Origin of the sequence: Sphingomonas pruni NBRC 15498 (assembly GCF_001598455.1) — a bacterium.
GTDB lineage: Bacteria > Pseudomonadota > Alphaproteobacteria > Sphingomonadales > Sphingomonadaceae > Sphingomonas > Sphingomonas pruni.
Genome location: NZ_BCYZ01000004.1, coordinates 57,672 through 115,342, shown reverse-complemented (window position 1 = coordinate 115,342; position 57,671 = coordinate 57,672). Strand labels below are relative to the sequence as shown.

Below are 57,671 nucleotides of genomic sequence, written 5' to 3'. Positions count from 1 at the left end.
CGACAAGTCGGCCGACGAGACCGAGCGTCTGATCGCGCGGCTGAAGATGGCCGAGATTCCCCGCAACGGGAATCCGACCCGCATCCGCAACCGTTGCGAAGTGACGGGCCGTCCCCGCGCTTATTACCGCAAATTCCGACTCTGCCGTGTGCAGCTGCGCGAGCTGGCCAATAAGGGCCTGATCCCCGGCGTCACGAAGTCGAGCTGGTAAGGACACGAAGATGGCAGTGACCGATCCCCTGGGTGATATGCTCACCCGCATCCGCAACGGCCAGCGCGCGCGCAAGGACTCGGTCCTTTCGCCGGCGTCGAAGTTGCGCGTCCGCGTGCTCGATGTTCTCCAGCGTGAGGGCTATATCCGCGGTTATTCCGAGGAAGAGATGGGGCCCGCCAAGGGCATCCGTATCGAGCTCAAATATTTCGAGGGCCAGCCGGCCATCAAGCATGTCGCGCGCGTCTCGAAGCCGGGCCGCCGCGTGTACAGCGGTTCGCAGGAACTGCCGCGTGTGATGAACGGCCTGGGCATCACCATCGTCTCGACGCCGCGCGGCGTGCTCTCGGATGCCGAAGCACGCGAGCAGAATGTCGGCGGCGAAGTGCTGGCGGAGGTGTTCTGATGAGCCGCATTGGCAAAAAAGCGGTCGCGATTCCGAGCGGTGTCACCGCAACGGTCGCCGACGGCACGCTCAGCATGAAGGGCCCGAAGGGCACCCTTACCATGCCGATGGCCGACGAGGTCGTCTATGACGTCCAGGCCGACTCGATCGGCGTCAAGCCGGCCAACGAGACCAAGCGCGCTCGCGCGTTCTGGGGCATGCAGCGTACGCTGGTTCAGAACCTGGTGACCGGCGTGACCGACGGCTTCACCAAGAAGCTGCTGATCACCGGCGTCGGCTACCGCGCCAACGCGCAGGGCAGGAAGCTGAAGCTGCAGCTCGGCTACAGCCACGATGTCGATATCGACGTGCCGGAGGGCCTGACGGTCGCTACCCCGGACAATACGACGGTCGAGATTTCGGGCGCCGACAAGCAGAAGGTCGGCCAGCTGGCCGCCGAGATCCGCCGCTGGCGTAAGCCCGAGCCGTACAAGGGCAAGGGCATCAAGTACGACGGCGAGTACATCTTCCGTAAGGAAGGGAAGAAGAAGTAATGACCAAGGGTCTTTCGCTTTTCGAGAAGCGCCGCCGGCGCAATCGTACCGCGCTCCGTGCGCGTGGCGGCGGTCGTCCGCGCCTCTCGGTGCATCGTTCGGGCAAGCACATCTATGCCCAGGTTATCGACGACGAGAACGGCAAGACCGTTGCCGCCGCGTCGAGCCTGGAAAAGGACGTGCGCGACAAGTCGGGCGCGAACATCGACGCTGCGACCGCAGTCGGCAAGCGCGTGGCGGAAGCCGCGGTGAAGGCCGGGGTCAAGCAGGTCGTGTTCGATCGTGGCGGCTTCCTGTTTCATGGCCGCGTCAAGGCGCTGGCCGATGCGGCTCGTGAAGCCGGACTGGAGTTCTGAGAATGGCTGACGAAACCAACCCGACGGTCGACGCTCCCGTCGATGCTCCTGCGGCCGAAGCGACGACCCATGAGGCGCCGCAGGGTGGCCGTGGTGGCGGTCGTGGCGGCCGTGGCCGTGGCGGCCCGGGCGGCGGTGGCGGCAATCGTGGCGGCCGTGATGGCGGCCGCGGCGGACGTCGCGACGATCGTCGTGGCCAGGGCAATGACGATGGCGGCGAAGAGCTGATCGAAAAGCTCGTCCACATCAACCGCGTCTCGAAGACGGTGAAGGGCGGCAAGCGCTTCGGCTTCGCGGCGCTGGTCGTCGTGGGCGACGGCAAGGGTCGGGTCGGCTTCGGTCATGGCAAGGCGCGCGAAGTGCCGGAGGCGATCTCCAAGGCGACCGCCGCTGCCAAGAAGCACATGATCCGCGTTCCGCTGCGCGAAGGCCGCACGCTGCACCATGATGGCAATGGCCATTTCGGTGCGGGCAAGGTCACGCTGCGCTCGGCGCCGCAGGGTACCGGCATCATCGCCGGTGGTCCGATGCGCGCCGTGTTCGAATCGCTCGGCGTCGCCGACGTGGTGACCAAGTCGGTCGGCACGTCGAACCCCTACAACATGATCCGCGCCACCTTCGAGGCGTTGGGCGACCAGACTTCGCCGAAGTCGGTTGCGCAGCGGCGCGGCAAGAAGATCGCCGACCTGCTCGGCCGTGGCGGCGCCGACAAGGGCGTTGCCGAGGCTGAAGCCCTGGCGATCGCGGAGTAATCGACATGGCAGCCAAGAAGGAAGCCGCGACTGGCACGGTGAAGATCACCCAGACCGGTTCGCCGATCCGCCGCACCAAGGACCAGCGTTCCACGCTGATCGGCCTGGGCCTCAACAAGATGCACCGGACCGTCGAGCTCAAGGACACGCCCGAGGTTCGCGGCATGATCAAGAAGGTCGCTCACATGGTGAGCGTGGCCGAATAAAATACTGCCGTCATCCCCGCGAAAGCGGGGACCCATCTCCTCACCGAGGATCTGGGTTCGACGGCAGTGAATTGGGCCCCTGCATTTGTGGGGGTGACGAAGTTGGGGAACCGCGTCCCCCAGTTGCACGACCCCCGCTTTCGCGGGGGCAGGCAAAAGCGAAAGCGAGTGCACGATATGAAACTGAACGAACTGCGCGACAACCAGGGCGCGCGCCATCGCAAGATCCGCGTCGGCCGTGGCATCGGCTCGGGCAAGGGCAAGACCGCCGGTCGTGGCCAGAAGGGCCAGAAGAGCCGTGAAGGCGTCTCGATCGCGGGCTTCGAGGGCGGCCAGATGCCGCTCCACATGCGTCTGCCGAAGCGCGGCTTCAACAACATCTTCGCCAAGGACCACGCCGAGGTGAATCTCGGCGCGATCCAGAAGGCGGTCGATGCCGGCAAGCTCGACGGCAAGGGCACGATCGATCACACCGCGCTGCAGGCTGCTGGCCTGGCGCGTGGTGGCAAGGACGGCGTCCGTCTGCTCGGCAAGGGTGAACTGACCGCCAAGCTCAGCTTCCTGGTCGCCGGCGCGTCGAAGGGCGCGATCGAGGCGGTCGAGAAGGCGGGTGGCAAGGTCGAGGTGATCGAAATCGTCTCCGCCGCCGACAAGGCTGCCGCCAAGAAGGGCGTCAAGTATCGCGAGCGCAAGGCCGACAAGGAAGCCAAGCAGGCCGCCGCGAAGAAGTAATCCACACCGGTCCGTCGCTTGTGCGACGGGCGACAGGTGACAAGGCCGAATGGGCGCCTATATGAGCGGCGGGGGCGCGGGACACGCATCTCCGCCGTTTTTATTTCGGGACGATCAAATAAATGGCATCCGCAGCCGACAGTCTGGCCTCAGGGCTCAACCTTTCCAAGTTCGCCCAGGCGACCGACCTCAAGAAGCGGCTGTGGTTTACGATCGGCGCGCTGATCGTTTTCCGCCTGCTCAGCTACGTCCCGCTGCCCGGCGTCGATCCGACCGCGCTCGGCGTGCTGTCGAACCAGACCAATGGCGGCGTGCTCGACTTCTTCAACAATTTCTCGGGCGGGTCGCTCAAGCGCATGTCGCTGACCGCGCTCGGCGTCATGCCCTATATCACCGCCTCGATCGTGGTGCAGCTCGCGACCTCGCTGTCGCCGACGCTGGCGGCGATCAAGAAGGAGGGGGAGAGCGGGCGCAAGCGGCTCAACCAATATACCCGCTACGGCACCGTCGCGCTGACTGCGGTGCAGGGCTGGTTCATAGCGGTCGGGCTTGAGGCCTATGGCGCCAATGCCGGCGTCCAGGCGGTGGTCGAACCCGGCATGCTGTTCCGCGTCGGCGCGGTGATCAGCCTGGTCGGCGGCACGATGTTCCTGATGTGGCTGGGCGAGCAGATCACCAGCCGCGGTATCGGCAACGGCGTCTCGCTGATCATCATGGCCGGCATCGTCGCCAACATGCCGACGAACATCTACAACCTGGTCAATGGCAGCCGCACCGGCAGCATGGACAGTTTTCAGGTGATCGGGATCATCGTCGCGGTGGTCGCGATCATCCTGTTCATCTGCTTCATGGAGCGCGCGCAGCGGCGTATCCTGATCCAATATCCAAAGCGACAAACCCAGCGCGGCGTCCAGTCGGACCGCAGCCACTTGCCGCTGAAGCTCAACACCGCTGGCGTGATCCCTCCGATCTTCGCCTCGTCGCTGCTGCTGATGCCGCTGACCATCACCCAGCTCGCGGGCAACAAGGTCAAAGGCGATACCTGGTGGGGCGATGTCGTTATCGGCCTCAACCAGTATCTCCAGCACGGTTCGGTCCTGTACATGACGCTGTACGGCCTGGGGATCATCTTCTTCTCGTTCTTCTACACCGCCGTGGTGTTCAATCCCGAAGAGACCGCGGACAATCTCAAGCGCTATGGCGGGTTCATCCCCGGCATCCGTCCGGGCAAGAACACCGAAGCCTATTTCGATTATGTGCTGACCCGCATCACCGTGATCGGCGCGGCCTATCTGGCGGTGATCTGTCTGGTGCCGGAATATCTCGTCTCCGCGCTCAAGATCCCGTTCTACCTCGGCGGCACCAGCCTGCTGATCGTCGTCAACGTGACGATGGACACGGTGACCCAGATCCAGTCGCATTTGCTGGCGCACCAATATGGTGACCTCATCAAGAAGGCGAAGTTGAAGGGCGGCCGTCTCCGCTAGAGAGGCGCACGTCAACAGGGAGACAAAAGGGTGCGTCCTTCTATGCCGGAGCGGCCTGGATCGCTCGCAGAGAACCGCTGGCAAGGAGCGCAGCGCAGGCGCGTAGCTGCGCTACGCGCAAGCAAGCGACGCAGACCAGCGGCTCTCTGCGAGCGACCGCTTCGGGGCGGGCGGCTTTTGGCGCACAGCGGCGTCGCGCGTCGATCACGATGCCCTGGCATCGCTCTCTCCTTGCTTCTAGCTGAGCGTCAAAATCCGCTCCGTCCAGGTCACTCCGGCATAGAAGGACGCACCCACACGTGAACATCATCCTCCTCGGCCCACCGGGCGCCGGCAAGGGCACCCAGGCGGCGAAGCTTGTCGCTGATCGCGGCATGGCCCAGCTGTCGACCGGCGACATGCTGCGCGCCGCGGTGAAGGCGGGGACGCCGACTGGACTCAAGGCCAAGGCGATCATGGAAGCCGGCGAATTGGTTCCCGATGACGTGGTGTCGGGAATCATCGGCGAGCGGCTCGACCAGATGACGGCAGGCGAGGGCGCGATTTTCGACGGCTATCCGCGCACTGCCGCGCAGGCCGAAGCCCTCGACCAGTTGCTCGCCGATCGCGGCCGCAAGCTCGACCGTGTGATCGAACTGACGGTCGATGAGGATGCGCTCGTCGAGCGCATCACCGGCCGCTACACCTGCGCCAAATGCGGCGAGGGCTATCACGACAAATTCAAGCAGCCCAAGGTTGCCGGTGTCTGCGACGTCTGCGGATCGACCGAATTCAAGCGCCGCCCCGACGATAACGAGGAAACCGTCCGCACCCGGATGGCCGAATATCGCGGCAAGACGGCGCCGATCATCCCGATCTACGAAGCGCGCGGCATCCTGACGCGGGTCGACGGCATGGCGGATATCGACCAGGTCAGCGCAGCGGTGGCAGCAGCTCTCGACGGCAACTAAGGCGATAGAGCCTGAGCTCGACCTTCTTCTTCTGGCAAATAGTCGCCATCCCAGCGAAACACCCTCCCGTCACCCAGCGAAAGCTGGGGTCTCGTGGTTACTAAGCGATCGCGCCGCCGCTTGAGATCCCAGCTTGCGCTGGGATGACCGGAGTGGCCGGAGTGACGGATAGCGTATGGCACGATAGTCTCCCTAAATCCTGAGGGGGATCCGACATGCTCCGCATCTTCATCGCCGCTACCACCGCCGTCCTGCTGGCCGGTACAGCGCCACCCGCCATCGCCGACGTCGTGAAGGCCGAAGCCGCAGGCTTCGTCGTCGAAAAGACCGTCACGATCGACGCTTCGCCTGACACGGTATGGGAGACACTACGCGCGCCCCAACGCTGGTGGTCGAAAGAGCACACCTGGTCGGGCGATTCCGCCAATCTCTATATCGACAGTCAGGCGACGGGCTGTTTCTGCGAGAAACTGCCTGGCAGGGGCAGCGTCCAGCATGCTCGCTTGATCTTCGTCGACAAGGGCAAGCTACTACGGATGGAAGGCGCCTTCGGCCCGCTCCAGGGCGAGGCGATCGTCGCGACACTGACCTTCGAGCTGTCGCCGGAGGGCGACAAGGCGACCAAGGTCAAGATGACCTATGTTGCCGGCGGCTACTAGCCGACCGGCTTCGACAAGCTGGCCCCGGCAGTCGATAGCGTTTTGAGCGCGCAACTCGACGGATTGAAGGCGGCCGCCGAAGGCCCACCGCCCGCGCCGGTCACTCCTCCTTCCGACAAATGAACGGCGCGGGGCGGGAACGCCAATTGCGGGTCCGGCGTTCGGTGTGGCGGGCGTTGAAGGAGGATAGCCGATGCGCATCGATGGCGGCAACCGTTGGGCACTAGGCCTTGGTCTTGGTGTCTTGGCGGCAATCGCCGGCGGCATGGTCGCGGCCAATGACACCGTCGCCGCGATGAACCCGTTCTATACCAACCAATCCATTGCGTTTGATCGATCGGGTCGCGACGCGGAGATTGTCGATACGTCCTTCGTACAGCCGAACGACGCACTACCCGATACCGGCGATCTCAGCTATGGACGCGGCCAGCCCGACGATATGCAATACGCCGCCGTCGATTCCCGCTGAACCGCCTGGCTCGATGCGCGGGCTGCGCTTGACACTGCGACGACTCAACCCTAAGTGAGCGCCCTTCCGATACACCGGCTGACCGGCGGCGCTTGCCTGCGTCCGCCGCTGTCGTGCGTTTCGGGCATCGCGATGAGATGGGGTGCGTGGCAGCCATGCCGCACTCCGTGGAGCTAGGAGAATAAATTTCATGGCACGTATTGCGGGTGTCAACATCCCGACCAACAAGCGCGTAGTGATCGCGCTCCAGTATATCCACGGCATCGGCCCTGCCAAAGCCAAGGAAATCACCACGAAGCTGAACATCGCGCCTGAGCGCCGCGTTCAGGACCTGACCGACCAGGAAGTGCTGCAGATCCGCGAAGCGATCGACGCCGGCTACACGGTCGAAGGCGATCTTCGTCGCGAGACCGCGATGAACATCAAGCGCCTGATGGATCTGGCCTGCTATCGCGGCCTGCGCCATCGCAAGGGTCTGCCGGTCCGCGGCCAGCGCACGCATACCAATGCGCGCACTCGCAAGGGCAAGGCCAAGCCGATCGCCGGCAAGAAGAAGTAAGCAGGCGCGCTTGTTGCGCACCGCTGCTTCCCAGCTTCGAAGGTTAGGATAGAAAAATGGCACGTGAACCGCAGCGCCTTCGTCGGCGCGAACGCAAGAACATCACCGCCGGCGTCGCCCATGTGAACGCCAGCTTCAACAATACCATGATCACCATCACCGATGCCCAGGGCAATGCGATCAGCTGGTCGTCCGCCGGGATGATGGGGTTCAAGGGATCGCGCAAGTCGACCCCGTACGCGGCGCAGGTTGCCGCCGAGGATGCGGGCCGCAAGGCCGCCGAGCACGGCGTCCGCACGCTCGAAGTAGAGGTCAAGGGTCCGGGTTCGGGTCGTGAGTCGGCGCTTCGTGCGCTGCAGGCGGTCGGCTTCCAGATCACTTCGATCCGCGATGTGACATCGATCCCGCACAACGGCGTGCGTCCGTCGAAGCGTCGCCGCGTCTGAATTCGTCTGGCCGGCGCGCGGTTGATCGCGCTGCGCCGGCATTCGCCCACGGCCGCAGGGTTTAGCCCAAGCCCCCGGCCCAACAGAGGGAAGCCCCCGTGTCTGTCAATGCAAAGAACTGGCAGGAATTGAAGAAGCCCAACGCGCTCGAGAAGAAGGGCGGCGATGGGAAGAGCAAGGCGACCTTCGTTGCCGAGCCGCTCGAGCGCGGCTTTGGTCTCACCCTTGGCAACGCGCTGCGTCGCGTGTTGCTGTCGAGCCTTCAGGGTGCGGCGGTCACCTCGATCAAGATCGAGAACGTGCTGCACGAGTTCAGCTCGCTGGCGGGGGTCCGTGAGGACGTGACCGACATCGTGCTCAACGTGAAGCAGATCGCGCTGAAGATGCAGGGCGAAGGCCCGCGTCGCCTCCAGCTCGCGGCCACCGGCCCGGCCGAGGTCAAGGCCGGCGATATCGCCGTGTCGGGTGACATCGAAGTGATGAACCCCGACTTGGTGATCTGTCACCTCGACGAGGGCGCGACGCTCAACATGGAGCTGACCGCCGATGTCGGTAAGGGTTATGTCGCCGCTGTCGCCAACCGTCCGGCCGATGCGCCGATCGGCCTGATCCCGGTCGACGCGCTCTACTCGCCGGTGCGCCAGGTGTCGTACAAGGTCGAGAACACCCGCGTCGGGCAGGAACTCGATTACGACAAGCTGACGCTGACGGTCGAGACCGACGGCACGGTGACCCCGGAGGACGCGCTCGCTTACGCCGCGCGCATCCTGCAGGACCAGCTGGCGCTGTTCGTTCACTTCGACGATTCGGCGATCACCCGCTCGGCGCCGATCGGCGTTGCCGCGGCGCCGTCGGACACCGGCGTTTCGGGCGACACCCAGCAGATCAACCGTTACCTGCTCAAGAAGGTCGACGAGCTCGAACTGTCGGTGCGTTCGGCCAACTGTCTCAAGAACGACAACATCATCTATATCGGCGATCTGGTCGGCAAGACCGAAGCCGAGATGCTGCGCACCCCGAATTTCGGCCGCAAGTCGCTCAACGAGATCAAGGAAGTGCTGTCGAGCATGGGTCTCCGTCTCGGGATGGAAATCCCCGGCTGGCCGCCCGAGAACATCGAAGAGATGGCCAAGAAGCTCGAGCAGGAGATTATGGGCTGATTTTCCACCGGCACAGCGACAGCTGCGCCGGAGAGAAAACCAGCCCGGCCGGCGGGGCTGAAAGCTCCGTCCGACGACGCGGGATTTACTCCCGCGTCGGGCCGGCAACAAAGAGATCCCGGCGTTCGCCGGGGTGACGGGTAAATCGGTGGGCTCATCCGTCCCCACCTGGCCCGGGGTACCTCAAACGGCCCCCTGACGAACGAGAAGGAAATACCATGCGTCATAAGGTTGGCGGTCGTAAGCTTCAGCGTACTTCCGCGCATCGCCTCGCTTTGTTCCGCAACATGGCGGCCGCGCTCATCAAGCACGAGCAGATCACCACCACCACGGCCAAGGCGAAGGAACTTCGCCCGTACGTCGAGAAGCTGGTGACGCTGGCCAAGAAGGGCGGCCTGTCGAACCGTCGTCTGGCGCACGCGCGCCTGCTCGACGACGCGCAGTTGGTGAAGCTGTTCGACGTGATCGGCCCGCGCTACGCCTCGCGCGCCGGCGGCTATACCCGCGTCATCAAGGCTGGTGTTCGCGCTTCGGACGCCTCGCCGATGGCGATCATCGAATTTGTCGATCGTGACGTGTCGGCCAAGGGCCAGGATTCGGGCCCGGTCATGACCGACGAGGATTTCGACGTCGCCGCCTGAGCCGCAGCGTTCAACCGATACGAAGAAGGCCTCGCGAAAGCGGGGCCTTTTTTTCTTTGGAGCGACTGCGGGCGAGGATGAAGAAAGGGCCGCGGTCCCGAGTGGGGAGCGCGGCCCTCTTTTCGCGGCGGGGCGCGGAGCTGAATTCCGCGCCATCTCGTGGGTTAGCTGTTGCTAACCCACGTGGGGCGTCAGCGGCACCTATACTCGCTGTTCGACTGGTCGACCTTCTTGCCCAGGATCGCGCCGAGCGCACCGCCGATCAGCGTGCCGGCAACCCGGTTGCGGCCGCCATCGATGACGTTGCCGACGATGCCGCCGGCGGCGCCGCCGATGATCAGGCCGGTCGTGCCGTCGGAGCGCTTGCAATAATAGCGGCCGTCCGACCCACGATAGACCTGGTCATTGGAGCTGAGCGTGCGCTCCTGATATCGCGGGTCGTCGCGATAATAACGCGAGGCGTCATAGTCGGTCGCATATTGACCGTCATTGGGGCCGTTGTAGCGGTCGTTATAGCCGCCGTTGTTGTAGCCGTAGCGGCGGTCGCGTCGCTGCGCGGCTTCGTAATCTGCGCGGGCCCGGTCGTAGATTGCCGTTTCATTGTCATAGCGGCGCTGCGCGGCTTCCCAGCGGCGCTGCTCCGACACGGTCTGCGCCGACGCGGGCAGTGTGGGCAGCGCGACGGCCGAGAGCACGATCGCAGCGAGCGGGAGGGAGCGGAACATTTCTTTTTCTCCTTGTTACGGGCGGCACAACGCGTCGCGGCCGTTATGGGTCCGAAACGGCGCCATTTCCAGCCATTGAAAGCGGTGCGCCGCCTGATAGACAAGATGACCCATGCTAGCTTGCGGAGCCCTGAATGCGCCATATCGTGCCGCTCATCCTGATCGCGCTTGCCGCACCTGCTCTTGCCCAGACGAGTACCCAGAAAACCACCATGTCTTCGATCACTTATCCCGCGACCGATCGCGGCGACACCATCGACGAACAATTCGGCGTCAAGGTCGCCGACCCCTATCGCTGGCTGGAAGACGACGTCCGCACCGATCCCAAGGTCGCTGCCTGGGTCGAGGCTGAGAACAAGGTCACCGATGCCTATCTGGCGACGCTCCCCGGTCGCGACGTTTTCAAGGACAGACTCAAGAAACTTATCGACTATGAGCGGTTCGGGCAGCCCGAGCGCAAGGGCGGGCGCTATTTCTACCTCCACAATTCCGGCCTGCAGAACCAGGCGGTGCTGTTCGTCCGCGACGGCGTCGACGGGCAGGGCAGGGTGCTGATCGACCCCAATGGCTGGTCGAAGGATGGCGCCACCGCGCTCGGCGAATGGGCGCCGAGCGAGGACGGCAAGAAGCTGGTCTATGCGATCCAGGACGGCGGCACCGATTGGCGCACGGTCAAGGTGCTCGACGTCGACACCGGCAAGGTGCTCGACGACGATGTCGAATGGGTCAAATTCTCCGGCCTGTCCTGGGCGAAGGATGGCTCGGGTTTCTATTATTCGCGCTTTCCTGCGCCGCCCGAGGGCAAGAAGTTCCAGTCGACCAACGAGAATCAGGCGGTCTATTTCCACAAGCTCGGCACGCCGCAATCGGCCGACGCGCTGGTCTATGCGACTCCCGATCATCCGAAATGGGGCCATGGCGCGAGCGTCACCGACGACGGCAAGTGGTTGGTCATCTACACGACCGAGGGCACCGACAATCGCAACGACGTGACGGTCATCGATCTGACCGCGCCCAATCCGACGCCGCGGAAATTGTTCACCGGCATGGCCAATATGTGGGGTCTGATCGGCAATCAGGGCGGCAATTTCTACTGGCTGACCAACAAGGATGCGCCGCGCAACAAGGTGGTGATGACCAACCTCTATGCGCGCTCGGCCGTGCCGCCGGAGGTCGAGATCGTCCCGCAGGACAAGGCCGTACTCGACACCGCCAGTCTCATCGGCGGCAAGCTGATCGGCGAATATATGGTCGACGTGAAGAGCGAGGTTCGTCGCTTCACGCTCGAAGGCAAGCCGGACGGCAAGGTGACGCTGCCGGGGATCGGCGCCGCGGGCGGGTTTGGCGGCGAGGCCGACAATCCCGAGACCTTCTTCACCTTCACGAGCTACACCACGCCGACGACGATCTATCGCTATGACGTCGCGACCGGCAAGGCGAGCGTCTGGGCCCAGCCCAAGGTGGCGTTCGACCCGGCGGGCTATGAAGTCAGCCAGGTCTTCTATCCGTCCAAGGACAAGACGACGGTGCCGATGTTCATCGTGCGCAAGAAGGGCGTCACCGGGCCGGCGCCGACTCTTCTCTATGCCTATGGCGGGTTCAACATCTCGATGACGCCGGCCTTCTCGGCGGCGCGCGTCGCCTGGCTCGAGCAGGGTGGGGTGCTCGCCGTCGCCAATATTCGCGGCGGCGGCGAATATGGCAAAGCCTGGCACGACGCCGGGCGGCTCGCCAACAAGCAGAACGTATTCGACGATTTCATCGCCGCGGGCGAATATCTCAAGGCCAAGGGCTATACGGGGAAGAATCAGCTCGCGATACAGGGTGGATCGAACGGCGGCCTGTTGATCGGCGCCGTGGTCAACCAGCGGCCGGATCTGTTCGCGGCCGCTTTGCCGCAGGTCGGGGTGATGGACATGCTGCGCTTCGACCGCTTCACCGCCGGGCGCTATTGGGTCGACGATTACGGCTATCCGTCGAAGGAAGCCGATTTCAAGACGCTCTACGCCTATTCGCCCTATCACAACATTCGCGTGGGCAAGCCCTATCCGGCGATACTCGCGGCGACAGCCGATACCGACGATCGCGTCGTTCCCGGGCACACGTTCAAATATACCGCGATGCTTCAGTCGATGGATCTGGGTCCGAAGCCGCGCCTGGTCAGGATCGAAACCCGCGCCGGGCACGGATCGGGCAAGCCGACCGACAAGATCATCGACGAGACCGCGACGGACTGGGCGTTCATCGCCAGATGGACTGGCCTCGATGTGAAGCCGGTCGACTAAACCAAGATCACGGTCCGGCGTATTGTATCTTGCGCCGGACCGTTTTTCAAAGATAGGGTATGGTCATGAACGACCAGACCCCGCTCAAGAAGCCGATCGACAAAAAGGCGCTGCTCGCCAAATATCTCGCCGAGCGCGACAAGCGGCTGCGCGAGGACGGCAACGCCCAATATCTCAATCTCGAGGGCAATCTGGCGCATTATGCCGCCGATCCGCACACGCCCTTCATCGAACGCGATCCGGTCACCGATCACGTGACCTTCGCCTTTGTCGGCGGTGGCTTTGCCGGTCTCGTGACCGGCGCGCGGCTGGCCGAAGCGGGGATCAGCGACTTCCGGATCATCGAAAAGGGCGGCGACTTCGGCGGCACCTGGTATTGGAACCGCTATCCCGGCGCGCAATGCGACACGGCCTCGATGATCTACATCCCGCTGCTCGAGGAAACCGGGCACATGCCGACCGAAAAGTACGCGCATGGCCCCGAAATCCTCGAGCAATGCCAGCGGATCGGCCGCCAATATCACCTCTACGACAAGGCGCTGTTCCACACCCAGATCCGCGAGATCGCCTGGGACGGTGAGCAGTCGCTCTGGGTGATCACCACCGACCGCGACGACCGCTTCACCGCCAAATATGTCGGCATCGGCACCGGCCCGCTCCACGTCGCCAAACTGCCCGGCATTCCCGGCCTCACCAGCTTCAAGGGCAAGTCGTTCCACACCAGCCGGTGGGACTATGACTATACCGGCGGCGACGCCAGGGGCGCGCTGATGACCGGTTTGGCTGACAAGCGCGTTGCGATTATCGGCACCGGCGCGACCTCGGTCCAGGCGGTCCCGCATCTCGCCCGGGCGTGCAAGGAACTTTACGTCGTTCAGCGCACGCCGTCCTCGGTCGACGTACGTAACAATGTCCCGATCGACCCCGACTGGTTCGCAAGCATCGCCACGCCGGGCTGGCAACGCCGCTGGCTGGAGAACTTCACTGCCAACCAGACGCCGGGCAATATGATCGAGGAGGATTGGGTCCAGGACGGCTGGACCGATTTGTCACGCCGGATCAAGGCCCGCGTGGCGACCCTGCCGCCCGACAAGCGCAGCCTCGCCGACATCCTGTCGGTATGGGAGGATTCCGACTTCGAAAAGATGGAGGAGATCCGCGACCGCGTCGATGCGATCGTCGAGGACAAGGAAACGGCCGCGAAGCTCAAGGCCTGGTACCGTCAGCTCTGCAAGCGACCCTGCTTCCACGACGCCTATCTCCAGGCGTTCAACACCCCGGGCACACACCTGATCGATACCGACGGGCAGGGGGTCGAGCGGATCGACGAGACCGGCTTTGTCGTCGCCGGTAAGCATTACGAGGTAGATTGCATCATCTACGCCTCCGGCTTCCACGTCGGCACCAATTTGCAGAGCTTGCTCGGCTTCGACGTGATCGGCCGCGATGGCGTGAAACTGACCGACAGCTGGGCGCAGGGGATGCGCTCGAAGCACGGCATCCACGTTCATGATTATCCCAACATGTTCGTGGTCACGCCGACCCAGGGCGCGAACCTGATCTCCAACGTCCCGCACAATCTGACCGAGGCCGCGCGGGCGATCGCCGCGGTCGTTCGCCACGCGGAAGAGATCGGCGCCAAGGAGGTCGAAGTGACGCAGGAGGCGCAGGACGCCTGGGTCGATCTGCTGCTCACCGGGCCGGGAGCGTCGTTACGCAACGCGCCCGACTGCACGCCCGGTTATTACAACAATGAAGGCAAGGATCCCGGACCGGCAGCGGCCCTGGCGGTAGGGTATCCGCTCGGCGCTTTCGCTTACTTCCGGTATCTCGACGACTGGACGCGGTCGGGCAAGTTCGAGGGCCTGACCTTCACCTGAGCGACTGCCCTCGAATCTTTCCCCTCCCGCTTGCGGGAGGGGTTAGGGGAGGGCATGTCGAAAAAGCGGCAGCCACTCATACCGATCTAAAAATAACAGGCCCTCCCCGACCCCTCCCGCCTGCGGGAGGGGAGCAGCGGGCAATATCGCGAAAATACCGCTACCCGGCCTCCAGTGGAGGCCGGGCGCGCCCCGCTGGAATCAGCGCGAGGACATCTGGGGGAAACGTACCAGCGCGGCGCGCGCGACATTGCGCGACCAGATCGCATCGCCGGTCTTGGTTTCCATCATCTCGTTGTCGAGCGTCAGCGCATGGCGATAGGCCGCAGCGGCGTCCGCAGGGCGGTCGGCGCGAACATAGGCTTGGGCGAGCTCGATATAGGCGCCGCCATCCTTGGGCGCCACGCGGGTAAGCGCTTCGGCCGACCGGACGTCGGCGTCGCGCGCCGTGATCCGTGCCGTGGTCGTGCCGTCATCGGAGGCCGCCGCTGCCGGAACTGCCGCCAGCGGCGACGCGACAAGCAACGAGAAAAGCACCGTCTTGATCATATCTGCATCCTTCCAAAGTCACCGCTTGATCGCGATGTTACAGAATCATGACATATTTGCGTATGTTTTGTGAAACAAAAAATTCGCGGCTCGTCGCATGGGCGGAAAACGGCCAATTCGCGCGGGCGAACTGGCATTCCAGGGGATCACTCGCTATCGGGTGCCATGAACCAGCACAGCGACTCGATCCTCATCGTTGATTTCGGCAGCCAGGTGACGCAGCTCATCGCGCGCCGCGTGCGAGAGGCGGGGGTCTATTCGGAAATCGCCCCTTTCCAGTCCGCCGCGGACGCCTTCACAAGGATGAAGCCTCGCGGGATCATCCTCTCGGGTAGCCCGGCGAGCGTGCTTGATGAGGGGAGTCCGCGTGTCCCTCAGTCGATCCTAGACAGCGGCCTTCCGATCATGGGGATCTGCTACGGCCAACAGGTGCTGATGCATCAGCTGGGCGGCACCGTGGAGCTGGGCGACAGCGGCGAATTCGGTCGCGCCTTTATCGACATCGACGACGGTTGCGAGTTGTTCGACGGCCTGTGGACCGAAGGCGAGACGCACCAGGTGTGGATGAGCCATGGCGACAAGGTCACCGCGCTCGCCCCCGGCTTCCGTCCGGTCGCGGCCAGCGCCGGCGCGCCGTTCGCGGTGATCGCCGACGACACCCGCCGTTATTATGCGATGCAATTCCACCCGGAGGTCGTCCACACCCCCGACGGCGCGAAACTGATCGCCAATTTCGCCCGTCATGTCTGCGGTCTGACCGGCGACTGGACGATGGCCGAATTCCGCGCCGCCAAGATCGCCGAGATCCGCGCGCAGGTCGGTGACAAGCGCGTCATCTGCGGCCTGTCGGGCGGCGTCGACAGCGCGGTGGCGGCGGTGCTGATCCACGAGGCGATCGGGCCCCAACTGACCTGCGTATTCGTCGACCATGGCCTGATGCGCTCGGGCGAGGCCGATCAGGTCGTCAGCCTGTTCCGTGGCCATTACAACATCCCGCTCGTCCACGTGAACGCCGAGACCCTGTTCATGAGCGGACTGGCCGGCGTCACCGACCCCGAGGCGAAGCGCAAGTTCATCGGCAAGACGTTCATCGATGTCTTTGAGGACGAAGCGAAAAAGATCGGCGGCGCCGACTTCCTCGCGCAGGGTACGCTGTATCCCGACGTGATCGAGAGCGTGTCGTTCACCGGCGGCCCGTCGGTGACGATCAAGAGCCATCACAATGTCGGCGGCCTGCCCGAGCGGATGAACATGAAGCTGGTCGAGCCGCTGCGCGAATTGTTCAAGGACGAGGTTCGCGCGCTGGGCCGCGAGCTCGGGCTGCCCGACATCTTCGTCGGCCGCCATCCGTTCCCCGGACCCGGTCTCGCCATCCGTATCCCGGGGGAGGTGACCAAGGAACGCTGCGATATCCTGCGCAAGGCCGACGCGATCTATCTCGAGGAAATCCGCAATGCCGGGCTCTACGACGCGATCTGGCAAGCGTTCGCAGTGCTGCTCCCGGTGCGTTCGGTCGGCGTGATGGGCGACGGGCGTACCTATGACAATGTGCTGGCGTTGCGCGCGGTGACATCGGTGGATGGCATGACGGCGGACGCCTATCATTTCTCGGGCGAGTTCCTGTCGCGGGTCGCGACCCGCATCATCAACGAAGTCCGCGGAATCAACCGCGTCACCTATGACTACACTTCCAAGCCGCCTGGGACGATCGAGTGGGAGTGACTTTGGCCCCTCCGGCACTTGTTAGAACTATGTCAGATCACGCTTAAGCTACTGAAAAAGTGTCTTATTGGTGCTGTGGTTCTGCGGCGGCCGGTGGGCACCGTTCGCGTTGACGGCCCGCGGAACGGTACCCCCTGCTCCTGTCTCTTCAGATGGCCATCCGCGGGATGATCTGCTCAACACTCACCTCTCGTCGGTGAAAACGAGAGACGACTAAGCGCCTTAACCTCGGACCTCGCCGATCGTACCGAACCTGCGAAGGCGGACGTTCATTCATCTGCGCAGGTCGGGTCGATCGAAGTGTTGCGGGAGCCGAGACGTCCCCTTCCAGAACCGATCAGGAACTCCGGAGATTTTGCCGCAGGGTGAGCGACCCGTTTGGGTTGAGCGCCTGCCGACACGCCCAGCGCACAGGATGGCGTACGCCCTTGACCTCCAGTTCAGCGAACAATTGCAATCCGGTCCAGTCTTTGTCGCCGGTCCAGCTTAGCATTGCCTGTCTAATGCCGGCAGGTTTTGGAAAGCCGGGGTCCAGACAACCGCTGGCGAGCGTGGCCCCACGTTCGTCTTTGAGCGTCAATCGCAGTACGCCCGGAACGCCCGCGACGCCGTCATTGGCCAGCCCGACAATCATGCCGCGACTGCCGTCGCGCTCGAAGGGCCAGATGAAAGCCGGATAAACGCGATAGCCGATCCGCCGCGCGGCGTGGTCGATCACTTCCGGATATTTGTCGTAATAGCTGAGCACATGCGCGGCGGATTCGTTGTGCCAGTTCCAGATCGACCAATAGTTCGCACCCACCGCGAGCACGTGTGCGGCGACCTGCTCGTTATAGGTGACGCCGTCGACGATGCCGAGCTGATCCGCATCTCCGGTGGTCATCGGCACTTCGCTGATTGCCGCTGCCCAGGCGGGACGGTTGCTCAGCGCCTCGATCTGCGTGGTCTCGATGAAGATCGTGTCGCTGCGGATCCAATTGCCGCTGCGCACCGTGCGGTCGAGCATCGCGGCATTGCCGACGTTGTTGAAATCGGGCTGCGTGTTGGTGACGAGCGGGGTCCTGGTCCAACAGGTAAGCTGCGCCTCGAGCATCTTGAGCCAAGTCTGTTCGGCGACCAGGTTGCTCGGGAAGTAATTGCCTTCGAACGGCCAGGTGTGTCCCTCACCCCAGAAGCCGTACATCATCGTGTCCATATATTCGATATCGGCGCTGCCATTGTATCGGTCGGCGAGCAGGGCGTTGAGCTCGCCGAACGCGGCCTGATAAGCCGGGTGATCGTAGCGGGGCATCGCGTGCTTCTTGCGATAGCGGACCTGAGCGGTATCGCCCTTCCAGCTGCCCTTGAGCGGTACGTAGGGCACCTTTTCCATCAGGAAGTCGGGCATGCCGGGCGCGGCGAAATCGGGGTTTTCCAGCATGATGCGGAAACCGACGCGTTTGCCATATTGCCGGGCGAGGTCGAAGGTGATCCGCCACCAATCGGGCAGGTCGAGCCTGCCGGAGCGCGTCTGCACCTCGCGCCAGTTCGGGCGGATATAGATCTTCTGCGTGAAGGGCAGTTTGACGATGTCCTCGATCGACCGTTCGAGCGACTGGCCGGGCAGGCGGGGAGGGCCGGTGTCGCCCGAGACATAGGCGGTCAGGCCCATGCCGTAATTGGGTACGATATCGCGCGAAGGCGACGTCGCCATGCCGACCTCGCCGCCCGGAGCATTGGCGTCGGCGCCGTAATTGGTGAACGGCCCCTGGTTGAGGCGGTCGGAAACCGCCGGTCCGCCGCCCCAATCGTAACCTTCCCACAGATGCTCCAGATAGTCCGCGCCAAGGGCACGTGGTGCGAGGCCTGCCGCAGCCAATCCGACGGCGCCGGCCTTGAAGAAATCGCGGCGCTTGAGGTCAGGCATCGGCAATCTCCTGTGCGACGCGCGCCGCTGAGCGGACGCACGATTCGATTCCGCTGCTCAACGCGTCGGCATAGGTGTCGGCAAAATAGAGCCAGCCGTCAGGCTTCATGATCTCGGGCCAGAAGCGCATGATCGATCCCTCTTGCCCGATGGCTACTCAGGCCGGAGCCACACCGACCTGGTGCGCGGCATAGAGCGCCGCGCCGTAAGCGGGCGAGTGCAGCGGCGCGACGAACCGGTACGGACCGACTTGCCGCAGCCGTGCCTCCAGCCGGGCCCGGATCGACGCATCGTTGGCGAGCACGCCTCCCGACCAGGACAAGGGTACGTCTTCGTCCGGGCCGAACCCAAGTTCCGCGCGCAGTGCTTCGGCGATGGCCGCGAGTTCCTCGGCGGCAAGGTCTTGGATCCGGATCGCGGCGGGATCGCCCGCCGCCGCAGCTTCGGCGACAATTGGTGCCAGGCCGGCAATCTCGTCTCGCTCCAGGCCTTGCTCGCCCATTATCCTGGCACAGATGTCGAGATCGTTCTCGAGGCCGAGCCGCCGTCGGAACGCGTCATGAAGCGGCCCCTTGGGCAAGCGGCCGTCGCTCATTCGGGTGAAGGCGTTGAGCCCCTGGATCGCGATCCAATAGGCCGAGCCTTCGTCGCCGAACACTTCGCCCCAGCCGCCGCACCGCGCCACGCGGCCTTGCCGTTCGCCATAGCCGATCGACCCGGTGCCAGCGACGAGGTTGATGCCGTCGGCGCAGGCGAGCGATCCCGCCCAGCCGCAGACCATGTCGTTGCCGCAGCGATAGCGGTCATGGCCGAGCAGACGGCGGCAATGCTGGTCGAGCAGCGGGTCGATCGCCTTGTCCTCGCCATAGGCGGGCAGGCCGAAGAAGGTGAAGGCCAGCCCGGCGGGCTCGATGCCGATCTGCGCGCAGATGCCGGCGATCCCGGACTCGAGCGCCCGCACCGCGCCGTCGAGCCCGACCTGGAGATGATAGGTCGTCCCCTCGATCTGCCGCGCCACAACGTTGCCGGCGCCGTCGATGCAGACGAACTCGGTCTTGGTGCCGCCGCCGTCGACGCCGAGGAAATAGCGGGTCGTGGTCATGCGCCCACGCTGTGGATGCGCACGCCCTTGACGACGCGACTGACCGTCCCGGCCTTGTTCGGCGTGTCGGGGGTCAGGCCGCGACCGAGCGAGGCGTGGAGCGCGAACAGCTGCGCGGGCACGATATAGGGGAACAGCAGGTCGCTGTCGGCTGCCGTTTCGAGCCCGTGCACTCTCAACGTCTCACCCGCGATGTCCTGGGCGGACACCGCCAGCACGGCGCCCGCGACCTTGTCCGCGCGCAGTTCGGCGATCAGGTCGAGGTCATAGGCGCGGGTCAGGGGATCGTTTGAAAGGAACGCCACCACCAGGGTGCGGTCGTTGACGATCGTCTTCGGGCCGTGACGGAAGCCGAGCGTCGAGTCATGCATCGTCACCAGTCCGCCGTCGGTGAGCTCGAGCAGTTTCAGCGCCGCTTCGCGCGCCAGTCCCTGGAACGGACCGCTACCGAGATAGACGACGCGCTCGAACCCGCGCGTGGCGAGCGCCGCCATCGCGGTTTCGGTGTCGGCCAGGACCGCCTCGACAGCCTGCGCTATCCGCTCGTTGCGGTCGCCGAGCGCGGCGATGCCCGAGAAGATCGCCAGCGCGGTATAGGTCATCGCCGAGAAGCTGGAGGTCATGGCGAAACCACGATCGTGGGTCGCTTCCGGCAATACCACGACATAGCCGTCGTCGCCCCGCCGTTTGGCCAATGCGCCGTCGGCGTTGCAGGTGATGATCAGGTGGTGGACGTCGGCAACGCGCGCATCGGCGAGATCGATCGCGGCGATACTTTCCGGGCTGTTGCCCGAGCGGCCGAACGACACCAACAGGGTCGGCGTCCGCGCTTCGAGATAGAGGTCGGGCGTGCTGACCATGTCGGTGGTGGGCACCGCATCGACCCGGCGCCGGGTCGCCTGCGCCAGCGTCGCCGCCAGGCATTCGCCGATGAACGCCGAGGTGCCGGCCCCGGCCAGCACGATGCGTAGGTCGGGTTTCGCGAGCAGGGGCGCGATGAACGCGTCGATCGCGCCCTGCTCGTCAACGAGCAACGCCTGGGTCGCTCGCAACGTGGTCGCCTGCTGGAAGATTTCGCGGCGCGTCCAGGGCTCGGCGCCGTCGGCCGCCGCTTTCGGGGCAGCGTTGAGGTCAGACATTGGGATTGCAGGCTCCATGATAGGCGTCGAGCGTCGCGTCGATATGGGCGGCGACCAGGTCGACGGGGTCGAGCGTGGTGCGGCCGGCGCGGTGCGCGGCAAAGGCGATGGGGAGGTATTGGCTGACCAGCGGCAGCGGCGGCACGGTCTCGCGCAGATTGGCAAACAATTTGTCCTGCGCGGCGGTGATCGCACTGTCGGGCCAGTAATAGCGGATGCGGTCGCTGAAGCTGTAGTTAAGCTGGAAATCGAGCGCCGCACCGCTGGCGTGATAATATTTGGACCAATTGCCTGGCTCGGCATGCATCCGTTCGATCGCGACGTCGCGCAGATTGGCGCGTCGCTCGGGCGCCACCATCTCGCGTTCGATCGCGTCGAGCGCCCACAAAGCCTCGCGCAAGGCAAAGGTCACGCCGGGGCCGACCTTCAAGATGGCAAAGTGATCGCGTACCAGAGCGGCGAGCGCGGACGGGGTCTGGTAATCGGTCGAATGCGCTTCGAACACGATGTGTTCGACCGGCTCGATCGCCTCGCTCAGCGCGGTCGCCTTTGCCGGGACGTAGTCGACGACCTTGTCGTGATCGAACTCGACGCCGGGCTGGACGACGGTCGCGATGACGCGGTCCCAGGCGCTCGACAAGCCGAGCTCGGCGAACAGGTCGCGGTGCATCGCGATCGTCGCCAGCGCCGCGTCGGGCGTGGTGACGGCGAGTTCCTCGAGATCTTCGGCAGCGCCGCCGGGCACGGGAACCTCGGTACCGATGATGTAGCTCGGCGCATCGTCGGGATCGCCCGAATAGGCAGCCTCGGCCGTCGCGCACAGCCGTGCGGCGCGCTCGGCGATGGTGCGTTCGGGCAGCGGCACCGGATCGTCGGCGCAGCTCATCGAGCAGTCGAGATGGATCTTGCCGAACCCGGCGGCGACATAGTCGCGCACCATGATCTCGGCCTTGGCCATCGCTTCTTCGGCGGGGAGCCGGGTCCAGGCGTTGGGGCCGAGATGATCGCCGCCCAGCGCCAGCCGCGCCCGCGGATAGCCGACCCGGTCGGCGATGGCCGAGACGAACGCGCGATAATCGACCGGCGTCATGCCGGTATAGCCGCCGTCCTGGTTCACCTGATTGGATGTCGCCTCGATCAGCGCGATCGGCGCGTCGTGCGCCAGCGCGTGGCGCAGCGTCGCTTCGATCACCAGCGGATGGGCCGAGCATACCGAGGTGATGCCCACGCGTTTGCCCGCTTTGTGCTCAGCGACGAGGGCGCGAATTGCCTTCATGATTGCTCCTCGAATGGACAATCCGCGTACACTGAAAGAAAATGAAACACAAGGAAATGATGTATAATGAAATTAAATCGCTGCCGGCTCGGCGGCCGCGTCGGTCGTTTCGCCGGCGGTATCGGGCTCGACCGCGAGCAGCACCGAGGCGGCGAGCGCAAGCGCGAGGCCGACGATCTTTAGCGTATCGGGCATCACGCCGAGCGCGATCAGCGAGATGATCGCGGTGGCGAGCGGCGCGCCGGCGTTGGACAGCGGCGCGACGATGATCGCCTTGCCGTAGCGAAAGGCGAAGACGAGGGTGAGCGCGCCGATCGCGTTCAGCACCTGGATCCCGGCAGCGAGCGCCGGGCCGTCCCAGCCCCAGTTCACCGGATGCGAGCGGTCGGTCAGGAACCAGGCCACCGGCACCAGCAACAGCCCGGCGATCATCATGTAGAAGAAGATGCCCTCAGCCGACATGTGGTTGTTGGCCGACTTCATGAAATAGGCCTGCACGCCCCAGCACAGCATGACGATCAGGGCGAGGACGAACCAGGTCGACCCGGTGGTCGTGCTGCCGTCGGCCGGGGCGTAGTTGAAGATCGGCAGCGCGATCAGCGCCAGCGCGATGCCGAGCAATCCAAGTTTGCCGGTGCGCTCGCGCAGCAAGGCGTAGGACATCACGATCGTGACCAGCGGCGAGAGCGAGATGATCGGGAAGATCAGATAGGCGGGGCCGCGCGTCACTGCGTAGAACAGCACCATCTGTCCGCCGGCGCCGAGCAGGCCGACCGCCATGCCATAAGTGATCGCCCGCGGACTCGTCTCGAGCTTGCCGCCACTCATGCGCAGCGCGATGAACGCCGGCGGGATCATCGTCAGTGCCCAGACGCAATAGACCAATGTGTCGGGAAAGCCGTGCTTGGACGATTGATCCGAAAAGGCGCCCCAGATGCCCCACAGGACGACGGTAACCAGCGCATGGAACAGCCAGGCGCGGCCGGCTGGCGCGGGGGCGGGGGTGGCGGTCATGCGGCATCTCCTGCGGGCGTTGCCTCGATGACGAGGAAGCGCTCGAAACTGGCGTTGATTGTGTTGCTGGCGGCGCTGGCGGTGCCGAGCGGCGCGCCGGTGAAGCTGTCGGTCAGCCGGTAGGAGCCCTTGCCGAGTCCGCGCAATTCGATCGGTCCGGTCCAGGTCTTGGCATAGAAAGCATAATGCAGCTTGCCGTCGGCGGCGACGACATGGGCTTCGGGCTTGTCGAAGCCGATGTCGTAGAGCTCGCCGAGAAAATGCCCCTTCGACAGCATATTCTGCCGATAGAGCGCGATCCACTTGCGCCACAGCCGTTCCTTGTCAGGGGTCAGCACGAAGCCGCCCGGCGGCAGTTTGTCGATCGGCTTGTCGGTGTCCTTGGGCCAGGTGAACTTGGTCGAGGGGATGGCGCCGATGCCATAAGTCGATGCGAAATCGTCGCCGCCGTCGCTCAACTCGACATGGTCGCCGCTATAGGGTGCGGACGGGCCCATGATCGCCTTGAAGGTCTTGCCCTTCAGGCGTACCTGCCATGACGATTCGGGGTCGGACGCCGGCGTGTTGTTCATCGCGGGAATGTTGAAGAAGGCGAACGAATCGCCGCACGGGCAGATTTCGACATTGGCGTTCGGATTGATCCCGATCACCGTGTCGTAGATCGCCTTCCAGAAATCCTGGAGCTTCTCGACCGATTCCTCGGGCCGCTTGTGGTTGTGCGCGGGGTTGTAGCAAGGCGCGACGCCGTTGAGGTCCTGGCCGTCGATCTTGAGGCCTTCGAACCCCCACTCGCCGACGATCCGGCGCATGACGGTTTTGAAATAGTCGACCGTCGGCGGATAGGCGGGGCACAAGGTATAGCTGTTCCACCAGCTCACATTCTGCGCAGCGCCGCTGGCATCGAGCAGCAGCATGTCGCGATGGTCGCGCATCAGGTCGCTGGCCGGGGTCGCCGACAAGGGCGAGATCCACAATTTGGGCCGCATGCCATAGGTCTTGATGCGGTCGGCCATCGCCTTCATGTCGGCATCGCCGCCGGGGAACCGGCTGGTGTCGGCGACCCAGTCGCCAATCGCCTTTTGCCAGCCATCGTCGAGCACTGCCCATTCGCACCCGACCGACTTCGCTTTGTCGAGCGTGCCATAGACCTGGTCGGGCGTGACGTTGCGTTCGTAACCCCAGGCGCACCAGATCGGCGCATAGCTCGATTCGGGGATCGCAGGGGCGGCGAGCCCGCGCTCGGCCATGATCCGGCGATAGGCATCGAGCGGCGCGAAATGGTCGCCGCGATGCGCCATGATGAAAGTCTCGGGCAGGGTTACGGCCTGGCCCGGCGCGAGCAGGATCGGCTGGTCGCCCTCGATCGCGATCCGCGTGCCGCCCGGCTGCGATGCGACCGGCAGCGCGATCAGCCTGGGGACAGTCTCGACATGGCCAACCGCCAGCCCGCCGTCCGGGCGCCATACCGCCGCGACCGGCGTCCCGCCGCCGTAATCGGAGCCGTTCATGCCCATGTAATTGCGCTGCTGGAAATCGTGGCGGACGCGTTGCACCCAGTCGCGGCGATCGGGATGCGAGGCGCCCGAAAAGGTCCAGGCGCCCTCGGGGTGCGCGAGCAGCTGATGCGCCGCCGACCACCAGGCCGCGATCACCAAAGGCGTCTTGCCGAGGTTGCGATATTGCACCGTCATCAGTGCCGCTCCGGGCAGCGAGGGGTGGAATACCAGGTCGATGCGCTTTTCGAGCCGCCCGTCGGCTACACCGCGCAGGGTGTGGCGCTTGCCGCCGCCGCGCACGTCGATGGGCGCAGCTCCGCTATTGCCGAGCAGCACGAATCGGTCGAGCACCGACCCGTCGGCCAGGCGCACACCTTCCCCGCTGTCGAACGCGGTCAGCGGCCGTCCTTCACGCGACAGCCGCGATCGAAGCGCGCCGTCGAACTCGATCGTCAGGATGCCGTCGGAGGCGGTTGCCGCCGCGCCGGTGAAGGCCAGCGCGGGGACCGATGGGATCAACCCCGCCATGACTGCCGTCGTGCCGCACAGCAGGCCGGTCAGCGTGGATCTGCGTGTCAGTGTGGCGCCTGCCATTGGTCCCTCGCCGCTTGCGATGCCCGGTTTGCGATGGGCATGTTGGTGAGTGAGCTTGCACAGGGATTCGCCGAGAAGCAAACGAAAACGAGCCCGGGTCACTCGTTTTGTTTCGTTTTAATTTCCGCTGCTGCGCGGCCTTAACTGCGTCTCGGGCCTATATGATTATCATATAAGTATCTGTTATATATGAATAATAATTCAGAGACCGCTGTTGCAAAGAAGTCGCGATCGCGCGCTCTTTCAGAGTGGCGTTGCCATAATATGACAAAAAAGGGTTGCGTTGCGCAAAAACCAACCACAGAATGAAACATACTGAAATTTACGGCTGATTGAGGGGAAAATCATGGCCTCACGTCTTCTTCTGCGTACCGGTGCCAGCATCTTCGTCGTGGCGCTGGCGTCGCTCCCCGTGGCGGCGATGGCTCAAACCCAGCCCGAACCGGCGCCGCAGGCTCAGTCGTCGGACACTCTGTCCGACACCGCCGCGGCCGATAAGGCGGCAAACGATATCGTCGTCACCGGCATCCGCGGCAGCCTCGACAAGTCGGTCGAGATCAAGCGCAGCGCCACCGTCGTGCTCGATTCGGTCAACGCGACCGAACTGGGCCGTTTCCCCGACAGCGACGTGGCGGACTCGCTGCAGCATATCACCGGCATAACGATCAACCGCACGACGGGTGGCGAGGGCCAGTATGTCAGCGTCCGCGGCCTCGGCTCGCAATATAATATCACGACGCTCAACGACCGTATCCTGGCGACCGACGATGACGGCCGCGACTTCGCGTTCGACATCCTCCCCTCGGACGTGATTTCGGGCGCCGACGTCCTCAAGTCGCCGCAGGCTAGCGCCACCGAGGGCAGCATCGGCGGCACCGTCAACCTGCGGTCGGCACGGCCGTTCGATCACACCGGCTTCCACATCGCCGCGCGCGCCGAAGGCAATTTCAACCAGATGTCGCGCTACGGCGGCTACAAGGTCTCCGGCTTCATCAGCGACACCAACAGTTCGGGCACCTTCGGCGCGTTGCTCGGCGTGGTGTGGTCGGACCAGAAGTTCCGCACCGACGCGCTGAATTACTCATCCTGGGATGCGAGCAGCCCGGGCGTCTGGCCGGTCGGGCCGACGGTCGATTCGCCGCCGCCTGCCAATGCGCAACCGGTGGTCGGCTTGTGCTGCATCCAGTTCGGTTCGGTAGTCGACCGCAAGAAGAGATTCGCGCTGACCGGCACGGTGGAATGGCGCCCGGCGGACAATCTGCACGTCACGCTCGACGGCATGTACACCAAGCTCAACGACCCGCAGGTCGCGTACAACCAATCCTATTTCCCGGGCTTCACCTACGACCAGAATGGCCTGCCCGAATGGTCGAACGTGACGGTTCAGAACGGTTTCATCACCAAGTTCACGACCAACAATTTCACGCCCGAACTCGTCAACCAGACGATCCACCGCGTCGTCGACACCTATCTGGTCGGCGCCAATGTCCAGTGGGATGCCTCGTCGAGACTGTCGTTCCGCGCCGACGCCTATCGCTCGCAGGCGAACCGGCCGGAAGGCGGGACTGACACTTTCCTGACCGCGGGGCTCGTCTCACCGACCCCCTACAATCAGAACACGCTGACCTTCTCGGCCAACCCGAACGCGATGCCCAACATCAGCGTCACGCTGCCGGACGGATCGGACTATGCGACCGCGCTCGCCTCGGGCAAGCTCGACAATCAGAATCTGTGGAGCACCCACTATGACGGGCTGTCCGGTTTCTCGATCAAGGATACGGTGACCGGCGCCAAGCTGGACGGCACCTATACGTTCGACAACAGCATTCTGAAGAGCATCAGCTTTGGCGCCGCTTATCTCAAACGGTCCAAATCGCGGCGCGACATCAGCAACGACTGGACCAACGGTTCCAGCCAATACAGCTCGCTCTACAATACGATGCCCGGCCAGCCAGGACCGATCACTTTCGCGACGATGGGCCAGAACGTCATCTCGACCTTCAACTTCCCCAATTTCTTCTCTGGCGCGGGCGGCAGCTTTCCGACCACGATGCTGGCGATCAACGCGCAGAACCTGCTCGCCGGTCTTAAGTCGCTCGACGGAACGCCGAATTACACGTCGGGAGAGGGCGTCTATCATTTTGCCGACAGCTTGCCGCAATTCAACGCGGTGAACTCCTACGTCGTCAGCGAGCGCACCTTGTCCGGCTATGTCGAGGCCTCGTTCGGCGGACGCCGCTGGAACGGCAATATCGGCCTGCGCCTGGTCAATACGCAGACGACCGCCTCGACCGCGATCAACAAGATCATATCGGTCACCGTCGCCGATACTGCGAATCCGACCGCCTCTGCGGTAGTCGTATATTCGGACGCGACCCCGATCTCGGCGCATGGCAGCTACACGCTGCCGCTGCCGTCGATGAACTTCAATTATGGCTTCACCGACAATCTCCACCTGCGTCTGGCGGTCGCCGAGACGATCGCGCGGCCGAATCTCAATCAGTTCGCGCCGACCCAGACCGACAACAGCAGCAACCAGGATTATGTCGTCAGCTATAGCGGCAACGTGAACCTGAAGCCGATCAAATCGTGGCAGGCCGACGCGTCGCTGGAATGGTATTACCATAAGAACGACATGGTTTCGGTCGCGTTGTTCGGCAAAAAACTGCGCAACGACATTACCTCGGTCGAGGTCAACAATGTCGATATCGGTGCGGTCGGCTGTTTCAACGGCAAGCCCTGCGCGCCGCTGCTGTACAGCGTGGTTCAGCCGATCAACGGCGACAATGCGAAGATTTATGGTGTCGAGTTCAGCTGGCAGCACATGCTGAAGAACGGCTTCGGCATCCGCGCGCAATTCACGCACACCTGGAGCCAGACGACGATCAACGGCCAAAACGCCGGGCAGGAGGCGGGCGTCTCGCCGACGACCTGGTCGATCAATCCGTTCTACGAAAAGGGGCCCGTATCGCTCAGCGTGTCATGGGACCATTCGAGCTCGTTCGTTTATGCGAACTTCACCGAAGTCGATGGCATGCCCGCGATCGCCAGCGCCTATGACTGGGTGACCGCGACCGCTTCGTTCAACGTCACCAAGCGGATCAAATTGTATGTCGAGGGACGCAATCTGACCAACTCGATCGTCCGCACCTATCTCAACGGCGATCGCAACATCGTATGGGCGTCTGGCGCGGTCGGGACCGGGAGCAGCGTCGGCGCGGGCTACACATCCTATGGCCGCACGTTCACGGCAGGGGTTCGCTTCGGGTTCTGATCGATCTCCGGGCCGGGCCGGCGGATCGGTCCGGCCCCTTGGCGCGGAGACATGCGCGGCCGTGCTAGGCCGGCTATCAGGCGATACGGATATCGCAGCCGAGCTTGCTTGCCTGCTCCAGGCTTTCCTCGGGCGCGCCGTCATCGGTGATCAGCACGTTCACTTCCTCGATACCCATGATCCGGTGGAGGCAGGTGCGGCCGAACTTGCTGCTGTCGGTCACCGCGACGACTTCGCGCGCGACGTGCGCCATCTTGCGATTGAGCGCGGCCTCGGCCTCGAAATGCGTGGTGATGCCACGCTGCAGATCGATGCCGTCGACGCCGAGGAACAGGCGGTCGACCTGCAGGCTATCGAGCGCGGCCTCGGTCTGTCCGCCGTAAAAGGCCATGTTCTTGCGGCGCAACCGCCCGCCGAGCAGGACAATTTCGATATTCTTCTTGTGAACCAGCTGGCTCAGGATATCCGCGTCGTTGGTCAGGACGACGATGTCGGCATCGTCGGGCAGGAAGCGCGCGATCTGCGCTGTGGTCGTTCCCGAATCGAGAATGATCGCCTCGCCCGGTTTCACCATCGAGGCGGCGAGGCGGCCGATCCTCTCCTTTTCGGCTATGTGCAGGACGCGCTTGGTGTCGACCGGATCTTCGTCCGCCACGCCGATCACGCCCGCCGCGACGGCGCCGCCATAGCAGCGAACCGACACGCCGCGCGCCTCGAGGAACGCCAGGTCCTTACGGATCGTCTGGGTGGAAACCTGGAACTGCTCGGACAGGGAATGCACCTGGACGCTGCCTTGGTCCTGCAGCATCCCGATGATTTCCTGACGTCGCCGACTTGTATCCCGCATCATGCCTCCTGCGCGATTTCTAGCGGCAAAGCGTGGATGTCTCCATGCGTTTTCTTGCGGTGATGGGGCAATGCGCGGCATCTCGCAGGGCTGTTCAAGCTGAAGCACTCACGTTCGCGTCGTGTCGGCGAGGGGCACGATCTTTCGCGCGGCGGCAATATATAATGAAACATACATAAAACGGTTTGCGCCTAATATCTCGTCAATGCTAGGCTTTCCTTGGTTGATATCTTTCATTTCATATGAAATCCAGGGAGATGTTATGCGGTTGCACGGTGGCTTGATGATGGCGTCGATCCTGTCTCTCGCGGCGGCCTCCGCCCAGCCGGTGCAGGCGCAGGCTAGCGGTCAGGGGACCTATAGCGAGGCCGATTTTGCCCGTGTCCCCAAATTCGATGCGCATGTGCATGACAATGTCGCGCGGACCGCCTTCATCGACATCGCCCGCAAGGACGGTTTCGAGCTCTTGTCGATCAACGTCGACTATCCCGATTTTCCTCCGCTGAAATTGCAGGCGAAGGCTGCCGAGGAGCATAAAGCGCAGGACCCGAAGATCTTCCACTTTGCCACTGCCTTCTCGATGGACGGGTTCGGCGAGCCGGGTTGGAGCGAGCGAGCGATCGCCACGATCGACGCCGCGGTCGCCAAGGGCGCGGTCGCGGTCAAGGTGTGGAAGAATATCGGCATGGTCGTGAAGGATCAGGACGGCAAGCGCGTCTTCCTCGACGATCCACGCTTCGACGCCATCATGGCGCATATCGAGAAGATCGGCATTCCGCTGATCGCGCATCAGGGTGAGCCGCTCAATTGCTGGCTGCCGCTCGACCAGATGACGACCGACAATGATCGCGGCTATTTCCGCGATCACCCGCAATATTACATGTATTTGCACCCTGAGGAGCCGAGCTACGAAATGCTGATGGCGGCGCGCGACCGCTTCGTCGCCTTTCATCCCAAACTGTCGTTCGTCGGCGCCCATATGGCCAGCTTGGAATGGAGCGTCGACCGGCTGGCGACGTTCCTCGATCGCTTTCCCAACGCGAACGTCGATCTCGCCGCGCGCATGACGCAAATCCAATATCAGTCGAACCAGGATTACGGGAAGGTCCGCGCCTTTTTCATCAAGTATCAGGACCGGCTGATGTACGGCACCGACGTCGCCGACAATCCCCCCGATCCGGCCAAGCCGGTCGAGAATCCGCCGGTGGATATCGACCATCTGGCGACCGAGGTCGATCACGCCTGGCGCTCGGACTGGCGCTATCTGGCAACTCCACAATCGCAGCGCATTGAAGAGATCAAAGCCGACGTGAAAGGATTGGGGCTACCGCGCTCGGTAATCGACAAAATCTACTACAAGAATGCGCACCGGATCTACCTGCGTGGCAAGTGATCCTGCGGAGGCGCGCAGCGGTCTGGGTGACGGGCGGTACTTTCGCGGCGATCGCCCGAACGGCCGGCACGCCAGTCCAGCGAGGAAATAGAATGCAGGTACGAGCTCGCCGCAAGAGCATTGCGCCCCAATAGCGGCCGTTTCGGCTGCCGCACGATGCATTCAGGCCTTGCGCAGGTCGCCGATCGTCTGCCCGGTCCATCGCTTGATAGCACGCCGCAGGTTGGAGCTGTCGCTAAATCCGACCTTCAGCGCGATGTCGTCGGCGCTCAACCGGGTGGTGTGCAGATATTCGAGCGTTAGCTTCCGGCGGACGTCGTCCACGATGTCCGCATAGCTGCTGTCCTCGTCGTCCAACCGTCGCCGCAGCGTCCGCTCTGTCATGCCGAGCCTTACCGCGACCGCCTGCATCGACGAATAGCGGTTGGGCGCCAGCATCAGCAGTTGATAAACTTCGCCGGCGATGCCGGAACTCGTCTTGGCCTGACCGATCAGGCGATCGCAGGTCTCCTCGAGCATCGCGCGGGTCAGGCGATTGGCGAGTTCGGGCGCGCGCTCCAGGATGCTCGCCGGATAATGCAGCTCGTGCGCCGCCTGGCCGAACAGACAGGGGCAGCCCAGTACGTCTTCGTCGGCAGCCGTAGTTCCTGAATCCGGCAGCCCGAACAGCGCCCTGATGGGCGTGACCGCCGTTCCGGCCACGTCGCGCATGTGCGTGGAGGTCTGCATCATCTGTTGGCGGAGCACGAAGTTCCTGAGGTCGGCGCTCATGATCTCGGCGTAGACTTCCCGAAAATCCCAGATCGCGAGCGCGCCTTCCTGCCGCCAGCCCAGGGTGATCGTCGGGGTTGCCAATAGATGATAGCGGACGGCGAAGTCGAAGAACTCCCGCATCGTCGGCGAGCACATCAGGGCATAACCATACATGCCATAGGCCGAGAGATGGAGCCGCGCCCCGACCGCATAGGCAAGGCCGAGGTCGGCACCGGCGGCGATTACATTGTCATAGGCCGTGAGATACTGGCCGATCGAGGTCAAAGTGTGTGGGTCGTCAACCTCGGCCGGCGTCAGGCCGGTTCGCGCGAGGACAGTTCCAGATCCGATGCCCCGCGGCGCGACCGCATCGATCAGCACGGCGATCTTGTAGGGCGCGAACATCTTCTGGTTGAGCAACGGCAGGCCGTGGGAACGCGACCGCGCCGGCGATCCAGCGGCCGCGGCACCGCGGTCGTCCTGATCGCCAGGGGTCACGAATATACCCCCTTTTGTCCGCCAAAGACACACATCTGTCCGATAGAGCACTCACTTGTCGCCCGTTCAATCTCTATCGTGTCCCCAACGCCGTCACCAAGATCGGCGGCATGGCGCCCGGCGCGCGGGAGAGGAGACAGGATCATGACGGGCAGGCGGGATCTATCGCGCGCGGGCGGCCACTAGTGGCTGGCACACCTTATCGCGGATCGACGCTGCGGCTGGCATTGACGTCGATCGGCGCCGCCGGCGTCGAATGGTACGACTTCTTCGTTTACGGCACGGCAGCGGCGCTGGTGTTCCCGCATCTCTTCTTTTCGCCCGATCTGTCGCCGTTCGTGGCGCAGCTTGCCGCGTTCAGCACCTTTGCCGTCGGGTTCATCGCCCGGCCGCTCGGCGGCGTCGTGTTCGGCCATTTCGGCGATCTCCATGGGCGCAAGAAGACGCTGGTCGTCGCGCTGATGACGATGGGCCTGTCGACGCTGCTGGTGGGCCTGTTGCCGACCTATGAAACGGTCGGGGCGCTCGCGCCGCTGATGCTGATCCTCTTGCGTTTCCTCCAGGGGTTCGCGGTCGGCGGGCAGTGGGGGGCGGCGGCGCTGATCGCCATCGAGAACGCGCCCGAAGGTCGCCGCGGCCTGTTCGGCAGCTTTGTGCAGATCGGGGTGCCCTCGGGCGTGGTGCTCGCCAATATCGCCTTCTTCCTCTCCGGCGGCCTGATGTCGCCCCAGGCCTTCGCGGCCTGGGGTTGGCGCTTGCCCTTCCTCCTCAGCATCGTGGTCGTCGGCTTGGCCCTCTACGTCCACTTGCGCATGGAGGAATCGCGCGAATTCGAGGCGCTCGCCGCGACCGGACTGGAGAACGACCAGCCCGAGCTGCAGCGCTCGCCGATCCTGCGGGTCATCGCGTCGAGCTGGCAGTTGATTCTGCTGGCGGGTGGCGCGTTCATCGCGAGCAATACCTGTTTCTACGTGATCATCACCTGGGTCATCTCCTACGGGACCGCGACCTTGGGCCTGTCGCGCGAGATGATGCTCGGCTGCATCATGGTCGGCAGCCTGTTCATGATCCCGGCGCTGATCATCGTCGCGCACATCTCGGATCGGGTCGGCCGCTACGGACTGTTCCAGCTCGGTTGTATCGCGACCGGTCTCTGGTCGTTCGCCTTCTTCCCGTTGCTGGAGACCGGCACGATCGCCGGCGCCTGCACCGCCATCACAGTCGGCCTGTGCGTCGTCTCGATGATGTACGGACCGCAGGCAGCCTTGTTCGCCGAGCTCTTCGCGACCAAGGTCCGCTATTCCGGCGCGTCGCTCGGCTACCAGATAGGCGTGCTGCTCGGCGGCGGGTTCACGCCGATGATCGCCGCAACGCTGTTCGCCGTGTTCAGGAACAGCGTCGCGGTGGCGGTGTTCATGGCCGCGACGTGCCTGATTTCGCTGATCTGCGTCACGTTGCTCCATGCCCGGCGCGCGAGGGAACTCGCGCAGGAAAACGGCGTCCCGACCCTCGCTGTAGGGGTCGGGAGCTGATCCATGGAAAGGGACCGGTCGGTGCCGCGCGCCGGGATTGACCGGCTCATCCCCGTCCTGTTGGTGCCGGCGGCGCTGGGGCTTTGCCATGCCGCGGTCGCGCAACGGGCACCGTCCAAGACCTTTCCGTTCATGGGCGCGGTAGCACCCGCGAGCTCGGGCACGACTGCGTGGTTCGGTCTGCGCCCGCCGGGGCTGGAGACCGACCCCGATCAAGGCGCGGTCGACACCGTTCATACCGATCTGCCCGCGCGGCCGACGTCCTTCGCGCCCGGGCCGATGGACGCGGTATTGGGCGGCGTAGCGATCCGCCGCGACGTGGCGACGCTGGTCGGCTTCTCGCGGGAGAGCAAGGCTGCAGGCGACTATCTATGGGGCCGGGTCACCGGCCGCCCTGCCTATCGCAAGACGGTCGACTGGCTGACCGCCCAGTTCGCCGCCGCCGGCCTGAAGGATGCCCGGCGCGAACCCTTCCAGGCCAGCAGCGTCAGCCTTCCGGTCGCGGGCGAAATCCGCCTGGAGGGCAGCGAGGCGATGGGCCATGGCAGCCGCGACCTCGTCCTCCACTCGGCGATGGTTGGGGGCGAGGGGCCGGTCAACGGCTCGATCACCGCGCCGCTTGTCTATGCCGGGCAGGGTCTCGACGCCGACCTCGCCGGACGCGATCTGCGCGGCAGGATCGCGGTGATCTTCACTACGCCCGATCCGAGCATCTACGCCGCGGTTCCCGCCAGGCGTATCGGCGCGGTGATGGCGGCCGGCGCCGTCGGCGTGATCGAGATCCTGGTGCAACCTGGCAATTTCAAGAGCTTCGATCGCGACCGCCATGGTTGCGGCCGGCAGCTGTGCTTCACCGTCGGCGGCGAGGACGGATTCTTCCTGCAGAACCTCTTGGGCGCGGCGGCCAAGGCGGGAAAGACGGTCACCGCGACGCTCACCGCCCGGTCGGAAACGCTCGACGGCGAGATCGCCAATGTCGTCGCGACCATTCCCGGCAAGACCGATCGCACCCTAATCGTCGTCGCGCATGCCGATGGCTGGTTCGGGGGCGCGGACGACAACGGCTCGGGCGTCGCCGTGATGCTCGCGCTCGCCCGGCATTTCGCCCGGCAGGGCAGGCTCGAACGCACGCTCGTGTTCCTGGCGAGCGCCGGCCATCATAGCGGGGGTGCCAATGGGGTTCGGGCGTTCCGGGCGGCACACGACCGCGACTATATCGCCAGGGCCGACCTGATCCTGAACATCGAGCATGTCGCGCAGACGGCAATGATGCGCTCCTATATCGAGCGGCAGAACGACAATTTCGGGTCGCGCATGGTCGCTGCAACCGGCGATCTTCCCAAGCAGATCGGGGTCAGCAATCGCGCTCCTGTCCTGGTCGACCTGTGGCGCCAGGGCATCCGCTGTTTCGGCCTCGAGGCGCAGCGGATGGTCGACCGGGCCTTGCCCGGTGACCTCAACGGGTTCGTCGACCTCAAGAGTGTTCCGCAGACCCAGATGATCGCGTCCGGCACGGTCTATCACACCTCCGGCGACGATCTCTATTCGGTCACCCCCGAAGCGCTCGAGCGCGCCGCGCGCTTCTACGCATTCTTCGTCGCGCAGGTCGCCGATGCCCCGACACCGCAGCTCCAGGGAGGTGCTTGGCCGCCAGCGGCCAATTGTCCTCCCACCCCCTAGCGGGCCGCACCGGCCCGCCGCGAACCGCCGCGCCGCGACAGTGCGCGACCAAGCGAGAGTGACCCATGCACGGAATGCTGTTCAAACAAGGACTGGATGGCGACGCGGTCGGCAAGCTCCTGCAGGGCGCGGTCCTGAAGGGGCGCGATCCGCGGGACTTGCTCGTCAACGCGCGGATCGACCCCGACGTCTATGGCAATCCGCTGGCGAACATCGACGGCCGGGCGCTGGTGCGGCTCATCCGGCAGATCCAGTTCTCGCTAGACGACGTCTATCTCGGCTTCTTCGCGCAGGGTTGCCGGCTGGCGCTGGAGACCGAACGCCTGCTGTCCTTCCTGCATTGCGCGACCTTCGGCGAGGCATTGCGGGTCAGTATCCGCTTCACCGACGCGATCTCCGACGACGTCGGGCCGGGCATCACCGAGGAGCACGGCTCGGGCCTCCAGCATATCTGCAAATATGCGACGATCCCGGGCGTCGATCGTGACATCCTGGTGTGGATACGCTTCGTCTGGATCTATCAATTCTTCAGCTGGCTGATCGGCCGGCCGCTCGCGCTGCGCGGGCTTTCGATCCGGGGTCCCCGGCCGGTTCAGGCGAACGGGTTCGACCGCTTCGCGCTGTTCCGGTGCCCGGTGAAGTTCGACGCCCCGGTCGACGCCCTGTCCTATGACTGGAACGACCTGACCGTCCGCCTAGTGCACAGCTCGATCCGCGAATATGAGGATTATTATTCGGGCGAGCCCGACTGGTTCGATACGCCGGGGCGGGGGCTGAGCTGGCGGGAGCGCACTCAGCAGGTCCTCATCGACTTCCAGAAAGCGGGCCTATGGTCCGCTCCGGTCGAGGTGGTTGCCGCCCGTCTGCGCACCCGCGCGCGGCGTCTTCGCCACGATCTGGCGACCGAAGGCGAGTCCTTCCAGGACATCCGCACGCGCCTGCGCGGCGAGCTGGCGAGCGCGTACCTTCTGGGCAGCGACATGCCGATCACCGAGATCGGCTTTGCGCTGGGGTTCAGCGAGCCGGGCAGTTTCTCGCGGCACTTCATCGGTTGGGCGGGCATGGCGCCTTCCGCCTATCGTGCCCGCTACATCGCAGACGCGGGCAGGGTGGCCGCAGCCACGGCCATGCTCAACGATCGGCGCGTGTCGTGAACCCCTTGCCGGTGAACACGTCATTCGCGCCAAATGAAGGCGTCATACCCGTCATGGAAATCGGCTTCCCACGGGCGTTAGCAACATCGACCGGGGTCCCTCCACGGCCTCAGACGAAACCAAGAAATACTCAAGGGATGGGGATGTCTATGAAACGCTTCAACGCGATCCACCGCACGCGCATGCACCTGATCGGCGCGGCCATGATCTGCGGCACCAGCCTGCTGCCGACTGTTGCCGAAGGTCAAACCCAGCCGCAGAACGGCACCGCAGACCCGCAATCGGCCCCGGCTGATGCCGCCGCAGCGCAGGACACGTCGAGTATCCCCGACATCGTCGTCACCGCCGAAAAGCGCGCGGAGGGCGTGCAGAACATCCCGATCGCGATCACTGCGGTGACCGGCGCAACGCTCGAAAAGGCCGGCGTGAAGCAGGTCGGCGATCTCGTCCAGCTGGCCCCCAGCCTGCAATTCGGCACGCGCTCTACTAACGTCTTCATCGCGGTTCGCGGCATCGGACAGGCGGGGCAGGACATCGGCAGCCAGTCGGGCGTGACGGTCGCGCTCGACGGCGTTCCGCTGCTCAACCATTTCATGATGAATCCGTCGTTCCTCGACATCGAGCGCGTCGAAGTGTTGCGCGGGCCGCAGGGAACGATCGCCGGCCGGAACGCGACGGGCGGTGCGATCAACGTCTATAGCAAAGCGCCGTCCGATCGGACCGACGGCGAACTGGCGCTCACACTGGGGAGTTACGCGAGGCTCGGCGCCAAGGGCTTCGTCAATGCAGCCTTGTCCGACACGCTGTTCGCACGCGTATCCTTCCAGGCGGAGCGCGCGGACGGCTGGCTCAGGAACGGCTATACCGGCGGGCGCAACGACAATGCCGATCTCGCCGAAGTGCGCGGCCAGCTGCTGTTCAAGCCGTCGTCCAGCTTCAGCGTGCGTGCGCTGGTGGATTATACGCGGGACCGCAGCAGCCCATCGTTCAACCTCTTGCTCGGCCGCGCCGACCCCAACATTCCCACCCCGAGCCAGGTGCCGGGCTATGCCTATCCGCAGAACGACATTCGCAACCTGACCTTCTATTTCAACGAGCCCAATCAGCGCGACGTCAAGGACATCCGCTCGACCCTGGTAGCGCGCTGGGATGTCGGCGCGAACGCGGCGATCACCTCGACCACGGGGTTCATCAAGCATGACATCCGGCTGATGAACGACGATGTCGACCTCACGCCGGCGCCGACCTCGAAGTTCAATCTCATTGGTCTCTACGCCAAGCAGTTCACCCAGGAATTCACCGGGACGACCGATCTCGGCAGCCGCGCCGATCTCGTCGCCGGCCTGTTCTACATGCATGGAGAGTCGAGCGAGCCACTATATCTGACGACGGCAGGCATCACCAATTACCTCGTCTATCTGCCGTCGGAGACGCTCGATTCCTACGCCGGCTATGCGCAGTTTCGGTACAAGCTGACCGACAGCCTGCGCGCCACGGTGGGCGCGCGCTACACGATCGACACCAAATCCTATGCGATGGATGCGACTGTCCTAACCACCCATAGGCTGCTCGCCGACAAGGATACGTGGAAAGCGTTCACACCGCGTTTCGCGCTCGATTACGCGCCGAACGCTAACACCTTGGTCTATGCCAGCGTGTCGCGCGGCTTCAAATCGGGCGGGTTCAACACGCTCGGCGACATCACCCAGCCGGTGAACCGCTTCGATCCCGAATATGTCTGGAATTATGAGGCCGGCACCAAGCTGGCGCTGTTCGACAAGAAGCTTCGCTTCGGTCTGACCGGCTTCTATTCGGACTATAGCAATCTTCAGCAGACCGTCTTCGTCATCAACGCGCAGACCGGCGTGAACTTCCCGAAGGTGGAGAATTCGGCCAACGGCAAGATCAAGGGCGTGGAGTTCGAATTCGACGCCGCGCCGACGTCGAGGTGGCGGCTGAGCGGTGCCGCGACACGGCTGTGGGCGAATTACGGCAAGTTCTGCAACAACAACCCGCTCCATCCCAACGTGCCGACCGACCCGTCCTGCGTCGGGGCGACCGCGGGCGGGCAGGCGCTGCCGCCGGGCGCGATCAACCTCCAGGGGCATGTGCTGACTCAGGCGCCGAAATGGCAGTTCAACGGCTCGGCGCAATATACCGTGCCGTTGTCGGGCCATCTCGAGTTCATCGCTCGCGCTGACTATAAGTGGCAGAGCAAGGTGTTCTTCGACATCTACAACAATCCGCTCAACGCCCAGCGCTCGTACGGCCTGCTCAACGCCACGATAGGCCTGGGCACGGCGGACAAGAAATGGTCGCTGACCGCCTGGGCGCGCAACGTGCTCGATACCCGCTATATCAGCCAGTCGACCACCCGGGCCGGCGCCATCGCCTATACGGCGGGCTCGATTGGCGAGCCGCGGATGTACGGCGTCACTCTCTACCATCACTTCTGACCGACGGCCGGCCCGGCGCGCCGGCATTCCGACCGACCGATCGATAGGGACACGGGTCCGCACCCGTGTCCCACAAACACCGGAACGACAGCTTGGACGCAACGGGCCCCGCCCGGCGCGCCGCCGGTCGAACCGCACAAGACAGGCCCATGAGTAACCCTGCCATGCACTATCGCGACCCATCGGGCATCGTTCCTCAATTGAGCCTCTATCGCGACTGGCTGCATCGCGAGCGTGGTCTGGCCTTTGCCGATTACGCGTCGCTCTGGGCATGGTCGACGAGCGATCTCGACGGCTTCTGGCGTAGCGTCTGGGATTATCACGCCATCGAATCGCCGACGCCGTTCACCTCGGTGGTTAGCGGCGAGATGCCCGGAGCATCCTGGTTTGACGGCGCCCAGGTCAATTACGCGCGGCAGGTATTCCGCCACGCCGTCCCGGCCGAAGCCGCCGGCCAGCCCGCGATCATCGCAGAGAACGAGCGTGGCGACAGCGTTGAGGTGAGCTGGAGCGCGCTGCGCCGCCGCACCGCCTCGCTCGCTCTCGAATTGCGCCGCCAGGGGGTCGGCCGCGGAGACCGGGTGGCCGCCTATCTTCCCAATATCCCCGACGCGATCGTCGCACTCCTGGCCTGCGCGAGCATCGGCGCGATCTGGACCATGTGCTCGCCCGACATGGGCACGCCCGCAGTGCTCGATCGCTTTCGCCAGGTCGCGCCCAAGGCGCTGATCGCCGTCGACGGCGTGTTCTACGGCGGCCGGCCGATGGACCGGTCGGCGGCGGTCGCCGACCTGCATCGCGGCTTGCCCAGCGTCACGGCGCTGTTCGTGATGGGCAGCGGCTATGGCCAGACTGCGCTCCCCGAGGCGATCGACCTCGTCGCGGCGCAGGCACGCGATGACGTGGCGGTCGCCGCTTTCGAGCCGGAATGGCTGGCTTTCGACCATCCCTTGTGGATTCTCTATTCGAGCGGAACGACCGGCCTGCCCAAGGCGATCGTCCATGGGCATGGCGGAGTCATTCTGTCCGGATGCCTCGGCAACCAGCATCTCGATATCGGCCCGAGCTACGCGCCGGGGATGCACGGCGAACGGTTTCACTGGTACAGCGCGACTGGCTGGGTGATGTGGAACATCCAGGCGGGCGGGCTCCTCACCGGGACGACGGTGTGCATCTTCGACGGCTCGCCGGGCGGCGCGAAAGGGCGGCCGAACTGGACGCCGCTTTGGTCGTTCGCCGCGCGCCACAAGGTTACCTGGTTTGGCGCCGGTGCTGCCTTTTTCGCGAGTTGCCGCAAGGCCGGGCTGGCGCTGGCCGGACTCGGCGACCTCCGCGCGATCCGCGCGCTGGGCAGCACGGGCTCCCCGCTTCCCGCCGACGTGCAACTTTGGGGGTCGGATCAGTTCGGCACCATCGGCCGGCCCGATATCTGGTGGTGCAACATCTCGGGCGGCACCGATATCGCCGCCGCGTTCCTGGCGGGCAATCGCGAGTTGCCGCCGACCCCCGGCCGCCTGCAATGCCGGCACCTGGGCGCGGCGGTCGAAGCCTGGGACGAGGAGGGGCGGCCGGTTGTCGGACGCGTCGGCGAACTGGTTTGCACGAAGCCCTTTCCCAGCATGCCGCTCTATTTCTGGGGCGACGAGGACGGCAGCCGCTATCGCGCATCCTATTTCGGCGAATGGGCCGGGATCTGGCGGCACGGCGACTGGCTGCAGATCGAACCCGACGGCAGTTGCGTCATCAGCGGCCGGAGCGATGCGACGATCAACCGGCACGGGCTGCGCATGGGGACCGCCGACATCTATGCGGCGGTCGAGGAAGTGCCGGGCGTCGCGGACAGCCTGGTAATCGATCTCGAGGATGGCGCCGGCGGCAGCACGCTCCTGATGTTCGTGGTACCGCGCGACGGGCATCTGCTGGACACTGATCTGGAAGCGGCCATGACCGCGGCGATCCGGGTTTCCTTGTCGCCGCGCTTCGTTCCCGACGCGTATATCTTGGCGCCGGCGATCCCCCGCACCCTGTCGGGCAAGAAACAGGAATTGCCGGTCAAACGCCTGTTCCAGGGTTGGCCGGTGGACAAAGTGATCAATCCCGACGCGATTGCGAATCCCGATGTCATCCCCTGGTATCTGGCGCGTGCCAAGGCGTGGATGGACCGATCGCGGGAGATTGCATGATGGATATGCCTGCAAGGAGTTGCGCATGAAGGTCGGGGTTGTTGGCGCCGGATTGATGGGCGCGGAGATCGCGCTGGTCTTCGCGCTCGGCGGGATGGACGTGGTCCTGAGCGATCGGGAGGATGCGGCGCTCGATCGTGCGATCGTCCGGCTCGAAGCATTGTTGGACAAGGGCGTCGCGCGCGGAGCCTATTTGCCCGATCAGCGCCGCGACGGCTTGGCGCGCATCGTGACGACGACCGGCCTCGCGGCCTTCGCCGAATGCGACCTCGTCACCGAGGCTGTGTTCGAATCGCTTGAGGTCAAGAGCGCGGTCCTGCGGTCGCTCGACGCGGTGTGCCGGCCCGACTGCGTTATCGCGTCCAACACGTCGACTTTGCCGATCTCCACTCTGGCCGCGGCGCTGCCGGCCGAGCGCCGGGCCGGCTTCCTCGGCACGCATTATTTCTCGCCCGTCTCCCGCATGGCGTTGGTCGAGGTCGTCGCCGGGTTCGAGACCGACCCCACAAGGACCGGCTGGATCGCGGAGGTTCTACGCGGCATCGGCAAGACGCCGATCGTCATCAAGGACGTGGCAGGCTTCGCGGTCAATCGCATGCTCCATGCGATGATCATCGAGGCGGTTCGGCTGGTGGAGGAAGGCGTCGCTACTCCGGAGGATCTCGACACGGCGTGCCGGCTCGGGCTCGGCCATCCGATCGGTCCGTTCGCGCTGATGGACGTGGTGACTTCGGATCTCTGCCTGCAGGCGCAGGAGATCATGCACGATGCCTATGGCGAACGCTTCCGGCCTCCCGCGCTCCTGAAGCAGCGCGTTGCCGCCGGCCTGGGTGGCGGGCGCTCCCGCCCCGGCTGGATCAGGCGCGAAGGCTGACATGGCGCGCCGTGCCACAATCGATAGGATCAATCGGAGGGATCCCATGACGACATTGCTTCGCTCGGTCCTTGGCGTTCTTGGCGCGGCGATGCTCGCGTTCGGATCGGCCCCCGCTCTGGCCCGCCAGGCGCCCGCCGGCGGACCGATCGTGGCTGCGCCGACCGGCCCGGTCGAGGGCGTGCGCGAAGACGGCGTCGATACGTTCCGCGCCATCCCCTATGCGCTGCCGCCGACAGGTGCGCGGCGTTGGAGGCCGCCGGCGCCGATGCCGGCCTGGCGCCATGTCCGCCTTGCGCAGAAAGCGGGTCCGGCCTGCATCCAGCCGCCGATGGCGGAGGGACCGTATCGTCGCGATCCGCCGGCGACGTCGGAGGATTGCCTGGTCCTCGACGTGACCGCGCCGGCGCATGCCCGCAACGCGCCGGTCATGGTATGGATTCATGGCGGCACTTTGATCTGGGGAAGCTCGCAGTCGAAATCCTACGATGGCAGGGAATTCGCCAAGCGCGGCATCATCCTCGTGTCGATCAATTATCGGCTCGGCGTGCTCGGCTATCTCGCCCACCCCGAGCTTAGCAAGGAATCCCCGGACGGAGTGTCCGGCAATTACGGATTGCTCGACCAGGTCGCCGCACTGCAATGGGTGCGCCGCAACATCGGCGCGTTCGGCGGCGATGCGCGCAATGTGACGATCTTCGGTGAATCTGCCGGCGCACTCAGCGTCGAATATCTGCTCGCCTCTCCGGCTGCGCGCGGCCTGTTCGACAAGGCGATCGTCGAGAGTGGCTACCTGTTCACGAGCCCTGAACTGCGGGGGAGCCCGTACGGCGATCCTTCCGCCGAGGCGATCGGTTCGGCGCTGGCGGCCAAGCTCGGCGCCCCGACGCTCGCCGGCTTGCGCGCAATGAACGCGCAGACGCTCGTCGATGCATCGGCAAAGGCCGGTTACGTTCCCTATGGTACGGTCGACGGCAAGATCCTGAAGCGCCAGCTCGTCGATACGTTCGATCACGGCGAACAGGCGCCGGTACCGCTCATCGCCGGGTTCAACAGTGGCGAGGTGAAGGGGCTGCGATTCCTCCTGCCGCCATTGCCGGTCAGTGCCGAGGCCTATGAAACTGCGATCCGGGCGCGCTACGGCGATCTCGCGGATGCTTATCTGAAACTCTATCCGCCTCGCGATTTTGACCAGACCCGGCTCGACGCCGCGCGCGATACCATCTTCGGATGGACGGCCGAACGACTCGTCCGCAAGCAGTCCATGATCGGGCAGCCAGGCTATCTCTACTTCTTTAGCCACGATTATCCGGCCGCGCGGGCAGCCGACCTCACGGCGTTCCACGCCGGAGAGGTCCCGTTCGTGTTCGGGGCCTTGACCGACACGCCGGTGAACTGGCCGAAAATTCCCGACACCGCCGCAGAGCGCAACTTGTCGGCGGCGATGCTCGATTATTGGACGAGCTTCGCGAGGAGCGGGCGGCCGGTTGCGGCGAACGGTCCGTCCTGGAACCGCTTCGGTGACGGCCATGCCTTTATGGAGTTCGCCACCGGTCCCCAGGCCGGGCGCGATTTCATGCCAGGCATGTATGCGCTCCAGGAGCGGATAATGTGCCGCCGCAAGGCGGCCGGCACCCCGTGGGACTGGCGGACGGGATCGATAGCGCCGATCCTTCCCGCGCCTAATGCCGCCTGCGCGGGCGATTGAAGCGACCATCGACCGCGGCGCCTGCGCGGATATCGCGAGATCGGAGAATCCTGGCATGTTCAATCGTCGAGACCTGGCGGCGCTGCTGGCCCTGGCCGCGGGCATTCCGCAGAGCGCGGGAGCAGCGGCGGAACCTGTGGGCAGGATTCGTTTCGACAAACTTCACTCCGCCAACGTGCCCGGTGACGTGGAGGTCGGCATCTATACGCCCCCCGGCTACGGCGATGCGCCGGCGCGCCGCTACCCGCTCCTTCTCCTGCTCCACGGCGGCAATCAAAGCGCGCGCGACCTGCTAGGCTTCGGGCCGTTGCTCGACGAAGCGATCCGGTCGGGACAAGTCCCGCAGCTAGTCGTGGCGATGCCGAGCGCGGGCCGCTCGCTCTACATGGACTTCAAGGACGGCTCGGAGCGATGGGAGACGTTCGTCCTTACCGATCTCCTGCCGCACCTACGCTCTGGCTTGGCCGTGTCTCAGGAGCGGCGGCTGACGTTCGTCGGCGGATATTCGATGGGCGGCCTCGGCAGCTTGCGGCTTGCCTTCAAGCATCCTGACATATTTGCCGCCGTCGCGGCGCTCGAGCCGGCGATCGAACCTGCTCTGTCCTGGCGCGACGTCGGTCCGTACGTGAAGTTCTGGCGGTCCGACGCCATCGTCTCGCGCGTTTTCGGTTCTCCGATCGACCTCGATTTCTGGGCGGCCAACAATCCCGCGACGATCGCAAAGCGCGACCCGGACCGCTTGCTCGGGCTGGGCATCTATTTGGAGGTCGGCGACCAGGACATGCTCTATCTCGACGAGGGGGCGGAGTTTCTGCACCGCATCCTCTTCGATGCCGCTATCGGTCACGAATACAGGCTGGTGCGCGGGGCCGATCATGTTGGCCCCTCGCTGGAGCCCCGGCTGCTCCAGGCCCTGGGATTTATCGGAAGGCAGATCAATCCGCCGAATTGGATTGACGGCGCCACCCTGAAGGCGCGCGCCGTCTTCGACGAGCAAAAACGTGCGATCGGGCTTCCGACGACGCCGATGGACCCGAGGAAGCTGAGGAAATCGACCGCCGGAACCGGCTAATGGCCGTGTTGCGACCCGGGCGTTTGATTCCACCGCGCGATGGTGAGGTCGGACATGAAGGCTTCGGCCTTTCTTTCCAGAGCAACTCGATGAGTTCGCCGCGTCATTCAAGAGCAGCGTCAAAAATAGAATTGAAATTCAGCGATATGACAATAGCAAATCAGGGGCGGGCGGAATGTTGGGAGAGGCCATGACGATCGATACCAGCAGGCGCACGTTTCTCGGCGTCACTACCGCGCTTTCGCTGACCGGCCTGGCCGCGCGCGCGGCGGCCGCCTCCGAGCCGGGCATCGAGGCGGATCTTCACCGCTATGTCGGCTTCGGGTCCAAGCGCGCCGGCGGCCCGGGCGACATGGCGTGCGGAGAATGGCTGGCGACCGAACTGCACAACGCCGGCTACGCGATTGAACGCCAGAAATTCGCGGTGCCATATTTCGAAACGACGCGGGCCGATCTCACCTGCGGAACGTCCTCCGCCAAGGTGCTGCCGCAGCCGATAGTGATCCCCACGGGGGAGCAGGGCGTATCCGGTCCCTTGGTCCGCGTGGATTCACGGGGCCGCTTCATGGGTTCGATGCGCGGTGCCATCGCGTTTGTCGATCTCCCCGCCGCGCGCTGGTCGTCGATGATGGCCAAGGCCGCGCGGCAACCGGTCGACTCCGCTTTCGCGGCGGGCGCCAAGGCCGCGGTGGTCATCACCAACGGGCCCACGGGCAAGGTGATCGCGCTCAACGCCGATGGCCGCCGGCCTATGTTTCCCGGCCCCGTGGCGCTGTTGGCGCCGAGCGATGCGGACGATTTTCTTGCAGCAGCAATCTGCCGCGGCACTGCGCAACTGACCATTACCGGCGAGGGCGGGCAGCGGCCGGCATTCAACTTCGTCGGCAGGATCGATCGCGGCAAGGGCCGCTGGCTGGTGGTCTCGACGCCCCGCTCGGGCTGGTTCGTGTGCGCCGCGGAGCGCGGGCCGGGTGTCGCCGCGTGGCTCGATCTCGCGCGTTGGGCGCGGGACGGTCTGCCTGATCATGATCTCGCGTTCATCTGCAATACCGGGCACGAATATGAATATCTCGGGGCCGCGGAAGCGATGAAGCAAATCGCGCCACCTGCCGATAAAACGCGCTTCTGGCTGCATCTGGGCGCTAATGTCGCGGCTTGCGACTGGCACGATATCGGCGGGCTGACGCCGTTGCCGAGCGTGGATGGCCAACGCTATCTCTCTGTCACTCCCGCGCTGCTGCCGCTTTCTCGCGGCATTTTCGCCGGCCAGCCGGGTTTTGAAGCGCCGGTGTCGAGCCAGATCCTTTCTGCCGGCGAACTCGATGAAGTCATCAAGGCGGGATACTCGCCGGCGGCCGGCGTGTTCGGCATCCACACCTATCATCACGTCAGCGACGACGACGAACGGTGCCTCCACGTCCCCGCGACACTAGCTGCGAAGCGTGGCTTTCGCGCCATGCTGGAGGCAATGGCGCGCGGTGCTTGACGCGAGGCCGAGCGACGAAGGAGCGAACATGCGAAGGGCAATTTTACTTTCGGCCGCCACGGCGATGTCCTTTACCGTCTCAGCGGTAACGCCGGTCGGCGCATCGGCGGGCACGACCTCCGCTGCTGTCAGCCGCGACGCGGAGTCGAAGATGCGGGACTTGCTGGATTATGTGCGAGGCCAGAATACCACCGGCTTCCTCATCCTGCGGCACGGCACGACGCTCGTCGAAGAAAACTGGCCGGCGCCTGACGCCCCGGGGTTCGCCACATTCGTCTATGGCTCGACCGCCGACGGGCAATTGCTCGAAGATGTCGCCTCGCAGCAGAAGAGCTTCGTCTCCGTCCTGATCGGGATCGCGATAGACAAAGGCGAGATCGACGTCGCCAAGCCGGTCAGCGCCTATATCGGCACGGGCTGGACGAAAGCCACCGCGGAAAAGGAGGCGGCGATCCGCGTCGTGGATGTCCTGACGATGAGCTCCGGTCTCAACGAACGCTTTGCCTATGAAGCGCCGGCGGGTACCCGCTTCTTCTACAACACGGCCGTCTACGCGATCACGAAAAAGATATTGGAGGCCGCGGCCAAGGCGCCGCTGGATCGGATCACGCGCGAATGGCTGACCGAGCCGCTCGGCATGAAAGAGACCGCGTGGCGCCAGCGGCCCGCCGCGCTGGCGGGGGTCGGCAACAATACCGGCCTGGTCACGACGCCTCGCGACATCGCGATTTTTGGACAAATGATCCTGGCAAATGGGGTCGCACCGCACGGCCGACGGATCATATCGACCAAGAGCCTCCAGGCGATGTTCGAGCGTTCCTGCTGCAACCCCGCTTACGGCCGGCTGTGGTGGTTGAACGGCGGCGATCATACCATAGCTGCCGACGGCAAGCGCAAGTCTGGGCCGCTGATCCCGGCCGCTCCTGCCGATCTCGTCGCCGCGCTCGGTTTCCTCGATCGACGGCTCTATGTCGTCCCGAGTCTGGACCTGATCGTCGTTCGCACCGGTGCGGCGGCTTCCGACAAAGACTTCGACCAGCAACTCTGGCTGCGCCTGATGCGCGCGCTGCCGCAAGTCTAGTGGGGAAGAGGCGACACGTACCCTTGAATCCATTGGGGTGCCGCGGTGCTGCGCCGGTCAGTCCCTTATCATCATGCGGGTCACTTACGACAAGTCCGTCGGTCATTCGCGTCATGGCAATCTCGCGGCAGCGGTTCACAGGAGCGAAAACTGCGTCCGCATAGCGTCGCGAAAACAACGCGGTAGGAGAGATGGGTATGATCGCTAAGTGCCATGCTGTCCCCAACGCGCTCTCGCTCAACAATCGGGTGCCCGCCGCAAAGGGCGCTCCAATGACGCAATCCAGGCGTGTTTCTCCCACGCTGTGTCGGCTGGTGTTCACCGGGTTGGCGATCGCCGCAAGCGGATTGGCCTCGCCGGCCTTCGCCCGGCCGTCGGTGGATCGGGCGTCTGCGACGTCGCGCTGCGCCGCGCTTTCGGGGCTGCGGCTGGCGGATACGTTGATCGTCAGCGCGACGATGGTCGATAATCCGGCCGCGACCTTCAAGTCGCCCGGTCTCGCCGATCTTCCTGCCTTCTGCCGGGTGGTAGCCCGCGTGCGCTCGGCGCCGGATTCCGACATCGGGGTGGAAGTGTGGCTGCCCGCTAAGGGCTGGGCGGGCATCTTCCACGGCAACGGCAATGGCGGTTTCGGGGGAACGCTCGAGGCCGGTTATGGGAGCATGATCGCCGGATTGCGGCGTGGCTATGCCACCGCGACGACCGACACGGGGACTGCGCCGGCGACGTCGCTCTACGGCGACGCGCTGATCGGCCATCCGCGCAAGTGGAGGGACTGGGGACGCCTGTCGACCCATGTGATGACCGTGACCGGCAAGGCGATTACAGCGGCCTTCTATCGCCGTGGCGTCACCCGGTCTTATTATACCGGCTGCTCGACCGGCGGGCAGCAGGGCCTGATCGAAGCGCTCTATTATCCCCGTGATTACAACGGTCTGCTGGTCGGCGCACCGGTGATCAACCGCACTTGGGGGCACGCCGCCGTGGCGTGGGACTTCCAGGCGGCCAACCGGACGCTCGGCAGCCTTCTGTCCGACGCCAAGCTCCGGCTTCTGAACAATGCGGCGACGGCCGAGTGCAACCGGCAGGGTCATGGCGTGCCGGGGGATCCGTTCATCACCGATCCACTGGGCTGCCGTTTCGATCCCGCCGAACTCGCCTGTAACGGAGCCGCCGGCGATCAATGCCTGACACCAGCGGAGGTGGCGACGGCGCGGGCCTTCTACAGCGGCCCGACCTTGCGCGACGGCCGTGCCGCCTTTTTCGGTTGGCCGATCGGCAGCGAGGGCCCCGGCCGGTTCGGCTGGTCGTTCCTCGAGAGCGCGGCCAATGGCGGCCCCCAATTCGGCGGCCTGTTCAAATGGGTGTTCGGCGCCAATTGGGATTGGCGCGGCTTCGATGTCGATCGCGACATGCCGGTCGTCGACGCAAAGCTCGGGCCCGATGTCAACGATGCGACGCGTGGCGACCTGCGCGCCTTCGCCGCGCTCGGGGGCAAGCTGATCATCTATCACGGCCTGGCGGATTCGCTGGTGCCGCCGGCGCAGTCGGTCGCCTTTTACGAGCGACAGGCGCGCGCGCTCGGCGGGATGGCGGCGCTGCAGCGCAATGCGCGGCTGTTCATGGTGCCGGGCGTCATGCATTGCGGCGGCGGTCCTGGTCCCGACATATTCAATTCGGCGCTGGGCACCTTGCCGCCGCCGCCCGTCAAGGACGCGAGTGACGACCTGTTCGCGGCGCTAATCGCCTGGACCGAGCAACGGCGTGCGCCCCAACGGATCGTCGCGACCAAGTTCGTCGCGGGCAAGCCGGGGCAGGTCGAACTGCAGCGACCGCTCTGTCCGTATCCGCAGGTGGCGCGGTACACGGGCACGGGACCGACCAAAGCGGCGGAGAATTTCGTCTGCACCGCCAAATCGCTTGGCCGGGCGGCGGGGGGCTCCAAGTCGTAACTGATCACGCGCGTCGACGCTCGTCCTGATCCGCTTGGCGGGGCCGAACCGGTCATTTCGGTTAAATCAGCCCGTCACACCCGCCATCGCCTCACGGGCCCAATTCGACAATCATGCGGCCAAGCCCCCGGCGCAGGGTCATCCCGCGCGCGAGGGGCAGGGCATAGGGGAGGATCACATGCTCAAGGCTCGCATGTTCGGCAATCGATTCACGCTGTCAGGCACCTCGTTGCTGGCGATCGCGATGGTCGCGGCGCTTCCCGCCCACGCACAGACCAGCGGAACTGCCCAATCCACCGCGCCGGCCTCCCCGGCGGACAATCCGCCCCCGCAATCGGACAATAGCCAGGACGCGAAGGAAGCGGCCGCCGGGGTCCCCGATATCGTTGTGACCGGATCTAGCATTCGCGGCGTGCCGCCGACGGGTTCCAACCTGATCAGCGTCTCGCGTGAGGACATCAGGACGATCGGTGCCAGTACGACCGCCGACCTGCTCGCAAGCGTGCCGCAGCTCAACAGCTTCAACACCAAGCCCCGCGCCGAAGGCGGTGGCGTCGGCGCCTTTGCGCCGGGCCTTCGCAGCCTTCCCTCCAGCGCGACGCTGCCCCTGATGGACGGCCACCGCCTGGTCGCGGGCGGGACGAACGAGACGAGCCCGGACTTTCCGTTCCTTCCCGATCTCGCGATCGAGCGGGTGGAAATCGTCGCCGACGGCGCTTCCGCCATTTACGGCTCGGACGCAGTCGCGGGCGTGGTGAACTTCATCACCCGCAAGCGCTATTCGGGCGTAGACACCTCGGTCCGCTACGGAATGGCCGACAATTACAGCACCTTCTCCGGCAGCATTCTCGCCGGGCACGATTGGGGCAGCGGCTCGATCCTCGCCGCCTATCAATATGCCCAGAACAGCGACATCATTGGCGCCCAGCGCGACTATCGGGTGGTCGATTTTCGGCCCTATGGCGGTGTCGATAGCCGCACGACGGTCTGTCCCGCGGCCAATGTGCTGGTCAATACCACCGCCTATGCAGTCAGCTATGCGACGCCCGCTCTGGCACCCGGCACGAAGAATTTATGTGACAATGGCGCGGTCGGCGATCTGGTCCCCCAGTCGCGGCTGCATAGCGCATTCGTCAGCGGCCACCAGGATCTGGAGAGCCGCATCACCCTGTGGGGCGAATTGCTCTATTCGGATCGCAAGGATGTCGTGCGCGCCGCGCCGCCGGCCGGCGCGGGCGCGTCGGGCGGGGTGATCCTCTACAATCTGCCCGGCTTCGCCAATCCCTTCTTCCGGACGCCGCCCGGGACAGGCGCCACCGTCGAGTTCGTCCAGTTCCGCACCGACAATCTCTATGGCGCCGATCATATCAACAATATCTACCGGGTGAGGGCGGGCAATTCTTCCGCCGGCCTGGACGCGAAGCTGGCCGCCGACCTCAAGCTCAGCGTCTACGGCACCTACGATTGGGCGACCAACTATTCGTATCTGCCGGCGATCAATCCGGCCGCGCTCGATGCGGCGGCCGCGGGGACTACGGCGGCAACGGCGCTCGATCCGTTCGGTAACGGCACGTCGCCCGCGGTCGCTGCGGCGATCACCGACTATGCCGGCGACCTGACGATCAATCAGCGCACGTATCTCGGTGCGGCCAAGATCGACGGCTCGCTGCTCGACTTGCCCGGTGGCAAGCTGAAGGTTGCGGTGGGCGCCGAATATCGGCACGAATCGTTCAAGCAGCGCGGCATCTATGGCGGCAACCAGGTCCCGGAGGACCTCGATCGCAACGTCAAGTCGGTCTATGGCGAATTGTTCGTGCCGATCTTCGGCGACGGCAATGCCCGGCCGCTGATGCACAGCCTCGCCCTGTCGGTCTCGGCGCGCTACGATCATTATAGCGACTTCGGCTCGACCACCAATCCGAAGGTCGGACTGAACTGGCAGCCCGTTGCCGGCCTCACCCTTCGCGGCACATACGGCACCTCGTTCAGGGCGCCCGGCCTACGCGATGTCGGCGCGACCGTCGGCGCTTATTATTTCAACGCGGCCGCCATTGCCGGCAGCTCGTTGCGCGATCCTACGCGTGGCGCTGCACAGGTCGACACGGTTTTTCTCCTGGGCGGCAATCGCAACCTGCAGCCGGAAAAGGCGCGGACCTGGTCGGTCGGGGCCGATCTCCGTCCGAGCGGCCTGTCCAACTTCCATGCGAGCACGACCTATTACGACATTCACTACACGAACGTCATCGGCACGCCCGGTGGCAGCATTGCCTTTACCGACCCGACCTTCGCTGCAGTCGTCTTCCGCAATCCGACCGCAGCACAGCTTGCGAGTCTGCTTGCGATCGCGGTTCCGGTGAACTTCGTGCCGGGCGCACTGCCGACAATCGGCAATCTGCTCGATTTCCGGCAAGGCAATTTCGGCGTCCGCGACACGACGGGTCTGGATTTCGACATCGGCTATCGCCAACCGACCAAGTTCGGTTCGATCTATGCCGGCGTCGCTGGCAATTACATCTTCACCTACAAGACCCAGCTGTCACCGACCGCCCCGGTATCGAACCAGCTTGATCTCGGCGTGCCCAGGGCGACCTTGCGCGGCACGCTGGCTGCAGAGGTCGGTCCGGTCAACGCAATTGCTTTCGTCAACTATCGCCATGGTGTCACCGGTCTGTACGCAACGCCTACCGGCACGGCGACCTACAGCGCCGGCTCTTACACCACTGTCGATCTGCGCTTCTCGGTGAAGCTGCCCAATGTCGGGCTGGCCAAGGGAACGCAGCTGGCGGTCGAGATCAACGACCTGCTCGACCAGCGCCCGCCCTTCTTCCCCGCGACCGATGGCATTGGCGGCGCCTATAATCCGATCGGCCGTTACGTCGCATTGAACCTGCGCAAGAGCTTCTAGGATCGGCGGGGATTCACTGTGCGTTGATGGCAGCGGCGGTGAGATAGATCATCGCCTCGAAGCATGGACTGCGCGTACGAGCGATTCATAGCACCCTCTTCATAAATAGCCGATTGTTCTCCCCGCTACGCCTGGGGCCGCTCGGCTTGCCGGACAATGCGGCTCGATCTTCGCACACTGAGCGTCAGCCGGGATATCTCGATCCACCCGTAGCGTGAATCCACGGCAGGTTGTGATTGTCACCGAGCTTAGGAGCTTCGTGCAATTATCGCAGTCTGCGCTTCACTAACAAACTGACTGACAGGTAAGTCAGTATTGACATCGATCGAGGTAGAATGCCAAGTCCTCCCAATTCGCGAAACGGCGTCACCAAGGCGCGGCGGCGAATGAGGGGAGAGGACAATGAAGAAGCTAATCTGCACGTCGTCGCTGATCGCGCTCGCCGCCGCTTATCCCGCCGCCGCACAAATAGCGCCGGCGCCGGATGTATCGGCTTCGTCGGGCGGCGCCTCTGGCGTGGCCGGTGGCCAGAACGATCGTGCCTCGACCGACCCCAACGACATCGTCGTCACCGCGACCCGGCGCAGCGAGCGTCTCCAGGACGTTCCGATGAGCGTCACCGCCTTCACCCAGGCGCAGCTCAGCGAGAAGGGCATTGTCGGCTTCGAAGGCATCGCCCGCGAGACGCCGGGCGTCGTGCTCGACCAGCGCAGCAGTAACAATATCAGCGTCACTACCCGCGGCATTTCGACCAATGGCTATCAGGCCGGGTTGCAAGCGACGACGACTGTCTATCTCGACGAGCTTCCGCTCACCACCATCGGCAATTCGGTGACGCTCGATCCCAATCTCTACGATATCGAGCGGGTCGAATTCCTGCGCGGGCCGCAGGGCACGTTGTTCGGGTCAGGCTCGTTGTCGGGCGCGCTGCGGATTCTGACCAAGGCGCCCGACCTCACCAAGTTCGACGCGTCGGCGCTTGCCGATATCGGCCTGACGCCGGACGGCGGCGGCATCCGGCAGCGCTATAACGGCATGATCAACGTGCCGCTGGCTGGCGACACGCTGGCCCTGCGCGTGGTCGGCTTCTACCGGCACGAGGACGGCTATATCGATAATCTCGGCACCGGCGTGAAGAACTCGAATACGCTCAAGGATTGGGGCGGCCGCGCCAGCCTGTTGTGGAAGCCGACCGACCGGTTCAGCATCCGGCTGACCGGCATTTACGAGAACAGCCACCCTCAGGATGCCTCGCTGACGACACCTTCGCTGGGTGACCGCAAGCGCTATTCGACGATCCCCGACCTCTACACCTCGAAGACCCAGCTCTACAGCGGGACGATCGAGTACCAATTCGACGGCTTCCACCTGACCAGCACGTCGAGCTACGCCTATCAGGACGGGCTGTTCATTGTCGATCTGACCGGCACGTTCGCCAGCGCGGCGGTACCGATCCAGAAGGCCATTCCGTTCTATCTCTACGATCACGGCATCTGGAAAACGTTCGTCCAGGAAACCCGGCTCGCTTCCGATCCAGGCGGCAAGTTCGATTGGACCGTCGGCGCCTATTATCTCCACCGCGACTCGTTTCTCGACGGGCGCGAAACGTCGACGCCGGCCTTCCTTGCCGCGCGCGGCATCACCGGCCTGCCGGCCGACGCGACCTTCTATCAGTTCGCCAGCGACAGCCGCACCAGCGAACTCGCGGGCTTCGGCGAACTGACCTATCATTTCACGCCCAAGCTGTCGGTCACCGGCGGTCTGCGCTACGGCAGCTATTCGGGCACGGTGGACACCTTCCCGGGCTTCAATTCGGCCTATTTCACCTATGCACTGTTCGGCATTTCCGGGCCTTTGGCGAAGGTGCCCAATGGCGCATCCACGGCCAAATATCCGACCGCGTCCAAGGCCTCATGGAAAGCGAGTCTCACCTACAAGCCGTCGCGCGACCTTACCTTCTACGGCACGGTGTCGACCGGCTACCGCACGCCCGTCTATAATGCACGGGCCGGCAGCGTGAGCACCGTCAATCCCAATGACCTCGTCATTCCAGCCGGCGCTACCTCGGACAGCCTGACCAATTACGAGATCGGGACCAAGGGCCGCTGGTTCGGCGGCAAGCTGACCGCCAATCTCGCCGCTTATTATATCGATTGGCGCAACATCCAGGTGCAGGCCAATCGGCAATCGGATTCCATCCAGTTCGCGACCAATATCAAGGGGGCGGTCAGCAAGGGTCTTGAGGTTGAGATCACCATCAATCCGGCGCGCGGTCTCACTTTCGGGCTGAACGGCTCGCTCAACGACGCCAAGGTGACCGACATCACGGCTCAGCAGGCGATCATTTCAGGGGCGGTCAAGGGTGCGCGGCTGGCCTCGCCGCACGTGCAGGGCGCGCTGTTCGGCAGCTATAATTACGCGATCGGCAGCGGCGCGTCGGGCTTCACCAGCTTCCAGATCGAGCATGTCGGCTCGTTCCCCAACGGCTTCCCGAATACGCCCGGCAAGGCGGGGGTCCCCAGCCCGCTCTACGCGCCGTCCGATGCCTATACCTATCTCAACCTGCAAACCGGCCTGCGCATCGGCAGGTTCAGCACCACATTCTATGTCGAGAATCTCGGCAACAGCCGAGCCACCACCTACGTGCACCCGGAAGCGTTCGTTTACAGCCGCTACGCGATCCTGCGCCCGCGGACGTTCGGCGTCCGCGTCGGTTACGGCTTCTGAGCGAGGGGAGCGGTGATGTCGATCCCTTGCTCGATGCGACGCCTTGGCGAAATCCCGCGGCCGACGGGCGCCGCTGCCGCGGGAAACCTCCGTTGACGCGTGCGATGCGGACCGGCACGCTCGATTCCATGGGCACCGAGAAGACGCCAGCCAAGACCGACCCGCCACGTCCACGGGCGCGCACGCACAAGGAGCGCGTCCGCGAAGCGTCGATCGAGCGCATCCTGGACGCCGCGGAGGAATTGTGCGCCGAATTCGGCTATCACGGCTTCACGTTAAAGGATGTCGCCGCCCGCGTCGGCGTGAGTTCGACGCTCATCCACTATCACTTCAACGGCAAGGAAAGCATCTTCGAGGCGGTCTGGGCGCGCAAGGTGCCGGCCTCGACGCAGAACCGCCTCGACGAACTGCGTCGCTACGCGGAGGAAGCCGGTGACAAGGTGACTGTCGAGGGCGCGCTCAATGCCTGGATCGACCCCGACCTCAGGCTGCACCTCGAAGACCGCAACTATTGGGCGGCGATCGGCAAGATCAGCGCTCAGGCCAACAGCGCCGCCGGCTGGGGCGCGGCCAAGATGACGAGCTATTTCAACCCGGTCGGCCTGGCCCTTGTCGACTTGCTCAAGAAGGCCATGCCCGATTGCGATGAAGAGACGATCTTCTGGGGATTTCATTTCCTGTCGGGTGCGATGACCCACAATATGGCGCGTACCGGTCGATTGGATGAATTGTCGCACGGGCTTTGCTCGTCGGACGATTTCGCGTCGATCCGGAAGCATATGGTCACGTTCATGGCGGCGGGCTTCAAGGCGATCTGCGCGGCCTCGCGGAAAGACAAACTGGAATAGCCCGGCGCTCTCGATGGACGGGTCGCGAGCTGGTGGCTGCCCGATGCGATCATCAGCGTGACGACGATGCCGCTCGCGACGACCGGGAAAATCGACAAACTACGATCGAGGGCTGAACATGGCTGAATTCGATACGACGCGCCGGACTGTCATGGCGGGACTGGCGGCCGCGGCCGCCGTCGACGCGCTTCCCGGCCATGCCGCGCCACGTCGCCCGATGCCGAAAGGGTTCCTATGGGGCGCGGCGATCTCGGCGCACCAGAGCGAAGGCAATGACGTCCATTCGGACAGTTGGCTGCTCGAGAACCTGCCCGAGACCGTCTACAAAAACCCCTCGGGCGACGCCTGCGACAGCTATCACCTCTATGAGCGCGATTTTGCGATTGCGCGGGCGGTCGGGCTGAACTGCTATCGTTTCGGCATCGAATGGGCACGGATCGAGCCGGAGCCCGGCCGATTCTCCCAGGCCGAACTCGATCATTATGTCCGCGTACTTGCTTCGTGCCGCGCGCACGGCTTGCTGCCCATCGTCACCTTCAATCACTTCACCGTGCCGCTCTGGTTTGCGCGTCGCGGCGGATGGGAAGTGCCCGACAGCGCGGATTTGTTCGCGCGCTTCTGCGAGCGCGCCACGCGGGCGTTGGGCGATCAGATCGGCATGGCCTCGCCGTTCAACGAGGCCAATATCCACCGGCTCGCAGCGCTGTTTCGCACCGCGGCCACGCCCGAATATATCGGCAAGCGGCGCACGATGCTCGCCGCCGCCGCGCGCGCGACCAATGCGCCGGCCTTCTCATCGATCCTGTTCTCCGAACCGGAGAGCATCGACGTACACCTGCTCGACGCACAGAAGAAGGGATATCAGGCGATCAAGGCCGGCCCCGGCGACTTTCCGGTGGGCGTCACGCTCACCACGCAGGCGATCCAGCCGGTCGGCGAGAACAGCAAGGCACCGGCAATGGAACAGATGCTCTATGGCGACTGGTGGGACGCGGTGAACTCCAGCGATTTCGTCGGTGTCCAGGTGTATACGCGGATGCGCTTCGACGCGAAGGGGATGCTACCGCCTCCGACCGGGGCGGCCGTCACCGCGGCGGGCTATGAATATTATCCCCAGGCGCTCGGCGAGATCATCCGGTTCGCCGCGCGAAAGACCAGCAAACCCATTTTCGTGACCGAAAGCGGCATCGCGACCGACGACGATACCCGCCGCGTCGCCTGGCTGGACGCGAGCATCGCCGAAGTCGAAAAGTGCCAGCAGGACGGCATCGACGTCAAAAGCTACATCTACTGGTCGCTGCTCGACAATTTCGAGTGGACGCAGGGATATGGTCAACATTTCGGAATGGTCTCGGTCGACCCGCACACCTTCGCGCGCACCGTGAAGCCGAGTGCGCGCCATTTCGCGCGCCTGATCCAGGAACGGCGATGAACCCTAGGCTGGCCGAAGCTGGAGAATCGGCAGACTTCACGCTCCATCCTTCTGGCTCGACCCGTTGCGATGCGGGCCAACGGGCGGCTGTAACGTCCGGGCGAAGCACGAAAAAGATATTGCCTCACAACACAGTGAATGTTTGACATTGCAGTTTTTGGGGTGCCAAATGCGAGCAATCGGCGGACGGCCGAAAGGGAGAGCGGCATGCGGCAGGCGAGGGCGAAGCGACACTCGGGATCAGGCTCTAACAGGGCGATACGATCGCGGATCGCCGGGGCGGTGGCGGTTTTCGCGCTAACGATGCCGCAAGCGGTTCCCGCCGTCGCTGCGCCGGTGGTGGCGTCCGAAACACCTGATTACGCCAACCCGGCATCGTGGCTGTGTCGACCCGACCAGCCGAATGACGCCTGCGCGCGATCCAATCAGGACGCGGTCGTCCTGCGGGCCGACGGGTCGACCACGATCGAACGATTCCATGCCGATCCCAAGGCGTCGATCGACTGTTTCTATGTCTATCCCACGGTGTCGCGCGACCCCGGCGGCAACGCCTCGATGAGG

The 57,671-nt window shown here is 64.5% G+C and carries 47 protein-coding genes (2 of these 47 cut by a window edge); 36 read left to right on the top strand and 11 right to left on the bottom strand.

Going from position 1 to position 57,671, the window contains the following annotated elements; all coding sequences use genetic code 11:
- The 15 genes from rpsN to rplQ form a co-directional block, all read left to right on the top strand.
- A protein-coding gene (gene rpsN / locus SPR01S_RS01660; protein ID WP_066583975.1) for a 30S ribosomal protein S14 crosses the window boundary here: on the top strand, positions 1 to 211 show its 3' portion. It extends 95 nt beyond the left edge of the window; only the last 211 of its 306 coding nucleotides appear in the window; its start codon lies beyond the left edge, outside the window; the stop codon is at positions 209 to 211.
- A gap of 10 nt (positions 212 to 221) precedes the next feature.
- On the top strand, positions 222 to 617 hold the full coding sequence (rpsH, locus tag SPR01S_RS01655) for a 30S ribosomal protein S8 (protein WP_066583973.1): 396 nt from the start codon (positions 222 to 224) through the stop codon (positions 615 to 617).
- Positions 617 to 1,150, top strand: coding sequence for a 50S ribosomal protein L6 (rplF, locus tag SPR01S_RS01650; protein ID WP_066583969.1), 534 nt, complete (start codon positions 617 to 619; stop codon positions 1,148 to 1,150). Before rpsH ends, rplF begins: the two co-directional genes overlap by 1 nt.
- Positions 1,150 to 1,506 carry a 50S ribosomal protein L18 gene (gene rplR / locus SPR01S_RS01645; protein WP_066583967.1) on the top strand — a complete coding sequence of 119 codons (357 nt, stop codon included), beginning with the start codon at positions 1,150 to 1,152 and terminating at the stop codon, positions 1,504 to 1,506. The genes rplF and rplR overlap by 1 nt, the downstream gene beginning before the upstream one ends.
- A 2-nt stretch (positions 1,507 to 1,508) precedes the next feature.
- Positions 1,509 to 2,258 (top strand): 30S ribosomal protein S5, encoded by a 750-nt coding sequence (gene rpsE, locus SPR01S_RS01640; protein WP_066583965.1) that lies wholly within the window; start codon positions 1,509 to 1,511, stop codon positions 2,256 to 2,258.
- A gap of 5 nt (positions 2,259 to 2,263) precedes the next feature.
- On the top strand, positions 2,264 to 2,464 hold the full coding sequence (gene rpmD / locus SPR01S_RS01635) for a 50S ribosomal protein L30 (protein WP_066583962.1): 201 nt from the start codon (positions 2,264 to 2,266) through the stop codon (positions 2,462 to 2,464).
- 177 nt (positions 2,465 to 2,641) lie between these two features.
- Positions 2,642 to 3,196, top strand: a complete 555-nt coding sequence (rplO, locus tag SPR01S_RS01630; protein WP_066583960.1) for a 50S ribosomal protein L15 — start codon at positions 2,642 to 2,644, stop codon at positions 3,194 to 3,196.
- A 122-nt stretch (positions 3,197 to 3,318) separates the two neighbouring features.
- The gene (gene secY / locus SPR01S_RS01625; protein ID WP_066583958.1) at positions 3,319 to 4,683 is read left to right on the top strand and encodes a preprotein translocase subunit SecY; all 1,365 of its coding nucleotides are present in this window, start codon (positions 3,319 to 3,321) and stop codon (positions 4,681 to 4,683) included.
- Between the two features lie 299 nt (positions 4,684 to 4,982).
- Positions 4,983 to 5,633, top strand: coding sequence for an adenylate kinase (locus SPR01S_RS01620; RefSeq protein WP_066583957.1), 651 nt, complete (start codon positions 4,983 to 4,985; stop codon positions 5,631 to 5,633).
- Positions 5,634 to 5,848: 215 nt separating this feature from the next.
- Positions 5,849 to 6,292, top strand: coding sequence for an SRPBCC family protein (locus SPR01S_RS01615; protein WP_066583954.1), 444 nt, complete (start codon positions 5,849 to 5,851; stop codon positions 6,290 to 6,292).
- Between the two features lie 193 nt (positions 6,293 to 6,485).
- Positions 6,486 to 6,761 carry a hypothetical protein gene (locus SPR01S_RS01610; protein ID WP_066583944.1) on the top strand — a complete coding sequence of 92 codons (276 nt, stop codon included), beginning with the start codon at positions 6,486 to 6,488 and terminating at the stop codon, positions 6,759 to 6,761.
- 190 nt (positions 6,762 to 6,951) lie between these two features.
- Complete coding sequence (gene rpsM, locus SPR01S_RS01605; protein WP_066583942.1) at positions 6,952 to 7,320, top strand: 30S ribosomal protein S13; 369 nt, start codon at positions 6,952 to 6,954, stop codon at positions 7,318 to 7,320.
- 56 nt (positions 7,321 to 7,376) lie between these two features.
- Positions 7,377 to 7,766 carry a 30S ribosomal protein S11 gene (gene rpsK, locus SPR01S_RS01600; protein WP_066583941.1) on the top strand — a complete coding sequence of 130 codons (390 nt, stop codon included), beginning with the start codon at positions 7,377 to 7,379 and terminating at the stop codon, positions 7,764 to 7,766.
- Positions 7,767 to 7,864: 98 nt separating this feature from the next.
- Complete coding sequence (locus tag SPR01S_RS01595; protein ID WP_066583937.1) at positions 7,865 to 8,926, top strand: DNA-directed RNA polymerase subunit alpha; 1,062 nt, start codon at positions 7,865 to 7,867, stop codon at positions 8,924 to 8,926.
- Between the two features lie 218 nt (positions 8,927 to 9,144).
- The gene (gene rplQ, locus SPR01S_RS01590) at positions 9,145 to 9,567 is read left to right on the top strand and encodes a 50S ribosomal protein L17 (RefSeq protein ID WP_066583935.1); all 423 of its coding nucleotides are present in this window, start codon (positions 9,145 to 9,147) and stop codon (positions 9,565 to 9,567) included.
- 191 nt (positions 9,568 to 9,758) lie between these two features.
- Here rplQ and SPR01S_RS01585 read toward each other — a convergent pair whose 3' ends face one another.
- Positions 9,759 to 10,292, bottom strand: coding sequence for a glycine zipper 2TM domain-containing protein (locus SPR01S_RS01585; protein ID WP_066583934.1), 534 nt, complete (start codon positions 10,290 to 10,292; stop codon positions 9,759 to 9,761).
- A 134-nt stretch (positions 10,293 to 10,426) separates the two neighbouring features.
- Here SPR01S_RS01585 and SPR01S_RS01580 point away from each other — a divergent pair, with 134 nt between their 5' ends.
- Positions 10,427 to 12,577, top strand: coding sequence for a prolyl oligopeptidase family serine peptidase (locus SPR01S_RS01580; RefSeq protein WP_066583931.1), 2,151 nt, complete (start codon positions 10,427 to 10,429; stop codon positions 12,575 to 12,577).
- 65 nt (positions 12,578 to 12,642) lie between these two features.
- On the top strand, positions 12,643 to 14,457 hold the full coding sequence (locus tag SPR01S_RS01575) for a flavin-containing monooxygenase (protein ID WP_218016685.1): 1,815 nt from the start codon (positions 12,643 to 12,645) through the stop codon (positions 14,455 to 14,457).
- Positions 14,458 to 14,658: 201 nt separating this feature from the next.
- On the opposite strand, the gene SPR01S_RS01570 is transcribed toward SPR01S_RS01575, so the two are convergent.
- Positions 14,659 to 15,006: a hypothetical protein gene (locus SPR01S_RS01570; protein ID WP_245661829.1), complete on the bottom strand. Its 348-nt coding sequence runs from the start codon at positions 15,004 to 15,006 to the stop codon at positions 14,659 to 14,661.
- A 165-nt stretch (positions 15,007 to 15,171) separates the two neighbouring features.
- Between SPR01S_RS01570 and guaA the strand changes: the two genes are divergently transcribed.
- Positions 15,172 to 16,728 carry a glutamine-hydrolyzing GMP synthase gene (gene guaA / locus SPR01S_RS01565; RefSeq protein ID WP_066583928.1) on the top strand — a complete coding sequence of 519 codons (1,557 nt, stop codon included), beginning with the start codon at positions 15,172 to 15,174 and terminating at the stop codon, positions 16,726 to 16,728.
- Positions 16,729 to 17,065: 337 nt separating this feature from the next.
- Here the strand turns inward: guaA and SPR01S_RS01560 are convergent, their stop codons facing one another.
- From SPR01S_RS01560 to SPR01S_RS01535, 7 genes are all read right to left on the bottom strand, one after another.
- Positions 17,066 to 18,634, bottom strand: a complete 1,569-nt coding sequence (locus SPR01S_RS01560) for a hypothetical protein (protein WP_218016684.1) — start codon at positions 18,632 to 18,634, stop codon at positions 17,066 to 17,068.
- Positions 18,627 to 18,764 (bottom strand): hypothetical protein, encoded by a 138-nt coding sequence (locus SPR01S_RS21400; RefSeq protein ID WP_157081845.1) that lies wholly within the window; start codon positions 18,762 to 18,764, stop codon positions 18,627 to 18,629. The genes SPR01S_RS01560 and SPR01S_RS21400 overlap by 8 nt, the downstream gene beginning before the upstream one ends.
- Before the next feature lie 27 nt (positions 18,765 to 18,791).
- Positions 18,792 to 19,736: an N-acetylglucosamine kinase gene (locus SPR01S_RS01555; protein WP_066583925.1), complete on the bottom strand. Its 945-nt coding sequence runs from the start codon at positions 19,734 to 19,736 to the stop codon at positions 18,792 to 18,794.
- The gene (locus tag SPR01S_RS01550; RefSeq protein ID WP_066583923.1) at positions 19,733 to 20,875 is read right to left on the bottom strand and encodes an SIS domain-containing protein; all 1,143 of its coding nucleotides are present in this window, start codon (positions 20,873 to 20,875) and stop codon (positions 19,733 to 19,735) included. Before SPR01S_RS01550 ends, SPR01S_RS01555 begins: the two co-directional genes overlap by 4 nt.
- Positions 20,868 to 22,151: a D-tagatose-bisphosphate aldolase, class II, non-catalytic subunit gene (locus tag SPR01S_RS01545; protein ID WP_066583921.1), complete on the bottom strand. Its 1,284-nt coding sequence runs from the start codon at positions 22,149 to 22,151 to the stop codon at positions 20,868 to 20,870. Before SPR01S_RS01545 ends, SPR01S_RS01550 begins: the two co-directional genes overlap by 8 nt.
- A 72-nt stretch (positions 22,152 to 22,223) precedes the next feature.
- Positions 22,224 to 23,165, bottom strand: coding sequence for a DMT family transporter (locus tag SPR01S_RS01540; RefSeq protein WP_066583918.1), 942 nt, complete (start codon positions 23,163 to 23,165; stop codon positions 22,224 to 22,226).
- On the bottom strand, positions 23,162 to 25,255 hold the full coding sequence (locus SPR01S_RS01535; RefSeq protein WP_066583916.1) for a glycoside hydrolase family 36 protein: 2,094 nt from the start codon (positions 25,253 to 25,255) through the stop codon (positions 23,162 to 23,164). The genes SPR01S_RS01540 and SPR01S_RS01535 overlap by 4 nt, the downstream gene beginning before the upstream one ends.
- 346 nt (positions 25,256 to 25,601) lie before the next feature.
- Between SPR01S_RS01535 and SPR01S_RS01530 the strand changes: the two genes are divergently transcribed.
- Positions 25,602 to 28,529, top strand: a complete 2,928-nt coding sequence (locus SPR01S_RS01530; protein ID WP_066583905.1) for a TonB-dependent receptor — start codon at positions 25,602 to 25,604, stop codon at positions 28,527 to 28,529.
- Positions 28,530 to 28,605: 76 nt separating this feature from the next.
- Here the strand turns inward: SPR01S_RS01530 and agaR are convergent, their stop codons facing one another.
- Positions 28,606 to 29,376 carry a transcriptional repressor AgaR gene (gene agaR, locus SPR01S_RS01525; protein ID WP_066584093.1) on the bottom strand — a complete coding sequence of 257 codons (771 nt, stop codon included), beginning with the start codon at positions 29,374 to 29,376 and terminating at the stop codon, positions 28,606 to 28,608.
- 262 nt (positions 29,377 to 29,638) lie between these two features.
- Between agaR and SPR01S_RS01520 the strand changes: the two genes are divergently transcribed.
- Positions 29,639 to 30,769: an amidohydrolase family protein gene (locus tag SPR01S_RS01520; protein ID WP_066583902.1), complete on the top strand. Its 1,131-nt coding sequence runs from the start codon at positions 29,639 to 29,641 to the stop codon at positions 30,767 to 30,769.
- Between the two features lie 162 nt (positions 30,770 to 30,931).
- Here SPR01S_RS01520 and SPR01S_RS01515 read toward each other — a convergent pair whose 3' ends face one another.
- A complete protein-coding gene (locus SPR01S_RS01515; RefSeq protein ID WP_245661828.1) occupies positions 30,932 to 32,020 on the bottom strand; it encodes an AraC family transcriptional regulator in 1,089 nt (362 codons plus the stop codon).
- Positions 32,021 to 32,205: 185 nt separating this feature from the next.
- Between SPR01S_RS01515 and SPR01S_RS01510 the strand changes: the two genes are divergently transcribed.
- The 16 genes from SPR01S_RS01510 to SPR01S_RS01435 all read left to right on the top strand — a co-directional run.
- Entirely contained in the window at positions 32,206 to 33,552 is a 1,347-nt protein-coding gene (locus SPR01S_RS01510) for an MFS transporter (protein WP_218016683.1), read from the top strand.
- A gap of 3 nt (positions 33,553 to 33,555) precedes the next feature.
- The gene (locus SPR01S_RS01505; RefSeq protein ID WP_066583900.1) at positions 33,556 to 35,232 is read left to right on the top strand and encodes a M28 family peptidase; all 1,677 of its coding nucleotides are present in this window, start codon (positions 33,556 to 33,558) and stop codon (positions 35,230 to 35,232) included.
- Positions 35,233 to 35,297: 65 nt separating this feature from the next.
- On the top strand, positions 35,298 to 36,386 hold the full coding sequence (locus tag SPR01S_RS01500) for an AraC family transcriptional regulator (protein ID WP_084250850.1): 1,089 nt from the start codon (positions 35,298 to 35,300) through the stop codon (positions 36,384 to 36,386).
- Between the two features lie 149 nt (positions 36,387 to 36,535).
- A complete protein-coding gene (locus SPR01S_RS01495) occupies positions 36,536 to 38,842 on the top strand; it encodes a TonB-dependent receptor (RefSeq protein WP_066583897.1) in 2,307 nt (768 codons plus the stop codon).
- Positions 38,843 to 38,991: 149 nt separating this feature from the next.
- Positions 38,992 to 41,025: an acetoacetate--CoA ligase gene (locus SPR01S_RS01490; RefSeq protein ID WP_218016682.1), complete on the top strand. Its 2,034-nt coding sequence runs from the start codon at positions 38,992 to 38,994 to the stop codon at positions 41,023 to 41,025.
- A gap of 25 nt (positions 41,026 to 41,050) precedes the next feature.
- Positions 41,051 to 41,899 carry a 3-hydroxyacyl-CoA dehydrogenase family protein gene (locus SPR01S_RS01485; RefSeq protein ID WP_066583893.1) on the top strand — a complete coding sequence of 283 codons (849 nt, stop codon included), beginning with the start codon at positions 41,051 to 41,053 and terminating at the stop codon, positions 41,897 to 41,899.
- A gap of 46 nt (positions 41,900 to 41,945) precedes the next feature.
- On the top strand, positions 41,946 to 43,607 hold the full coding sequence (locus tag SPR01S_RS01480) for a carboxylesterase/lipase family protein (protein WP_066583891.1): 1,662 nt from the start codon (positions 41,946 to 41,948) through the stop codon (positions 43,605 to 43,607).
- 55 nt (positions 43,608 to 43,662) lie between these two features.
- Complete coding sequence (locus SPR01S_RS01475; RefSeq protein ID WP_066584089.1) at positions 43,663 to 44,679, top strand: alpha/beta hydrolase; 1,017 nt, start codon at positions 43,663 to 43,665, stop codon at positions 44,677 to 44,679.
- 190 nt (positions 44,680 to 44,869) lie between these two features.
- Entirely contained in the window at positions 44,870 to 46,165 is a 1,296-nt protein-coding gene (locus tag SPR01S_RS01470; RefSeq protein WP_066583889.1) for a hypothetical protein, read from the top strand.
- A 28-nt stretch (positions 46,166 to 46,193) separates the two neighbouring features.
- Positions 46,194 to 47,246 (top strand): serine hydrolase domain-containing protein, encoded by a 1,053-nt coding sequence (locus tag SPR01S_RS01465; RefSeq protein WP_066583887.1) that lies wholly within the window; start codon positions 46,194 to 46,196, stop codon positions 47,244 to 47,246.
- A 272-nt stretch (positions 47,247 to 47,518) separates the two neighbouring features.
- A complete protein-coding gene (locus tag SPR01S_RS01460) occupies positions 47,519 to 49,198 on the top strand; it encodes a tannase/feruloyl esterase family alpha/beta hydrolase (RefSeq protein ID WP_066584087.1) in 1,680 nt (559 codons plus the stop codon).
- A 178-nt stretch (positions 49,199 to 49,376) separates the two neighbouring features.
- Complete coding sequence (locus SPR01S_RS01455; protein WP_066583886.1) at positions 49,377 to 52,103, top strand: TonB-dependent receptor plug domain-containing protein; 2,727 nt, start codon at positions 49,377 to 49,379, stop codon at positions 52,101 to 52,103.
- A gap of 402 nt (positions 52,104 to 52,505) precedes the next feature.
- Complete coding sequence (locus SPR01S_RS01450; RefSeq protein ID WP_066583882.1) at positions 52,506 to 54,830, top strand: TonB-dependent receptor; 2,325 nt, start codon at positions 52,506 to 52,508, stop codon at positions 54,828 to 54,830.
- A gap of 92 nt (positions 54,831 to 54,922) precedes the next feature.
- Positions 54,923 to 55,678 (top strand): TetR/AcrR family transcriptional regulator, encoded by a 756-nt coding sequence (locus SPR01S_RS01445; protein ID WP_218016681.1) that lies wholly within the window; start codon positions 54,923 to 54,925, stop codon positions 55,676 to 55,678.
- A gap of 118 nt (positions 55,679 to 55,796) precedes the next feature.
- The gene (locus SPR01S_RS01440; RefSeq protein ID WP_084250848.1) at positions 55,797 to 57,110 is read left to right on the top strand and encodes a glycoside hydrolase family 1 protein; all 1,314 of its coding nucleotides are present in this window, start codon (positions 55,797 to 55,799) and stop codon (positions 57,108 to 57,110) included.
- Positions 57,111 to 57,392: 282 nt separating this feature from the next.
- A protein-coding gene (locus SPR01S_RS01435; protein ID WP_245661827.1) for a DUF3089 domain-containing protein crosses the window boundary here: on the top strand, positions 57,393 to 57,671 show its 5' portion. It continues 885 nt past the right edge of the window; only the first 279 of its 1,164 coding nucleotides appear in the window; its start codon is at positions 57,393 to 57,395; the stop codon falls past the right edge of the window.

Bases quoted from the DNA above. Each gene is read 5' to 3' on its own strand.
- rpsH (WP_066583973.1), top strand. From the start codon at position 222: ATGGCAGTGACCGATCCCCTGGGTGATATGCTCACCCGCATCCGCAAC.
- rplF (WP_066583969.1), top strand. From the start codon at position 617: ATGAGCCGCATTGGCAAAAAAGCGGTCGCGATTCCGAGCGGTGTCACC.
- rplR (WP_066583967.1), top strand. From the start codon at position 1,150: ATGACCAAGGGTCTTTCGCTTTTCGAGAAGCGCCGCCGGCGCAATCGT.
- rpsE (WP_066583965.1), top strand. From the start codon at position 1,509: ATGGCTGACGAAACCAACCCGACGGTCGACGCTCCCGTCGATGCTCCT.
- rpmD (WP_066583962.1), top strand. From the start codon at position 2,264: ATGGCAGCCAAGAAGGAAGCCGCGACTGGCACGGTGAAGATCACCCAG.
- rplO (WP_066583960.1), top strand. From the start codon at position 2,642: ATGAAACTGAACGAACTGCGCGACAACCAGGGCGCGCGCCATCGCAAG.
- secY (WP_066583958.1), top strand. From the start codon at position 3,319: ATGGCATCCGCAGCCGACAGTCTGGCCTCAGGGCTCAACCTTTCCAAG.
- SPR01S_RS01615 (WP_066583954.1), top strand. From the start codon at position 5,849: ATGCTCCGCATCTTCATCGCCGCTACCACCGCCGTCCTGCTGGCCGGT.
- SPR01S_RS01610 (WP_066583944.1), top strand. From the start codon at position 6,486: ATGCGCATCGATGGCGGCAACCGTTGGGCACTAGGCCTTGGTCTTGGT.
- rpsM (WP_066583942.1), top strand. From the start codon at position 6,952: ATGGCACGTATTGCGGGTGTCAACATCCCGACCAACAAGCGCGTAGTG.
- rpsK (WP_066583941.1), top strand. From the start codon at position 7,377: ATGGCACGTGAACCGCAGCGCCTTCGTCGGCGCGAACGCAAGAACATC.
- rplQ (WP_066583935.1), top strand. From the start codon at position 9,145: ATGCGTCATAAGGTTGGCGGTCGTAAGCTTCAGCGTACTTCCGCGCAT.
- SPR01S_RS01585 (WP_066583934.1), bottom strand. From the start codon at position 10,292: ATGTTCCGCTCCCTCCCGCTCGCTGCGATCGTGCTCTCGGCCGTCGCG.
- SPR01S_RS01580 (WP_066583931.1), top strand. From the start codon at position 10,427: ATGCGCCATATCGTGCCGCTCATCCTGATCGCGCTTGCCGCACCTGCT.
- SPR01S_RS01575 (WP_218016685.1), top strand. From the start codon at position 12,643: ATGAACGACCAGACCCCGCTCAAGAAGCCGATCGACAAAAAGGCGCTG.
- SPR01S_RS01570 (WP_245661829.1), bottom strand. From the start codon at position 15,006: ATGATCAAGACGGTGCTTTTCTCGTTGCTTGTCGCGTCGCCGCTGGCG.
- guaA (WP_066583928.1), top strand. From the start codon at position 15,172: ATGAACCAGCACAGCGACTCGATCCTCATCGTTGATTTCGGCAGCCAG.
- SPR01S_RS01560 (WP_218016684.1), bottom strand. From the start codon at position 18,634: ATGCCTGACCTCAAGCGCCGCGATTTCTTCAAGGCCGGCGCCGTCGGA.
- SPR01S_RS21400 (WP_157081845.1), bottom strand. From the start codon at position 18,764: ATGCGCTTCTGGCCCGAGATCATGAAGCCTGACGGCTGGCTCTATTTT.
- SPR01S_RS01555 (WP_066583925.1), bottom strand. From the start codon at position 19,736: ATGACCACGACCCGCTATTTCCTCGGCGTCGACGGCGGCGGCACCAAG.
- SPR01S_RS01550 (WP_066583923.1), bottom strand. From the start codon at position 20,875: ATGTCTGACCTCAACGCTGCCCCGAAAGCGGCGGCCGACGGCGCCGAG.
- SPR01S_RS01545 (WP_066583921.1), bottom strand. From the start codon at position 22,151: ATGAAGGCAATTCGCGCCCTCGTCGCTGAGCACAAAGCGGGCAAACGC.
- SPR01S_RS01540 (WP_066583918.1), bottom strand. From the start codon at position 23,165: ATGACCGCCACCCCCGCCCCCGCGCCAGCCGGCCGCGCCTGGCTGTTC.
- SPR01S_RS01535 (WP_066583916.1), bottom strand. From the start codon at position 25,255: ATGGCAGGCGCCACACTGACACGCAGATCCACGCTGACCGGCCTGCTG.
- SPR01S_RS01530 (WP_066583905.1), top strand. From the start codon at position 25,602: ATGGCCTCACGTCTTCTTCTGCGTACCGGTGCCAGCATCTTCGTCGTG.
- agaR (WP_066584093.1), bottom strand. From the start codon at position 29,376: ATGCGGGATACAAGTCGGCGACGTCAGGAAATCATCGGGATGCTGCAG.
- SPR01S_RS01520 (WP_066583902.1), top strand. From the start codon at position 29,639: ATGCGGTTGCACGGTGGCTTGATGATGGCGTCGATCCTGTCTCTCGCG.
- SPR01S_RS01505 (WP_066583900.1), top strand. From the start codon at position 33,556: ATGGAAAGGGACCGGTCGGTGCCGCGCGCCGGGATTGACCGGCTCATC.
- SPR01S_RS01500 (WP_084250850.1), top strand. From the start codon at position 35,298: ATGCACGGAATGCTGTTCAAACAAGGACTGGATGGCGACGCGGTCGGC.
- SPR01S_RS01495 (WP_066583897.1), top strand. From the start codon at position 36,536: ATGAAACGCTTCAACGCGATCCACCGCACGCGCATGCACCTGATCGGC.
- SPR01S_RS01490 (WP_218016682.1), top strand. From the start codon at position 38,992: ATGAGTAACCCTGCCATGCACTATCGCGACCCATCGGGCATCGTTCCT.
- SPR01S_RS01485 (WP_066583893.1), top strand. From the start codon at position 41,051: ATGAAGGTCGGGGTTGTTGGCGCCGGATTGATGGGCGCGGAGATCGCG.
- SPR01S_RS01480 (WP_066583891.1), top strand. From the start codon at position 41,946: ATGACGACATTGCTTCGCTCGGTCCTTGGCGTTCTTGGCGCGGCGATG.
- SPR01S_RS01475 (WP_066584089.1), top strand. From the start codon at position 43,663: ATGTTCAATCGTCGAGACCTGGCGGCGCTGCTGGCCCTGGCCGCGGGC.
- SPR01S_RS01470 (WP_066583889.1), top strand. From the start codon at position 44,870: ATGACGATCGATACCAGCAGGCGCACGTTTCTCGGCGTCACTACCGCG.
- SPR01S_RS01465 (WP_066583887.1), top strand. From the start codon at position 46,194: ATGCGAAGGGCAATTTTACTTTCGGCCGCCACGGCGATGTCCTTTACC.
- SPR01S_RS01460 (WP_066584087.1), top strand. From the start codon at position 47,519: ATGACGCAATCCAGGCGTGTTTCTCCCACGCTGTGTCGGCTGGTGTTC.
- SPR01S_RS01455 (WP_066583886.1), top strand. From the start codon at position 49,377: ATGCTCAAGGCTCGCATGTTCGGCAATCGATTCACGCTGTCAGGCACC.
- SPR01S_RS01450 (WP_066583882.1), top strand. From the start codon at position 52,506: ATGAAGAAGCTAATCTGCACGTCGTCGCTGATCGCGCTCGCCGCCGCT.
- SPR01S_RS01440 (WP_084250848.1), top strand. From the start codon at position 55,797: ATGGCTGAATTCGATACGACGCGCCGGACTGTCATGGCGGGACTGGCG.